A 57,671-nucleotide genomic window follows, 5' to 3' on the forward strand; every position below is an offset into this window, starting at 1 on the left:
GTTATGGGGTCACTCTTTAACCTGATAATAAGTTATGTAACAGTGTGATGGAGTTGACCTAACCTATCAGGACAGTTAATAGTGTTGTTCAGGTTTGAATCATCGGATTGCTAAGACCCTGATTTGCTGCTGTTTCAGTGTAGATTAGACGTGCACCGTCAAGCGCCCTTGCTCTGTACCCTTGCTTTAATACTTCAACAGAGTTGTGAGCCAAATAACAAACAGGCAACGTCGAAATATGTTTTGAATTGCAAATCCGGCATCCAGCAGTCTTAAGCAAAAAGGCGCTAAGGAGACCGTAAATGTCTGATATTAAGGCAAAAATCACTGTAACCGGTGAGAATGCTATTGAACTTGATGTGCTAAAAGGTACGCTCGGCCCGGATGTTATTGATATCCGTAGTCTTGGTTCGAAAGGCATTTTTACATTTGACCCTGGTTTTACCTCTACTGCATCTTGCGAATCTAAAATTACTTTTATTGATGGTGATGAAGGGATCCTACTGCACCGTGGCTTCCCAATCGACCAGTTAGCCACCGAGTCTAACTACCTCGAAGTGTGCTACATCCTGCTGTACGGTGAAAAACCGACCAACGCTGAATTTGAAGAATTCACCACCACCGTCACTCGCCATACCATGATCCACGAGCAGATTACCCGTCTGTTCCACGCGTTCCGTCGCGACTCTCACCCAATGGCGGTGATGTGCGGGATCACCGGGGCACTGGCCGCGTTTTACCACGACTCGCTGGATGTCAATAACCCACGCCATCGTGAAATCGCCGCCTTCCGCCTGCTGTCAAAAATGCCGACGATGGCTGCGATGTGCTACAAGTATTCGATTGGTCAGCCGTTCGTTTATCCGCGCAACGACCTCTCTTATGCCGGGAATTTCCTGCGCATGATGTTCGCCACACCGTGTGAAGAGTACGTGGTCAACCCTGTGCTGGAACGCGCAATGGATCGTATTTTGATTCTGCATGCTGACCATGAACAGAACGCATCGACGTCTACCGTGCGTACAGCCGGTTCTTCAGGCGCTAACCCGTTCGCCTGTATCGCTGCCGGTATCGCTTCTCTGTGGGGGCCAGCACACGGCGGCGCCAACGAAGCGGCGCTGAAAATGCTCGAAGAGATTAGCTCGGTTGAGCACATTCCTGAGTTCGTACGTCGCGCGAAAGATAAAAATGATTCCTTCCGCCTGATGGGCTTCGGTCACCGCGTCTATAAGAACTACGATCCGCGTGCCACCGTGATGCGTGAAACCTGTCATGAAGTGTTGAAAGAGCTGGGCACCAAAGATGATCTGCTGGAAGTGGCGATGGAGCTTGAGCACATTGCGTTGAACGACCCGTACTTCATCGAGAAGAAACTGTACCCGAACGTCGATTTCTACTCCGGCATCATCCTCAAAGCGATGGGCATTCCATCTACCATGTTTACCGTTATCTTCGCGATGGCGCGTACTATTGGCTGGATTGCGCACTGGAACGAAATGCACACCGACGGCATGAAGATTGCGCGTCCTCGTCAGCTTTATACCGGCTACGAGCAGCGTGATTTCAAATCAGACCTTAAGAAGTAATCGACGGTCTGTGTTAAAAAAGCGCCTGCGGGCGCTTTTTTTATGCCCCGGCGGCGCTGCGCTTGGCCGGGCTACAAATATGCACGAATGTAACCCGGCCAAGCGCAGCGCCGCCGGGAAAACGCATTCAACGCTGACACCCCGGACACCAATAAAACGGCCTCGATGACAGCATCGTTTTTTCAATAATCCCGCCGCAACGCTCGCAGGCTTCGCCATCACGGTGAAAAACCTTAAACCGGAACAGCGCACCGTGGTGTTTGTTATCATCCACCTTGCCACGCGTATTATACGAAAACCGTGGAATATCCAGCAGCGCGTGTGCCAGCGCATCAAGCTGTTCGTCATTAAGCTGCGATGCCTTATGATTCCCGGTTAACCCCACCTGCCACAAGATCTCCACACGCAGATAATTGCCCAATCCTGCGAGAAAAGCCTGATCCAGCAGCAATCCGGAGAACTGTCGATTACGAAACTTCGCTGACAATAACCGGGCTTTAACCGCCTCAGGTGTTAACGTCAGATCGAGCACATCCGGCCCCACGCGAAGTAAAAACGGGTGCTGTTTGAGCGTTTCCGGCGTCAACATTTCGATATCCGACGCGCTATACAGCAAAATGGTTTTATCCGCCGTCTGCAATTTCGCCCGCAGCACACGTGTGGTCTCTGGCATCTCGCCGGTTTTGACCACTCGCCACACGCCATACAGCTGGTTATGACTGTAAAGCGTTAATCCCCCCGAAAAATGGGTCAGCAGCGCCTTACCGCGCGTTTCTACGTGGGTGACATGCTGGCCAATAAGAGTAGAGATGAACGGGGTTAATTCAGGAAAGGCGAACCAGACATCCGTCAACGGTTTGCCCTTAATAGCCGTTTCCAGGCTATCCGCAGCGCGGCGGATCTCTGGGCCTTCAGGCATGGTGATATCCTTTACTCAATAAAAACGCTTATGCGCTGACCTCTATCTTGAGCGCCTCAAAGGCTGCGCGCAAGCGACGAGCAAATGCCAGCGCATGTTCGCCATCGCCGTGCAGGCATACGGTCTGTGCTTTAACCTGTGCCCACTGACCATCGATGCTTTGTACCCTTCCGCGCTGAATCATCTCCAGTGTTTGTGTCAGCGCCTGGGCTTCATCAGCGATTAATGCTCCCGGTTGGCTACGCGGCACCAGCGAACCATCGGACTGATAACCCCGGTCAGCAAATACTTCCTCACGCGTCGGTAAGCCATAGCGTGCCGCCGCGCGGATAAGCTCGCTGCCCGCTAAGCCAACCAGAATCAGCGTTGGGTCAATCGCAAACACAGCTTTAGCAATGGCATCGGCCAGCACGGTATCAAGCGCGGCCTGGTTGTATAGCATGCCGTGCGGTTTAACGTGGCGCAGCGCACCGCCCTCGGCTTTCACCACGGCGGCTAACGCCCCCACTTGATACAACATCTGAGCGTAAACCGTTTCCGGCGGTAGGTGCATCGCCGTGCGTCCAAAGTTCTCCCGGTCGGGAAAACTGGGGTGCGCCCCTATGGCAACGCCATTTTTCAATGATTCACGCACGCAGGTGAGCATGGTCTGCGCATCGCCCGCGTGAAAACCGCAGGCGATATTCGCCGAGGACACCAGCGTCAGCAGAACGGCATCGCTTTCACAGCCTTCACCGACATCGGCGTTCAGATCAATCGTCATCGCCAAGCCGCCATGCAAGCTGTTCCAGATAGCGATGCTGGTCGTGACGCGCTTTTAGCGCCTCTTCCAGACTACAGCGCACAAAGTGGATCGGCTGCCCCAGCGGAATTTGCGCCAACTGGAACATATCCGCCTCGATAATGCAGGCAATGCGCGGATATCCCCCCGTAGTCTGAGCATCATTCATCAGTACAATCGGTTGACCGTTATGCGGAACCTGCACCACACCGGGCACCAGTCCGTGGGAAAGCAGTTCGCGACCGGCAGCCCGCTTTAACGGCTGACCGCTCAGACGGTAGCCCATACGGTTGCTCTGGGGACTGAGGTACCACGGCGAACGCCAAAAGGACTCCTGCGAGACATCATCAAATTCATGGTATTCCGGCCCCGGTAACGCGCGAATACGATTGCTCGCCATCAGCGGTTTAACGCCGCGCGGCGCCTTGAAAGCACGTGACGGTTTGCCAAGCGGCAGTACGTCGCCATCTTGTAAACGCCGCCCTTCCAGACCGCCAATCCCCACGTTTAAATCGGTGCTGCGCGAGCCCATGATCAACGGGACATCAATCCCTCCCGCCAGCGTCAGATAGCTGCGGATACCATGTTGTGGCCGGTTAAGCGTCAACGTTTGGCCCGCTTTTGCAAAGTGTCGCCAACCGCTCCAGACCGCCTCGCCGTCCAGAGTGGCTTCGCAGCCTGCACCGGTTAACGCAAACCAGCCATCGCGGGAAAACTCGAACGTCGCCAGCCCCAGCGTAATTTCAAGCGCAGCCGCATTTGCCTCATTGCCCACCAGCAGATTACCGGTAACCAGCGCGGGTTTATCCATCGCCCCGCAGCGGCTAATCCCGGACTGACGCAGCCCGTCACGCCCACTATCTTGTACCGAGGTATACATTCCGGCACGGATAACCTTCAGCATATGCCCTCCTTTTGCGGGACAAAGCGCACCGTATCACCCGGATGCAGCAAAACAGGATCATCACGATTTGGCGCAAACAGCACCTGTGACGTGCGCCCAATCAGTTGCCAACCACCGGGCGTTGCCAGTGGGTAAATGCCCGTTTGCGCGCCGCCAATCCCGACCGAACCGGCGGGAACCTGTAGGCGAGGCTCGGCGCGACGCGGCATGGCAAGCCGCTCCGGCAGCCCGCCCAAATACGGAAAGCCTGGCTGAAAGCCGAGAAACCACACCACGTAATCCACCGAAGAATGCAGCTCAACGACTTGCTTTGGCGTCAGACCACTCAGCTTAGCCACCTCGGCAAGATCCGGGCCGCTTTCACCGCCGTACACCACCGGGATTTCCATAAACCGTGATTCAGGCTCCAGCGCTTCACTCTCCTCCCACCAGCGCTGCAAACGCTCAATCGCATCCAGCGCCTGCGTCTGCGGATCCCGTAGGGTTACCGTGATATTATTCATTCCCGGAATGGCATCCACCACGCCCGGCAACTCGGCCACACGCTGGGCTAATCGCCAAACCCGCTTTTGTGTGGTCAATGTGACCGGCGGCTCCAGCTCCAGCACGACCGCCGTCTCTCCTAATAAATAACAACGCGCTCGCTGCACTTTATATCCTCGTTATCAGGCCGGGTTGGGGATATCAATAAAAGTGACATCCAGGTCAGTGGTTTCATTAAGCCACTCGCTCAATGCACGAATACCGCCGCGTTCGGTGGCATGATGCCCCGCCGCGTAAAAATGAAGCCCCTGCTCGCGGGCAGAATGGATGGTCTGCTCAGAGACTTCACCGGTAATAAAGGCATCAACGCCAAAACGCGCCGCGCTATCGATAAAGCCCTGACCGCCACCGGTACACCAGGCCACACGCTGTACTTTATCCGGCCCGGTATCACCACTCCACAGCGGTTTACGCCCCAGACGCGCTTCAATCCATGATGCCAGCTCAAGGCCAGAAACCGGCATCGACAGCTCGCCCCATGGCACCAGCGCCTCAATCTCCCCCTGAACATTAATTCCCAGCAGTTGCGCTAACTGAGCGTTGTTCCCCAGTTCAGGATGCGCATCCAGCGGTAAATGCCAGCCGTAGAGGTTGATGTCATTTTCCAGCAACGCCTTCAGACGATTGCGCTTCATGCCGCGAATAATCGGTGATTCGCCTTTCCAGAAGTAACCATGATGCACGATCACCGCATCAGCCTGCTGGCGAACGGCTTCGTCAATCAGTGCCTGGCTGGCGGTGACGCCAGTGACAATTTTTTGCACCGTGTCGCGTCCTTCAACTTGCAGGCCGTTAGGCGCGTAATCGCTAAAGGCGGCGCTGTTGAGTTTTTCATTAATCAGTTGTTCTAGCTCAGTATTTTTCATCGTCGCTCCCTTTGCCATTGATGCGTTACTACAGAATAAAATAGCGTTCTCTGACCGTTGCGTCGATACGCAATTCGTCACCCGCGTGGTATCACCGCGTATTTACGCGCATTAAGTGCTTAAATAACACGATTTGTCTGTTTTTATGCGATGCACTTCATGTATATTTATGCAACCATACCGCATATTACAAAGATAATACGATTTTCGTCGTATTATTACATTATCGAAACAAAACCTTACGCAGCATAGCGTAGCGGGGGTTTGAGGTCAGATGTGCAATGAATAAATCACAATCTCAGCCAAAGGCGATTTACTACGTCGTGGCTCTGCAAATTTGGGAATACTTCAGTTTCTACGGCATGCGTGCGCTGCTGATTTTGTATCTCACTAATCAACTGAAATATAACGATACCCACGCTTACGAGCTGTTCAGCGCCTACTGTTCTCTGGTGTATGTAACGCCTATTCTTGGCGGCTACCTGGCGGATAAAGTCCTCGGTAACCGCGTGGCGGTAATGATTGGCGCGTTGCTTATGGTCGTCGGCCATATGGTGCTCGGCGCCAGTGAAGTGGCCCCAATGTTCCTTTACCTGTCGCTGGCGATTATTGTTTGCGGTTATGGGCTGTTTAAATCAAACGTTAGCTGCCTGTTGGGTGAACTGTACGAACCGACGGACCCGCGTCGCGACGGCGGCTTCTCATTGATGTACGCGGCGGGTAACGTGGGTTCCATCATTGCCCCAATTGCCTGTGGTTTCGCCCAGGAACAGTATAGCTGGGCGATGGGCTTTACCCTGGCAGCCGTGGGGATGCTGGCCGGTCTGGTGATTTTCATCAGCGGTCGTCGCCACTTTGCCCACACCCGTGGCGTGAATAAAGAAGTCCTGTGCGCGAAAAAATTCCTGCTACCTAACTGGGGCTGGCTGCTGGTGCTGCTGGTTGTCGCGCCGCTGTTTATGACCGTGCTGTTCTGGCAAGAATGGTCAGTGTATGCCCTGATTGTGGCGTCGATTATTGGCCTGGTGGTACTGGCAAGAATTTATCGCCGTGCCCAGACAAGCGACCAGCGCAAAGACTTGCGTCTGATTATGGTGCTGACTTTCTTTAGTCTGCTGTTCTGGGCATTCGCGCAGCAGGGCGGGAGTTCAATCAGCCTGTACATCGACCGTTTCGTTAACCGTAATGTACTAGGCTATGAAGTGCCTACCGCCATGTTCCAGTCGGTCAACGCCTTTGCCGTTATGCTGTGCGGCGTGGTGCTGGCGTGGCTGATTAAAGAGCAAGTGACCCGCAACCGTGACCTACGCGTGTGGGGTAAATATGCGTTGGGTCTGGGATTGATGAGTGCGGGCTTCTGTATCCTGACGCTGAGTGCGCGCTGGTCTGCGACCTACGGTCACTCGTCGATGCCGCTGATGCTGCTGGGGCTGTCGGTGATGGGCTTTGCTGAGCTGTTTATCGACCCGGTTGCCATGTCACAAATTACCCGTATTCAGATCCCGGGCGTGACCGGGGTGCTGACCGGTATCTATATGCTGCTCTCGGGCGCGGTGGCGAACTACGTGGCGGGACTGATTGCCGATCAAACCTCACAGGCCTCGTTCGATGCAGCGGGCGCGGTTGATTACTCAATCAACGCCTATATTGATGTGTTTAGCCAAATAACCTGGGGTTCGGTCGCCTGCGTCGGCGCGGTGCTGGCTATCTGGCTGTATCATTCGTTCAAAATCCGCAGCCGTCGCCTGGCGGCAGAAGTTTAAGCGGTCTGTGCCCGTCCCGGCGGCGCTGCGCTTTGCCGGGCTACGTTTCGAGTGTAGCCCGGCAAAGCGCAGCGCCGCCGGGAATGCTCCAGATCCTTTTCAAACACCCTGTTTTTTTGCTGTTTCATAGGCGGCAAGCGTCGCCACCCTTGCCTGCGCATGATCGACGATCGGCCGCGGATAGGTCAGTTCGATCCCTTGCTTATCGGCCCACGCCCACGGTTGATGAATAAATTTTTCCGGTACTTTTTCTAGCTCTGGCAACCAATACTGAATAAACGCCCCGCTTTTATCAAAGCGTTCACCCTGCGTGGTCGGGTTGAAGATACGAAAATACGGTGCCGCATCGGTACCGGTGGACGCCGCCCACTGCCAGCCACCGTTATTCGCCGCCAGGCAACCATCCACCAGCTGCGACATAAAATAACGCTCCCCTTCACGCCAATCGACCAGCAGGTCTTTCACCAGGAAGCTGGCCACGATCATCCGCAGCCGATTATGCATCCAGCCGGTTTCGTTTAGCTGACGCATAGCTGCATCGACTATCGGGTAGCCGGTTTTCCCCTCTTTCCAGGCCGTCAGCGCATCCGGCACATCTTGCCAGCGCACATTATCCGTCCAGTCAATAAACGGACGATGCTTGCACAGCCGTGGATAATACGTCATCAGATGGCGATAAAACTCGCGCCAGATAAGCTCATTGAGCCAGACGCTACCCGCGCCACCGTCGAGCGCTGTAGGCTGCTCCGCCAGCAAGCGGTGCAGGCACTGGCGTGGCGAAAGGACACCCACCGCCAGACAAGCGGACAATCGACTGGTTCCTTCGATAGCGGGAAAATCTCGCTGAGCTTCATATTCCGCTGCCGACTGCTGGCAAAATTGACGAAGTTGCTGAATAGCCGCATTTTCATCCGCGGGAAATAGCGCAGGATCAAACGGCTGATGGGGGTAGTTTAGCGTGATGGTTGATACGTCGCTTACCGCTTGAGCGTTGCGTGCTGCAGGCGCGCGAACGCATTCCGGCATGTGCTCGCGCAAGCGACGCAGCCAGGCATTTTTATACGGCGTAAACACTTTGTACATCTCGTAGTTACCGGTCATCACCGACCCCGGCGGTAGGATCACGCTGTCATCAAAGCCCTGACACACGGTGTCTTTTAGAGATCGCTCAACCGCCACATCACGTTGGCGTTCGTTGAATTCGTATTGATAGTTATAGAAGAGATCCGTCACTTCGTATTGCAGGCAGACCCTTTTTACCGTCTCCACGCTGGCGGTGAAATCATCCGCTTCTTCAAAAATAAGCGGGATATTTTTCTCCGCCAGCGCCTGTCGTAATGCATTCAGTTGCGCAGCAATATAGGCCGCCTGACGCGGGGCCATTGTATGCGCTGCCCACTGTTGCGGGGTAGCGATAAAGAGCGCCAGTACCTGGGCATTGACATCGCGACAGGCGGCGGCAAGGGCAAGATTGTCATGCAGGCGTAAATCAGCGCGGAACCAGACCAGATGGGTGGACATAAATTTCCTGAATACATTTGGTTAATGAATTCAATAGTACACCAATTCCATGGCAACACCGATTTGTGGCCTAGTAGATCAGGGCTCTCCCTTTGTATTATCGGATGCATACAAAAATGGCGTTCTGTTGCCGGGCTATGGGGGACGTTACCGGTGTAAACGCGATGAGATCGCGCCCGCTGGGTTTTCGACCCTCAACGGGATGTTGATGGTCGGCGTGGGTGAAAATCGCTATTTGACCACGGTCTGGTATGTGCCAGGTGCTGACATTACTAGCTCTACAAAGCAATAATTGCAGAGAACAGCTCACAGCTAATCTTGCTGCAGTAGGCATAAACCATTTAATATTGCACCGGGAACCCATATTACAATAGGTTCCCGGGTAAAAATTAAAGCCAGCAGGCTTAGCGCCGTGACAGGCTGCAAAGGCAGGTTATTACTGCACAAGCGGTCAGAACCAATCCCAGTTGCTGCACGATACCGACAAGCCCCAGCATCATTCCCAGCAATAAATAGTAGACTAGTCCAAACAACGCTCCGGCTGCTCCTGCCTGTTCACGATATTGGCTTAGGGCCTGGCTCAGCACGTTTGGAATCGCAATGCCATAGGCAATCACAACCCCGGCCACCGGCACAAGGATCCATACAGATTGCTGTAAGGCCCATGCTGCCACACCCGACAACAGGGCCAGCACGCAGGCATTTTTCACCAGTTGTTCAGGTGACAATCCGATAGACAGCAGTTTCCGGTTCCAGAGACTTCCCGATAGAGAAGCAAAAGCCAGTAAAATCCCCGTCCATCCGAAAGCGTTGGAACTCCAGCCCAATTGCCCGAAAAGAAACGGTGCAAGGCTGTAATAACTGAAAAGCATTGTATTCAGCAGTGCAACAAGCATTGCATTTTTCCAAAGCCTTCCATCCCCCGCCATCTGGCAAACAAGCCCACCAAATCGGGAGCCGGAAGTATTTTCCGAACGCGTTTCAGGCAGTAAGAATGCGGTCAGTGTGAGCAGCGCCAGTGCTAACGTGACCAGTGCAACAAACACGCCGGTATGTCCGTACAGGCTAACCAACCAGCCTCCACTCATCAGACCGAAAACGGGACTGATTGCCAACATTGCCCCCATCACGGAGAAGACGCGGGCTAATGCCGTCAATTCGTAACTATCCCGCAGTATCGTCTGAACGACAACGGACCCTGCAGCTGCGCCTACGGCTGCCACCATGCGAGCCAGGAGCAAAAAGCTAAAGTTTGTAGCTACAAGTGCCAGTGCGGAACCGGTCTCGTAGCACAGAAGCCCGGCCATCAGCGCAGGTCGCCGACCAACGCGGTCACATAACCAGCCCCAGAGCGCAACGCCGACGGCAAATGCGACAAAATAGACTGAAAGAGTCTGGGCGGCACGTTCACTACTTACCTGAAAAGCACGGGCAATGTCTGGCAAAGCTGGGCTGTATATGGTTTCCACCAGCTGTGGAAACATAATCAGTAATGTCAGTAGCCACAACGGTGCTTGTTTATTGATATTCATAACAACAATCCTTAGATAAACAGAATATGCGGCTATTATTGCGGAAGTTGCTATGTCGAATTACCATGATAAGGACTATTTATATTTAAAATTGGACACGCGATGAAGATTAACCCTGAAGATTCTTTCGATCCGGACACGTTCGATGAGAGGGTTATCGGAATTGCATCCGATATGGGGATACATGACTCAGGGATGCACAGCCACCTTCGACATCAGTTGCTTTTTTCGGCAGCGGGAAGCATCACGATTGAGCTGGATAATACCCTTTGCCTGCTTCCGCCCCGGCGGGCTGCCTGGATACCGGCCGGCACGGTTCATCGCGCCATTATGAGTGGCTCAATGGCCTATCGTTCTCTTTACTTTTCAAGCGCTTCACCGTTATCAGCGTTGCCCTTGCGGATCGTTGAGGTTAATCCCTTGTTCTTTGAGGTGATCGAACGGATGGCATTCTGGCAATGGGGAATGCCTGAAGAGCAACAAAGCAGTCTCATTACTGTGTTTTGTGAAGAAATTAAAAATGCCCAAAGCGAAAACTGGACGCTGCGATTTCCCTCAGATATTCGCCTGAGTGCCTGGCTGGACAAAGTGCGAGGGGGCGAATTACCTCCACGCCTGGGGCAGTTAGCCCAAAAGGTCGGTGCATGTGAACGCACAATAAGCCGTATATTTATCCAAGATACGGGAATGAGTTATCAGAGCTGGAGGCAACAGTGGAGGCTGCTGAAAGCGATGGAAATGCTGTGTGACGGCTGGTCGCTAAGTCAGGTTGCACAGCAGCTTGATTTTGCCAGTGACAGTGCCTTCATTGTTTTCTTTCGTCAATATATGGGCACAACACCGACCCGCTATCTCCGCCATTCAATCGCTGAACATCAGGACATATCTTTAGTTTAACAGTTGGTAAAACCCTATTTTAATCATGTCACCATTGTGTTCGGCCATATTTTGTTGATGTGCGAGCGCATATGGTTAGCCGAAAGTTGACCGTGAATTTGCCCTAGACATTTAGGGCAGTTATAGCGTTCTGAAAGCAATGTCTCTGAGATTCTTCAGGAGGCAGGTTTGTTAAGATTCAGACTGACTGGATTCTATCAAACACGGGCGCCAATTCTGCGGTCATCTACGTATCGCTCAAAGCAGATCCAACAGCCAGTTAATCAGTTCGCTACGCACCGGAAACAGAAGTCTTTTTAACTAGTAAAAAGGGTAGGCAACGATTTAACTGCTTATATATCAAGCAGAACTGTGAGCATCTTGGTAAAACCAACCATTAACTTTTAGAGAATTTTCAGCTGTGTGCCTGAAACAATGGTTAATCTGCTTTGGATAAGTTTGAACGTTTTTTGACCAAAATATCTTCCATCCGCAGATAGTTAATCCAACCTGGATGCTAAAAAATTAATGACAAATCTCAGCTGGAAACTGATAATTTTTAATTGATTGGTAACATCTGAACGAAAAATGGCAATGTGTTATTATAATAATGCCGTCTTGGGGATTTAGGGATTACACAGATATGAAATTTTATAGCATCGACTATCTACAAATGCAGTCTAACATCAATGATTATTTAAAATACGCCATTGTGTTTAGTACTTTATTTATCCTGATCGTTGTCTTTAGTTTGTATATGCGTCATCGCTTGCAAACGAAATATCGTGATTTAACGATTATAGCCTTTTTATTTTTACTCTTTATTTCGGGTGTTCAATATGCTGATTATACCGACAGTCAAAATATACACTCACAGTCATCACAAATGGTTAATTTTGTTAGATTGTTATCACAAAAACAAAAAGTGGATGTGAATTCTATATTCTCCAGCTCGGTACAACTAGCTGATGGTATTATCGTTAAAATCAATAATCGTTACTATCGTGTTAACTTAAGTCCAGATCAAAAAACATACAACCTAGTAGAGGTTTCGTTAGTAAACCCAGAAATAGAAATCATGAAAAACTAAGGATCAGAAATGCTTATTTATATGCCTATAATTATTAAGTTGGGTCTGGGAATACTGTGTTTAATTGTTCAAATAAATCTCATGGGGAAAGGCAACCTGGCCCCTTCATCTGCGATGGATCAGGTTCAAAACTATGTGCTGGGCGGAATTATAGGTGGCGTAATTTATAATGAGTCGATCACAGTCCTACAATTTGTTCTGGTTTTAATTATCTGGACTTTTTTGGTCTTTGTTCTTAAATTTTTGAAAGAAAATAATCGATTAGTTAAAAGAATTATAGACGGGAAACCTATTACACTGGTACATAACGGCTGCGTTAATGTTAAAGAGTGCTTACGCAATGGTGTTTCTGCAAATGATTTAATGTTCAAATTAAGATCAAATGGTATTTATGAAATAGAACAGCTAAAACGCGTAGTACTCGAACAGAATGGACAATTAACCATTATACAAAGTGGAGATGAAAATATCCGCTATCCCATTATTGTGGATGGCTTAGCCAATCATGACCTTCTCGAAATTCTTAACAAAAACAATGAGTGGTTAGAAAGCGAAGTCACAAAACAAGGCTTCAATAAAATCAGTGAAGTATATTTAGGTGAATATTTATCGGGTAGAATTAATTTATATGGATATGAAAAATAAAAAATCAAAGCTCTTGTTATCAAGGAATAGCTATTTCAGATGCGTCTCTGCCTGAAGATACTCACATCAACGTCCGCTCCCGCAAAAAGCGGACAAGTATGAAAGTCTACGATGAGCGTGAAGCGGACATCTGTGATAAAAAGTATTTATCCACCCCGTTATGTCTGAAACCGAAGTGAGCAGAAAATGAGAACGCAGAAGCGATGCCTGGGCTATGTAGCCGTTGTGGTTGATGATTACGATCGCGCCATTGAGTATTACACCGACAAGCTAGGTTTTACCCTTGTTGAAGACACGCCACAACCGGGGAAGCGCTGGGTGGTGGTCACCCCGAGCGCGGGAAGTGATTGCAATATTCTTCTGGCCCGAGCGTCAAACGAGATGCAAGAAGGCTTTATCGGTAACCAATGTGGTGGCAGGGTATTCCTGTTTCTACAGACGGATGATTTCTGGCGCGATTACAACGCGATGAAAGCCAAAGGCGTTCATTTCTGCGAAGAACCTCGTCAGGAAGAGTACGGTACGGTGGTTGTGTTTGAGGATATCTTCGGTAACCGCTGGGATCTCTATCAAAACGCATCAAAGTGAGTTTGCGCCAAAGCCGCTAGCCTCACAATTTCATCAATTCCCGCCTGATTTACGTAATGGCATAATCAGGCGGGAAAAAGTGAGGATAAGAATGGATAAAACAGCAAAAAATCAGATAGTCGACAGCGATAGTTGAAATTCCGCCTATGGGTCAACTGACGATACCCGCGAGTGCGAATGAGCATCTTGCCGGGCAAACGCTTTGCGTACTAAGCGGCAGCCTTGATTTTCGCGTTAATCATCAAACTCATCATTTACACGCTGTTGCAGACGAAAAAAAACCGCCCCGTTTCAGCGGAGCGGTTTTGATCATTTATTTACAACATCAATATTAATAGAAGTCGCAGGCGGCCTCTTCAGCCTGCGCCATCCATACCGGCTTATCGCTGGTTTTAGACCAGACGCGGTGCAGATAGCTGTAAAAACGGGCGCGGTCTTTCCAGAACAACATCACCGGCAGCGCGACAATCCCCGCCACCACGGCGAAAGTACGGCGCAGCAATACAATGTGTGCAGGATATTTTTTATACAGTTCCATATTCTCTCCCCTAAGTTGGCCGGCAATCAGCGCCGGAAAATAAACTTGAGTAATCTGGCTAAAAGAGTACCGCCTTTTGTGTAATTTTACTACTCATCCGACCACTTTTTTATGCTCGTTTGGCCTTTATTTACATTCAGCGCGTAATTGAGTTACGCGATTGTTAAATTAATACTAACCATTAGTTAAAATGTGCCTTTGGCCATTTTTATACTTTTTTTACACCCCGCCATTCTATTTTTGCAAAATCTTTGCACCTGAAATCCTACGCTTAGCGCCATAACTCAACCGTCCGGAGGTGGATTGTGACTACAGGCGTAATAGCCGGCGTGGTGCTGGTGTTCCTGTTACTGGCGTATCTGGTTTATGCCCTTTTGAAGGCGGAGGCGCTGTGATGGCTGCTCAAGGATTTTTACTGGTCACCAGCTTCCTGCTGGTGCTGTTTGTGCTCGCCCGCCCGCTCGGAAAAGTATTGGCGGGGATGATCGCCAATACGCCGCTGCCGGGTCTGGCCCGCTGTGAAAATGGGCTGTGGCGCGTGTTGGGGATTTCCGGGCAAGAGATGAGCTGGGGGCGTTACGTTATCGCCATTTTACTGCTCAATCTTTGCGGGCTGGTGGCGCTATTCGCCCTGCTGATGTTGCAGGGCTACCTGCCGCTGAACCCGCAGCAATTACCGGGATTATCATGGCATCTGGCGCTCAATACTGCCGTCAGCTTTGTCAGCAACACCAACTGGCAATCCTACAGCGGGGAAACCACACTGAGTTATCTCAGCCAGATGGCCGGGCTGACGGTGCAAAACTTCCTCTCTGCGGCTACCGGTATTGCTGTGCTGTTTGCCCTGGTGCGTGCCTTTGCCCGCCAGAGTGTTAACACACTGGGTAATGCCTGGGTCGATATCACCCGCATTACACTGTGGCTGCTGTTGCCGATTTCTCTGCTGCTAGCGATGTTCTTTATTCAACAAGGCGTGCTGCAAAACTTCCTGCCTTACCAGCCGTTTACCACACTTGAAGGCGTGCATCAGGTGCTGCCAATGGGGCCGGTGGCATCGCAGGAAGCCATCAAAATGCTCGGCACTAACGGCGGCGGTTTCTTTAATGCCAACTCGTCACACCCGTTTGAAAACCCGACCGCGCTGACAAGCTTCGTACAAATGCTGGCGATCTTCTTAATCCCTGCTGCCCTGTGTTTCGCATTTGGTGAAGCGGTGGCCGACAACCGCCAGGGCCGCGCCATCCTGTGGGCGATGACGCTGATTTTCGTGGTCTGCGTGGCGGTAGTGATGTGGGCCGAAACCAAAGGCAACCCGCATCTGTTACAGCTTGGCGCTGGCAGTAGCATCAATATGGAAGGCAAAGAGAGTCGCTTTGGCATCCTTGCCAGTAGCCTGTACGCCGTCGTCACTACTGCGGCATCCTGCGGGGCCGTCAACGCCATGCATGACTCCTTTACCGCGCTGGGCGGCATGATCCCGATGTGGTTGATGCAGATTGGTGAAGTGGTGTTCGGTGGCGTCGGCTCTGGCCTGTACGGCATGCTGCTGTTCGTCCTGCTGGCGGTGTTTATCGCCGGTCTGATGATTGGTCGCACCCCGGAATATCTCGGCAAGAAAATCGATGTTCCCGAAATGAAAATGACCGCACTGGCGATTCTGGTGACGCCAACGCTGGTGCTGCTCGGTACAGCGCTGGCGATGATGACCGATGCCGGACGCGGCGCGATGGCGAACCCCGGCTCGCACGGGTTTAGCGAAGTGCTGTACGCCGTGTCATCGGCGGCCAACAACAACGGCAGCGCTTTTGCTGGGCTTAGCGCCAATACCCCGTTCTGGAACGTTCTCCTCGCCGTGTGCATGTTCGTCGGTCGCTTTGGCGTCATCATTCCGGTGCTGGCGATTGCCGGTTCACTGGTGACCAAGAAGATCCAGCCCGCTACGCCGGGAACGTTGGCGACTCACGACGCGCTATTTATCGGTCTGCTGATTGGCACCGTGCTGCTGGTCGGTGCGCTGACCTTTATTCCCGCCCTGGCGATTGGTCCAGTGGCGGAACATCTTTCCCTGTTTTGAGTGATGCGGAGCTATTGGTTATGAGTCGCAAACAACTGGCCCTGTTCGAACCTTCGCTGGTTCGCCAGGCGATTATCGACGCCGTAAAGAAACTCAATCCTGCCCTCCAGTGGCGCAATCCGGTGATGTTTATCGTCTGGCTGGGTAGCGTACTGACCAGCGGCCTGACCGCTGCCATGGCGATGGGTCTGCTGTCCGGTAACACGTGGTTTAGTGGCGCGATTGCCCTGTGGCTGTGGTTTACCGTGCTGTTTGCCAACTTTGCCGAAGCCATGGCCGAAGGTCGTAGCAAAGCACAGGCTAACAGTCTAAGAGGGGTCAAGAAGACAGCATTTGCCCGCAAGCTGCGCGAAGCCCGTTACGGCGCGCAAATGGATCATGTTCCGGCTGATGAGCTGCGTAAAGGCGATGTGGTGCTGGTGGAAGCTGGCGACATCATCCCTTGCGACGGCGAAGTGATTGAAGGCGGTGCGTCGGTCGATGAGAGCGCCATTACCGGGGAGTCTGCGCCGGTGATCCGCGAGTCTGGCGGCGACTTTGCCTCGGTGACCGGCGGGACGCGCATTCTTTCCGACTGGCTGGTGGTGCGCTGTAGCGTCAACCCCGGCGAAACCTTCCTCGACCGGATGATCGCCATGGTTGAAGGCGCACAGCGCCGCAAAACGCCGAACGAAATCGCCCTGACGATTCTGCTGGTGGCGCTGACCATTGTCTTTTTGCTGGCGACCGCCACGCTGTGGCCATTTTCCGCCTGGAGCGGCACGCCAATTAGCGTCACCGTACTGGTCGCTCTTCTGGTATGTCTTATCCCAACCACCATCGGCGGCCTGCTGTCGGCCATCGGTGTGGCGGGCATGAGCCGTATGCTGGGAGCAAATGTCATTGCCACCAGCGGTCGCGCGGTGGAAGCCGCGGGCGATGTGGATGTGCTGCTACTGGACAAAACCGGCACCATCACGCTCGGCAACCGTCAGGCGTCGCAGTTTCTACCAGCACAGGGGGTGGATGAGAAAACGCTGGCCGATGCCGCACAGCTTTCATCGCTGGCGGATGAAACGCCAGAAGGCCGCAGTATCGTGGTACTGGCAAAACAGCGCTTTAATCTGCGCGAACGCGATGTGCAGGCGCTGCATGCGACGTTCGTGCCGTTTACCGCCCAAAGCCGCATGAGTGGGATTAATATCGACAACCGCATGATCCGTAAAGGCTCCGTCGATGCCATTCGCCGTCATATTGAAAGCAACGGCGGAAGCTTCCCGCCAGACGTTGAGCAAAAGGTAGAAAGCGTTGCCAGCCTCGGTGCAACGCCATTGGTCGTGGCGGAAGGCGCACGGGTGCTCGGGGTCATTTCGCTCAAAGATATCGTCAAAGGTGGCATTAAAGAACGCTTTGCCCAGCTACGTAAAATGGGCATTAAGACGGTGATGATCACCGGCGATAACCGCTTAACTGCCGCCGCCATTGCTGCCGAAGCGGGCGTCGATGATTTCCTTGCCGAAGCCACGCCGGAGGCCAAACTGGCGCTGATTCGTCAGTACCAATCGGAAGGCCGGATGGTGGCAATGACCGGTGACGGCACCAATGATGCCCCAGCGCTGGCGCAGGCCGACGTCGCGGTAGCGATGAACTCCGGCACCCAGGCGGCGAAAGAAGCCGGCAACATGGTCGACCTCGACTCCAACCCGACCAAGCTGATTGAAGTGGTACACATCGGTAAACAGATGCTGATGACCCGTGGCTCGCTCACCACCTTTAGCATCGCCAACGATGTGGCGAAGTATTTCGCCATTATTCCGGCGGCATTTGCCGCCAGTTGGCCGCAGTTGGGCGTGCTGAATATCATGCATCTGCATTCACCGGACTCGGCCATTTTGAGCGCCGTCATTTTTAACGCGCTGATTATTGTCTTCCTGCTGCCGCTGGCGCTCAAGGGCGTGAGCTATCGCCCGCTGTCGGCGTCAGCGATGCTACGTCGCAACCTGTGGATTTATGGTGCAGGTGGCCTGTTGGTGCCGTTTATCGGTATTAAAATCATTGATGTGCTGTTAACCCTGCTGGGTTGGGTGTGAGGAAAAAATGATGTCTGCATTACGTCCTGCTATGGTGATTTTTCTGTTTCTGGCAGTGGTGACCGGCGGGCTTTATCCGCTGCTCACCACCGCACTGGGGCAATGGCTGTTTCATACCCAGGCCAACGGCTCGCTTATCTTTGAAAACCATGAACTGCGGGGATCGCAGTTGATCGGTCAGAACTTTAGCGATCCGGGTTATTTCCAGGGCCGTCCTTCCGCGACCGCAGATATGGCCGATAATCCAATGGCTTCCGGCGGTAGCAATCTCGCAGCCAGTAACCCGGCGCTGGATAAACAGTTCACCGACCGCATCGCGGTACTGCGCGCCGCTAACCCCGACGCCAGCCTTGCCGTGCCGGTTGAACTGGTCACCGCCTCCGCCAGTGGACTGGATCCAAACCTGACGCCTGCCGCCGCATTGTGGCAGGTTCCGCGCATCGCCAAAGCGCGTCAGGTTTCTGTGCAATGGCTGACGCAGCAGATTGAGATTGCCACCTCGACGCCGTTACTCGGCTTTCTCGGTCAACCTGTGGTAAATATTACTGAGCTGAATATGGCGCTGGATGCCCACAAGGATAATTGATGATGACCGACGAGCCTCTGCGTCCCAATCCGGATCGCCTGCTGGAACACACCGCCGACACGCACCGGGGGAAATTGAAGATTTTCTTCGGTGCCTGCGCTGGGGTGGGAAAAACCTGGGCGATGCTGGCCGAGGCGCAGCGTCTACGCCAGCAAGGGTTAGATGTCCTCGCGGGCGTAGTGGAAACTCACGGGCGCAAAGAAACGGCGGCCATGCTCAAGGGACTCAGTACGCTGCCGCCTAAGCGCACCGCCTATCGTGGGCGCTACGTGGTGGAGTTTGATCTCGACGCCGCCCTCGCCCGTCGCCCAGCGCTGGTGTTGATGGATGAGCTGGCGCACAGCAATGCGCCCGGCTCCCGTCACCCCAAACGCTGGCAGGATATTGATGAACTGCTTGAGGCGGGCATCGATGTCTTTACTACCGTTAACGTCCAGCATCTGGAAAGCCTGAACGACGTGGTCAGCGGCGTCACCGGAATTCAGGTGCGCGAAACTGTCCCCGATCCCTTTTTTGATGCGGCTGATGAAGTGGTGCTGGTTGACCTTCCCCCGGACGATCTGCGCCAGCGTCTGAATGAAGGCAAAGTCTATCTGGCGGGGCAAGCCGAGCGAGCGATCGAAAATTTCTTCCGCAAAGGCAATCTGATTGCCCTGCGTGAACTGGCGCTGCGCCGCACTGCCGAACGTGTTGACGATCAGATGCGCGCCTGGCGCGATACGCAGGGCCAGGAAAAAGTCTGGCATACCCACGATGCTATCTTACTGTGTATCGGCCATCATACCGGCAGCGAAAAACTGGTGCGTACCGCCGCCCGTCTGGCCTCGCGGCTGGGCAGCGCCTGGCACGCGGTGTATGTCGAAACACCGACGCTCCACCGCCTGCCAGAACCGCAGCGGCGGGCAATCCTCAACGCTCTACGACTGGCGCAAGAGCTGGGGGCGGAAACCGCAACGCTTTCGGAGCCGTCAGAGGAAGCCGCGCTTATCCGCTACGCGCGCGAACACAACCTCGGCAAAATCGTTATTGGTCGGCAGAAAAACCGCCAATGGTGGCGCGGCGAACGTTTTAGTGAACGGCTCTCCCGCCACGCGCCGGAGTTGGATTTGTTGGTCGTTGGGGTGGATGAAACACCGTTATCGCTGCCTGAGCGCCCGCACGACAAGCGACCGTTTATTGATAAATGGCGAGTACAGATCCGCGGCTGTCTGGTGGCGGTGGGGCTGTGCGCGGCGATCACGCTTGTCGCCAACCAATGGCTGGTGGCCTTTGAGGCCGCGAACCTGGTGATGCTCTATTTATTGGGCGTGGTTATCGTGGCCCTGTTCTATGGTCGTTGGCCGTCGGTGCTGGCGACGGTAATTAACGTGGTCAGTTTTGACCTCTTTTTCATTGCACCACGCGGCACGCTGGCGGTTTCGGATGTGCAGTATCTGCTGACGTTTGGCGTCATGCTCACCATCGGGCTGGTCATCGGTAATCTAACCGCCGGGGTGCGTTATCAGGCGCGAGTCGCGCGTTATCGCGAACAACGAACCCGTCATCTGTACGAAATGTCAAAAACGCTGGCGGTAGGCCGTAACGCGCTCGATATTGCTCGCACCTGCGAGCAGTACATCCGCTCGACGTTCCAGGCTCGCAGCCAGGTCTTGTTACCGGATGAACACGGTAAACTGACAGCGCTCACCCATCAGGAAGGGATGACGCCGTGGGATGAGGCTATCGCCCACTGGAGTTTTGACAAAGGGCTCCCCGCCGGAGCCGGGACCGATACCTTGCCCGGTGTTCCCTATCAAATCTTACCGTTGCGCAGCGCCAACCACACTCACGGGCTTATCGTGGTTGAGCCGAATAATCTGCGTCAGTTAATGATCCCAGAGCAACAGCGGCTGCTGGAAACCTTTACCCTGCTGGTGGCCAGCGCGCTGGAACGTCTGGCGCTCACCGCCAGCGAAGAGCAGTCACGGCTTATCAGCGAGCGCGAGAGTCTACGCAACTCGCTGCTGGCCGCCCTCTCCCATGACCTGCGCACCCCGCTGACCGTGCTGTTCGGGCAGGCTGAAATTCTGACCCTCGATCTCGCCAGCAGCGGTTCTCCCTATGCGCCACAGGCCAATGAAATTCGCCAGCATGTGCTGAACACCACCCGGCTGGTTAATAATCTGCTGGATATGGCCCGCATTCAGTCGGGTGGATTTAACCTTAATAAAGAGTGGCTGACGCTCGAAGAGGTCGTCGGCAGCGCGCTGCGGATGCTGGAGCCGGGACTTGGCGGGCGCAAAATCAGCCTCTCACTGCCCGACCCATTAATGTTGGTGCATCTTGATGGCCCGCTGTTTGAACGGGTACTGATTAATCTGCTGGAAAATGCGGTCAAGTACGCCGGTCACGAGGCGGAAATCGGCATTAGCGCCGCCACCGAGGGCGATAATCTGCTCCTTGATGTCTGGGATACCGGCCCGGGGATCCCAGGCGGTCAGGAGCAGCAGATTTTCGCGAAGTTCGCCCGGGGTCATAAAGAGTCGGCCATCCCCGGCGTTGGGCTTGGGTTGGCCATTTGTCAGGCGATTGTCGATATTCACGGCGGTACCCTTTCCGCCCACAACCGCCCGGAAGGCGGCGCCTGTTTTCGTGTTACACTTCCACGAGAAACACCGCCCGAACTTGAAGAGGTACCGGAGGAACTGTGACCAGCGTTCTGATCGTTGAAGATGAACACGCCATTCGCCGTTTTCTGCGCACTGCGCTGGAAGCCGAAGACCTGCGCGTTTATGACGCTGCGACCTTACAGCGTGGCTTGCTGGAGGCGGCAACGCGTAAACCAGACCTGGTTATCCTCGACCTTGGCTTGCCCGACGGCGATGGGCTCGATTTTATTCGCGATATTCGGCAATGGAGCCCGGTGCCGATTATTGTGCTGTCGGCGCGCAGCGATGAACGCGATAAAATTGCCGCACTGGATGCCGGTGCCGATGACTATCTGAGTAAACCCTTTGGCATTGGCGAATTGCAGGCACGCCTGCGGGTAGCACTGCGTCGTCATGCCAGCGCACAGCCCAATGAACCGGTCGTGACCTTTTCGGATATTACCGTTGACCTCGCCGCGCGTCGTATCGTTCGCGGCAGCGAAGAAATCCATCTCACGCCGATTGAGTTCCGTTTGCTCGCGGTGCTACTCAATAACGTGGGCAAAGTGTTGACCCAACGCCAACTGTTAAGCCAGGTTTGGGGGCCGAACGCGGTGGAGCATAGTCACTATTTGCGCATTTATATGGGGCACCTTCGCCAGAAACTTGAAATAGATCCCGCGCGACCACAGCATTTATTAACGGAAACGGGGATTGGCTATCGTTTCATGGTTTGAATACTTATTCAATTATAAACTTTCCGCCCTATCTTTTATTTCACGTATTATTTAATCGAAGCACTTAAGTATTACCCAGGTGCCACTATCTTTATTTAAATAGAATTAAAAACACTTCATTAACAAAATATAAACAATACAGCATTTCATCCTGCCGTTATCCCTACCAATAATGGATTATTTTACTAATGATCTCCTGTTATTGATCAATCTCACAGTTTTAACCTCATTCAGAGATAAAATGACCTCGCCTTAAGATATTCATTGGAGGTATACGAAATGGAAAACAATAACCGAATGATGCCCCACATACGACGGACAACACATATTATGATGTTTGCCCACCGTAATAGTTTCGACTTTCACTTCTTTAACGCCCGATAAGTCTTCCGACTTCGGGCGCCCCGCAGCTATTCCTTGCTAATACAGGCTCTCGCCTGCTGCCAGCGCTCGCCATGACAAACCTTTAAGCTTCCGGCCACCGGACCGGTTGGGTTTGTGACATCCTGAAAAAAGTACCGTCCTGATTTTATCATCAGCGGGATCGTATTGCTTTTTTTCCGGCGATATCAATTTCTCCTTTGAGAAATTGAGGGACTGCTATTACCTAAAATAAAGAGTCGAAAATGTCTGAATTAAAAATTGCCGTCAGCCGTGCTTGCCCGGACTGTTTTACTACCCAGCGCAGTATTACCCATACCTGTGACACGAATTTTATTGATGTTGCAGCCGCCGTATTATCTATTGAAGACATTGAGTGCGGTAAACTCGATGAAATAGATGCAACCGGTTATAACCTGCCTGTGTTTATTGCTATTAATAAAGATCAGATTGTCCCATCTGAATATCTCTCACGTATTCAAGGGGTGTTTGAACATGACGAAACCCGCAATGATTTCTACGGTCGTCAGCTAGAGTCTGCGGCCCACAAGTATGAAGTCCAGCTACGCCCACCGTTCTTCAGCGCGCTGGTGGATTACGTCGCACAAGGTAACAGTGCGTTTGACTGCCCAGGACACCAGGGCGGTGAATTCTTCCGCCGTCATCCTGCCGGTAATCAGTTCGTTGAATACTTTGGCGAAACATTATTCCGCTCAGATTTGTGCAACGCCGACGTCGCAATGGGTGACTTGTTAATTCACGAAGGCGCACCGTGCATTGCCCAGCAGCACGCGGCTAAAGTGTTTAACGCCGACAAAACTTACTTCGTACTAAACGGGACCTCTTCGTCTAACAAAGTGGTGTTAAATGCACTGCTGACCCCAGGGGATCTGGTGCTGTTTGACCGTAACAACCATAAATCCAACCACCATGGTGCACTGCTGCAAGCGGGCGCAACCCCGGTGTATCTGGAGACCGCACGTAACCCGTACGGCTTTATCGGCGGGATCGACGCGCACTGTTTTGAAGAAAGTTACCTGCGCGAACTGGTCGCTGAAGTGGCACCGAACCGCGCGCGTAATGAACGTCCGTTCCGTCTGGCAGTGATCCAGCTTGGCACCTACGACGGCACTATTTATAACGCTCGTCAGGTCGTGGATAAGATTGGTCATCTATGTGACTACATCCTGTTTGACTCTGCTTGGGTGGGTTATGAGCAGTTTATTCCGATGATGGCTGACTGTTCGCCGCTGCTGTTGGAACTTAACGAAAATGACCCGGGTATTCTGGTCACTCAGTCAGTACATAAACAGCAAGCCGGTTTCTCACAGACATCGCAAATCCATAAAAAAGACAGCCATATCAAAGGCCAACAGCGCTATGTTCCGCATAAACGCCTTAACAACGCCTTTATGATGCACGCGTCCACCAGCCCGTTCTATCCGCTGTTTGCCGCGCTGGATATCAACGCCAAAATGCATGAAGGGCAAGCGGGCCGTAATATGTGGATGGATTGCGTCTCCAACGGTATCGAAGCACGTAAGCTGATTCTCGATAACTGTCATCATATTCGTCCGTTCGTCCCAGAACAGGTTGACGGTAAAGCCTGGCAATCCTTCCCAACCCAGGACATTGCCAACGATCTGCGCTTCTTCCACTTCGTCCCAGGCGAACGCTGGCACGGCTTTGAAGGCTACGCTGAGCATCAGTATTTTGTCGACCCATGCAAACTGCTGCTGACCACGCCAGGCATTGACGGTAACGGCGAGTACGACACCTTTGGTGTGCCAGCGACCATTCTGGCGAACTTCCTGCGTGAACACGGCGTTGTCCCAGAAAAATGCGACCTCAACTCCATTCTGTTCCTGCTGACGCCAGCTGAAGATATGGCCAAGCTGCAACAACTGGTGGCGCTTCTGGTGCGCTTTGAAGCGCTGCTGGAAGCTGATGCACCGCTGAAAGAGGTTCTACCGTCGCTTTACGGTCAGTATAAAGATCGTTATGCCGATTACACCCTGCGTCAGCTGTGTCAGGAAATGCATAACCTGTATGCCCGTCACAACGTCAAACAGCTGCAAAAAGAGATGTTCCGTAAGTCACACTTCCCTCGCGTCAGCATGAACCCGCAGGATGCCAACTACGCCTATCTGCGCGGTGAGGTTGATCTGGTTCCGTTGTCACTGGCGGAAGGTCGCATCGCCGCCGAAGGTGCTCTGCCGTATCCTCCTGGCGTGCTGTGTGTTGTTCCGGGTGAAATCTGGGGTGATTCAGTACTGCGTTACTTCACCGCGCTGGAAGAAGGGATCAATCTGTTACCGGGCTTTGCGCCAGAGCTTCAGGGGGTTTATATCCAGGAGCATGATGGGCGCAAACAAGTGTGGTGCTATGTCATTCAGACTCAGTTGCCGCAACCTGCGCTGCTGAAAGGTGAGAAATTATGAGCAAAGCCAACAATAAAATGGGTGTTGTTCAGCTCACCATCCTGACGATGGTGAACATGATGGGCTCCGGTATTATCATGCTGCCCACCAAACTCGCTGAAGTCGGCACCATTTCGATTATCTCCTGGTTAGTCACCGCCGTCGGTTCGATGGCGCTGGCCTGGGCCTTCGCTAAGTGTGGGATGTTCAGTAAGAAATCCGGTGGTATGGGCGGTTATGCCGAGTATGCGTTTGGCAAGTCCGGCAACTTTATGGCCAACTATACCTATGGGGTTTCGCTGCTGATAGCCAACGTGGCGATCGCCATTTCCGCTGTGGGTTACGGCACCGAGTTATTCGGTGCTGCGCTGAGTCCGGTGCAAATCGGGCTCGCCACCATCGGTGTGCTGTGGATTTGTACGGTTGCCAACTTCGGTGGCGCACGTATTACCGGGCAAATCAGTAGCATAACGGTGTGGGGGGTGATTATTCCGGTAGTCGGTCTGTGCATCATCGGCTGGTATTGGTTCAGCCCAACAATGTACGCGCTATCCTGGAACCCACATCACGTACCGTTCTTTACCGCGGTAGGCTCTTCAATTGCCATGACGCTGTGGGCCTTCCTCGGTCTGGAATCCGCCTGTGCTAACGCTGAAGTGGTGGAAAACCCAGAACGTAACGTGCCGATCGCCGTACTGGGCGGGACGTTGGGGGCGGCGGTAATTTATATCATCTCCACTAACGTGATCGCCGGGATCGTGCCTAACATGGATCTGGCAAACTCCACCGCGCCGTTCGGTTTGGCCTTCGCGCAAATGTTCACGCCGGAAGTCGGCAAAGTGATCATGGCGCTGATGATCATGTCGTGCTGCGGTTCACTGCTCGGCTGGCAGTTCACTATCGCTCAGGTGTTTAAATCCTCTGCGGATGAAGGCTACTTCCCGAAAGTGTTCTCTAAGGTCAGCAAAGCGGATGCGCCGGTCAAAGGGATGTTGGTGATTGTGGTGATTCAGTCTGGGTTGTCACTGATGACGATAAGCCCGTCCTTGAATAATCAGTTCAACGTGCTGGTTAACCTGGCGGTTGTTACCAACATCATCCCGTACATCCTGTCGATGGCAGCGCTGGTGATTATCCAGCGGATGGCGAATGTGCCTGCGGGTAAAGCCCGTATGGCCAATATCGTGGCGTTTATCGGTGCGATGTACAGCTTCTATGCCCTGTTCTCTTCAGGTCAGGAAGCCATGCTGTATGGTTCCATCGTGACCTTCCTCGGCTGGACGCTGTATGGCTTGGTATCACCGCGTTTTGAATTGAAAAACAAACACGGTTAATTCGCAATCCCCTGGGTTTATCCATTAAAAAGGGAGCCAATTGGCTCCCTTTGAAACGGCTGATAAAGCCCAGATAATCGAGTAGCCCGGACGAGGCGGTACGCCGAACTCCGGGGAACTCCCGGCGGCGCTGCGCTTGGCCGGGCTACTTTGAGCGCTTAGGCGTTTTTCAACACTTCGCTGACAATCTCTACCGCTTCTTTCTCAATCTGCTGACGATGCTCTGCGCCGAGGAAGCTTTCACAGTAAATTTTGTAGGCGTCTTCTGTGCCGGATGGGCGCGCGGCGAACCAGCCGTTGTCGGTCATCACTTTCAGACCGCCAATAGACGCACCGTTACCCGGAGCCGCCGTCAGACGTGCGGTGATAGGGTCACCCGCCAGCGTGCTTGCGCTGACCATTTCTGGAGACAGCTTAGACAACGCCGCTTTCTGTGCGGAAGTCGCACTCGCCTGCAAACGGTTGTAGCTCGGCGCACCAAAGCGTGCTGCCAGCTCATTGTAGTGTTCCTGCGGGTCCTTACCGGTCACTGCGGTAATTTCTGCCGCCAGCAGACACATGATGATGCCGTCTTTATCGGTTGACCACGGAGTACCGTCGAAACGCAGGAATGATGCTCCCGCGCTCTCTTCGCCGCCGAAGCCAAAGCTACCGTCGTACAGACCGTCAACAAACCATTTGAAGCCAACCGGTACTTCCACCAGCTTGCGACCCAAAGCGTTAACCACACGGTCAATCATGGCAGAAGAAACCAGCGTCTTACCGACCGCGACGTCTTTGCCCCACTGTGGACGATGCTGGAACAGATAGTTGATTGCCACAGCCAGATAATGGTTCGGGTTCATCAACCCTGCCGGGGTGACGATACCGTGACGGTCGTAATCCGGGTCGTTAGCGAACGCCAAATCAAATTTGTCACGCAGCGCCAGCAGACCGGCCATGGCGCACTCGGAGGAGCAGTCCATACGGATTGCGCCGTCTTTATCGAGGTGCATAAAGCGGAAAGTCTGATCAACGTGATCGTTAACGATGGTCAGGTTCAGGTTGTAATGCTTAGCGATACGTTTCCAGTATTCAATACCGGAGCCGCCCAGCGGATCGACACCCAGCGTCAAACCTGCTTTCTGGATAGCCGCCATATCGACGATATCCGCAAGCCCCTCAATAAATGGCTGAACCAGATCGATCTCTTGCACATGACCTGAAGCCAGAGCCTCAGCATAAGAAATGCGCTTAACGCCGTTAAGGGAAGCGGCCAGCAGTGCGTTCGCACGGTCTTCAACCGCTTTGGTGACGTTGGTATCAGCCGGGCCGCCGTTTGGCGGATTGTATTTGATACCGCCATCTTCCGGCGGGTTGTGGGATGGCGTGATCACAATCCCATCGGCAAGTTTGCCACCCTTTTTATTATGGACCAGGATAGCGTTGGAGACCGCAGGGGTCGGTGTAAAGCCATTGTTTTCCTGCACAATGACATCGACACCGTTTGCCGCCAACACTTCAAGCACGGAAATAAACGCAGGCTCAGACAGCGCGTGAGTATCTTTCCCGACATAGCATGGGCCCGTAATTCCATTTTTCGCGCGCTCTTCAGCAATCGCCTGAGCAATGGCCAGAATATGCTTTTCGTTGAAGCTGTGGCGACCTGCGCTCCCACGGTGACCGGAAGTCCCGAATTTCACCGCGTGTTCCGCGTTACCCACTTCTGGCTGCAGCACGTAGTACTGGGCCGTCAGTTGAGCTACGTTTATCAAATCACTTTGCTGTGCGGGTTGACCCGCACGGGTATGGTTTGCCATTGCCTGGTCCTTCTTATGCAAGGGGTAAAGTATTTAGATAGTCCCGCAAACCTTTTCAATCAATTCCACCGGGAACTGCATTGACTGCATGATGTGCTCGACCATGCTGCATTTACGGCCTGTATTGGTGTTGGTAATGACCCAGTATGGTGTATCGGGTACCTGCTTCGGTTTGGTCTGGTTGCCGTTTTTAACGAGCGTCTGCTCGTCGGCCGCAAAATAGACGCGGGTACGACCATGCAGCGATTCGGTGGCTTCGGCGAAGGCCTTGTTATCCAGCGAGTACAGCGTGGTTAGAATCAGCATGAAGCGGTTAACCGCTTTTTTCTGCTCAGCATATTCGTCGGAGAGCAGCAGTTCACGCATTGCGCGGACTTTGTCTTTAGCCGTTTTTACCGTTTTAACTTCAGCAACGGGAGCAGCCACTGGCGCAGGCGCCGGTTGTTCTGCTTTGACGACCGGCGCAGCAACCACTGCGGGCTGTGAAGCGGCGGAGAATTTCAGCATACGCCGTAAAATGTCGGACGCGCTCTCGCCAATGTGCAGAGTGTGAGCCGCAATATAGCGATAGAGCTCGTCATCAACTTCGATCGTTTTCATCTTAATCCGGTGCGATAATTTTTCTGAATACAATTCATTGGGATTATAAAGTCAAAACCCAACAGCGGGTAGCGCCAAACCAGGAAGACGGCAAAATTAGGATGAGTTCCCGACTTGCCCCTGAGCGTTAGAATGTCCAACATGATACCCTAACCCGACAACGCGAAAAAAAGAACTTTGCTATGAAATTGAATGTCCGAGCGCAATCTGCACAAAACCTGCACAATAATTCCCCCATTGTTCTCGTTCACGGTCTGTTTGGCAGCCTGGACAATCTTGGGATCCTCGCCCGCGATCTGGTCGTCGACCACGATATTCTCCAGGTTGATATGCGTAACCACGGATTATCTCCGCGTTCTGACGAGATGAACTATCCTGCGATGGCCCAGGATCTCCTTGATACCCTCGACGCAAACAACATTGAGAAGGCAACGGTTATCGGTCACTCAATGGGGGGCAAAGCAGTGATGGCGCTTACGGCACTGGCCCCGGATCGTATTGACCATCTGGTGGCGATTGATATTGCACCGGTGAATTATCACGTCCGTCGCCATGATGAGATTTTTGCCGCAATTAATGCTGTAACCAATGCTGGCGTCGCAACGCGCCAGCAGGCCGCCACGGTGATGCGTGAGTTCTTACACGAAGAAGGCGTGATTCAGTTTCTGCTGAAATCGTTTGTTGACGGCGCATGGCGCTTTAACGTCCCGGTGCTGTGGGAGCAATATACGAATATCGTTGGCTGGGAGACCATTCCAGCCTGGGACCACCCTGCCCTGTTTATTCCCGGCGGTAACTCATCGTATGTCACCGAAGCCTATCGCGACTCGCTGCTGGCGCAATTCCCGCAGGCCAAAGCGCACGTGATTGCCGGCGCGGGTCATTGGGTTCACGCCGAAAAACCGGATGCGGTACTGCGCGCTATTCGTCGCTACCTCGCAGAGTGATTAAAAATGCAACGACTGCGCGCCAGAATAGCCGCGGTCGTTGGCGTGTGGGCCCCACTGATGTATGATTGCGCGCTGTCTGCATCGGGCACTGCCCGGTAGCTTGTTTTCCCCGAAGTCACTCAGAACCATGGCAAAAGAACAAACGGACCGTACGACACTAGATTTGTTCGCAAATGAGCGTCGGCCGGGAAGACCAAAAACCAATCCGCTTTCGCGTGACGAACAGCTCCGCATCAACAAGCGCAATCAGTTAAAACGCGACAAGGTTCGTGGGCTGAAGCGCGTTGAGCTGAAGCTGAACATCGAGGCCGTTGATGCGCTCAACGAGCTGGCGACTGCCCGTGATATGAGCCGTAGCGAACTTATCGAAGAAATGTTGATGAGTCAGCTTGCGCTGCTGCACGGACAGGGGAAAGTCTGAAAATCCCCCCAAAACACACTTTCATGTAGCAGAGTGTGCAGTACGGCACGATTGCTGTTTCCGCACCCTTCTCTGTTCTGCTATGATTGCCCTTATCTGTGGGCAATAAGCCACCACCATATCATTAAGTTTCAAGAGGTTATTTTACTCATGGCAATCGTTGGCATCTTCTTCGGTAGCGATACCGGTAATACCGAAAATATCGCAAAAATGATTCAAAAACAGCTTGGTAAAGATGTCGCTGAAGTTCACGACATTGCCAAGAGCAGCAAAGAAGACCTGGCGGCCTTCGACATCCTGCTGCTGGGTATCCCAACCTGGTACTACGGCGAAGCACAGTGTGACTGGGATGATTTCTTCCCAACGCTGGAAGAAGTTGATTTCAATGGTAAACTGGTTGCACTGTTCGGCTGTGGCGACCAGGAAGACTATGCAGAATATTTCTGCGATGCCCTGGGCACCATTCGCGACATCATTGAACCACGTGGTGCTACCATCGTCGGCCATTGGCCTACCGCGGGTTACCACTTTGAAGCGTCAAAAGGCCTTGCCGATGATGATCACTTTGTGGGCCTGGCCATTGATGAAGATCGCCAGCCAGAACTGACCGCTGAGCGCGTTGAGAAGTGGGTTAAGCAGGTTGCGGAAGAGCTGCACCTGGAAGAAATCAAAAACGCCTAGTCGTAATAATGAGGCCGATAATAAATCGCGCCTCATTAATAGGTAAAAGCAATCAAAATAATAGCTACAATTTTTTAACTTTTTGCCACATACCTGTACAATATCTTCTGATTTAGCGTCGTTTCACCGCTTATTTTGTCGGTGAAGCCTCGTTTTTGAAAGCTTAGCTGGCCCGAGCCTTGCTGTTTTCATTTTGCCAGGGGCATTCTATAATGAGACGCATTAATTCGGGTGCATTCTCTGTGAAACTTTCGCTGATGGAAGTTAATCGTTTAGCAACAGGACAGATTCCGCATGACTGACAATAACACCGCATTAAAGAAGGCTGGCCTGAAAGTCACACTTCCACGGTTGAAGATTCTCGAAGTTCTTCAGGAACCAGATAACCACCATGTCAGCGCGGAAGACTTATACAAACGCCTGATCGACATGGGTGAAGAGATTGGCCTAGCCACGGTTTACCGCGTGCTTAACCAATTTGATGATGCTGGCATCGTTACGCGCCACAATTTTGAAGGCGGTAAATCCGTTTTCGAACTGACCCAGCAGCATCACCACGATCACCTTATCTGCCTCGACTGCGGCAAGGTTATCGAGTTCAGCGACGAATCCATTGAAGCTCGTCAGCGTGAAATCGCCACGAAGCATGGAATTCGCTTAACTAACCACAGTCTTTATCTTTACGGTCACTGCGCTGAAGGCGACTGCCGTGAAGAAGAAAACGCTCACGAAATCATCGAGAAATAATTTCTCCGATCTCGTCAAAAGCCAGCCATTGTGCTGGTTTTTTTTTGCCTGTCATTTGCCTAGCACCATGAAAAAACCGCTGCAAGCAGCGGTTTTTTCAGTTATCAACATTGGGGTTATTTTATTTTTGTGGCGTATTATTGCTGCGAATTTCCTGCCAGATTTTATCGCAACGACTGGCGACCGCCTGGTCATTGCCCGTTTTGCGAGCCAGGATACACTGCTGATAATCCAGCACGCGTACGCTTTCCTGACTGGCAAACTGCTCATGCGTTTTATCCTGGCGCAGCACGTTCAGTACGCTCTGACAGGCTTCAATTTTATCCGGATTCCCCTGCGCGGTGTTAATACAGGCGCTGTAAGCATCCTTCAGCTTGCTATCTTCTTTCGGTGCCGGTGAGGGTGACTGTACGCAAGCGGTCAGACCGGCAGCCATTAAGGCGACAATAATTAATTTTTTCATACGACGAGCCTCTTAGCAGCGACAGAGGTCTCCCCCTGCCGCATCCAGCATCAGAAAATAGTGAACGGTGCGATCATCATGAATTTCACGTCGCGCTCATCCTGGAAGATGTTGCCGTAACCACCGCCCCAGCTTGGGATATCGGAGTGGTTGTCGTATTGCGTGAAGTGCAGCTTGAACAGCGTACCCTTCGCACGACCTTCCTGGACGGTATACATCATGTCGAGGCTATAGGCAGACTCTTTGATAGTATTGTTTTTGTCGTAGTAAGCATCCGGGTTCATCTGCCAGGTTGCTGGTTTCGCATCCCACGCATAGACGTAAGACGCACCGACTGCCCAACCCGGCAGGTTCCAGTTTTTCAGGTCATACATTGAACCGAAGAACACTGCTTTTTCGCCGTTGGCGTTGAAGTCTGAGCGGTTGTCCCACCAGATATCCAGACGACCATTAGACGATGCATAGGTCGGGGTCATACGTTGCAGGAAGTAGCCTTGCTGGCCGTCTGCTTTAACCCACGTCCCTTCCAGGCGGAAATCAAAGACTTCATTGAGCTTATAGCCGAAGGTCAATGCTTGCAGCCATGCGGTACCGTCGTAAATATCGTTCACGCCGCCATCGCTGACTTTGTCACGCGTTCCATAGAACTGGTAGCTGGTGGTCAACGGGCCGCCAGGAAGATCAAATTTGTAGCTACCTTTGGCGAAGTACTGATCGATATAGCCTTCTGCCTGACCAAATGCTGCTTCCAGCACCAGGTCATTTTTGAAATCGTATTTAGCACCGATGGAGTGCAGATAGTCGACCTTGGATTTCTTATCGTTTTGATAGAAGTTATCCATTTCAAGGTGCCACGGCGCCTTGTATTCATTGGTCCACATGTAGGAGAAGCTCAGTGCACCAGAGTCGCCGTAGTCAAAGTTTGCCCCAGCTTCAGCACCCTGATAGGTACCTGGCATAAAGCTCCAGTGTGGCGCCAGCAGCGTCTGACCGGTCGGCTGGATATAACCGGCACGTGCCCAGGTTGGCCCGAGTTTAAATTTAGCGGCCGCTTTATACAGGCTGATACCACTCTTATCACCGCTGTAATCTTCGCTGTAGCCTTTATTCTTTGAGGAGAACGCGATTTCGTTCGGGTGACCACTTTCCGCACTTTCGTTCATTTCAATGGCGGTAAATGCAGCAATATCAATACCGAACATATCGGCAGCATAACCTGACTGGAAGTCGAGATTGGCGTTCCAGGTGGAGTGTGAGAGGTTGGTTTTATATTTATCGTGATCGGTGACATCTTTACGGTCACGTTCACGCTGCCAGTAGTAAATGCCGCCGGTTAATGTGGAGTCGTCAATAAACCCTTCAGCTTTCGCATCCGGAGCGACTGCGAAGCCTGACAGTGCTGTCACACCGGCGATAGCCAGCGCCAGCGTACTACGTTTGCCACTAAACGTACGCATAGTTATATCCTCTTTGACTTTTAAAATGCCGCTGCAAAGCAGAGGCAAAAAATAAAAACTTTAAAAAAAATGAACTTCTTAAAAAAGGTGTTTCGCTACACCGATAGACTATTTTTCGCGACGCGAATTATCAATCCTTTTCCGCAATGAAAGTGCAGGATTATGACAAGGCGCACATATTTGGTTTCAATGTGTAACGGAATGCGTTGTTAACATTTATTGACGTCAACCCGTATGGGGGCTGGACGAAATGTTAATGAGACCGTTTACATCGAGAAAAGATAAAGAAGAGTGTAAAAAATCGAGAATGTCTTAGAGGCAGGAAATTTATATTAATTCGCTACGCGAATCTACGACGGGTCAATTAGCGCCAAAAAAACACCGCCGAAGCGGTGTCTTAAAGTACTTGCAGTCTGTAGGCCTGATAAGCGAAGCGTCATCAGGCAGATTGCCGGATGGCGGCGTTGCCTTATCCGGCCTACAACTACGCAATGATCTAGCCTACCCAGGTATCACGCAGACCAACGGTGCGGTTAAACACCAGCTTATCAGCGGTGCTGTAGCGGCTATCGAGGCAGAAGTAACCCTCACGCTCGAACTGGTACGCTTTACCGGCTTCAGCGGCCTGCAGAGACGGCTCAGCATAGCCCTGCTTGATAACCAGTGATTCTGGGTTCATCACCGTTAGGAAGTCTTCCGCTGCACCTGGATTTGGCACGCTGAACAGGCGATCGTACAGACGGATTTCAATTGGCAGCGCATGTGCCGCGCTTACCCAATGAATCACGCCCTTCACTTTACGGCCGTCAGCCGGATCTTTGCTCAGGGTGTCGGCGTCATAGGTACAGAAGATGGTGGTGATATTGCCTTCGGCATCTTTCTCCACACGCTCTGCTTTCACCACGTAGGCGTTACGCAGACGCACTTCTTTGCCCATCACCAGACGCTTATACTGCTTGTTCGCTTCTTCACGGAAGTCAGCGCGGTCAATCCACAATTCGGCGCTAAACGGCACATCACGGCTGCCCATTTCCGGGTTGCTCGGATGATTAGGCATGGTGACCTGCTCGCTTTCACCCTGCGGGTAGTTTTCAATAACCAGTTTAACCGGATCGATAACCGCCATCGCACGCGGTGCGTTTTCGTTCAGATCTTCACGAATACAGGATTCCAGAGAAGCGATCTCAATGGTGTTGTCCTGCTTGGTCACGCCAATGCGTTTGCAGAATTCGCGAATTGCCGCGGCGGTATAGCCACGACGACGCAGACCAGAGATGGTCGGCATACGCGGGTCATCCCAGCCTTCAACGTGTTTTTCCATCACCAGCTGATTCAGCTTACGCTTGGACATCACGGTGTATTCCAGATTCAGGCGCGAGAATTCGTACTGACGCGGGTGAACCGGAATAGTGATGTTATCCAGAACCCAGTCGTATAAACGACGGTTGTCCTGGAATTCCAGCGTACACAGAGAATGCGTGATGCCTTCCAGCGCATCGCTAATGCAGTGGGTGAAGTCGTACATCGGATAGATGCACCACTTGGTGCCGGTCTGGTGGTGATCGGCAAATTTAATACGGTACAGAACCGGATCGCGCATGACGATAAACGGCGATGCCATATCGATTTTTGCACGCAGGCACGCCGTACCTTCCGCAAAGCCACCGCTGCGCATTTTTTCAAACAGCGCCAGGTTCTCTTCTACGCTGCGATCGCGGAACGGGCTGTTTTTACCCGGTGCGGTCAGCGAACCACGGTATTCGCGGATCTGCTCTGGCGTCAGTTCATCGACATAGGCCAGACCTTTGTTAATCAGCTCCACCGCATAGGCATGCAGTTGATCGAAGTAATCAGAGGAGTAGCGAACGTTGCCAGACCAGTGAAAACCTAACCACTCGACGTCATTTTTGATGGACTCAACGTATTCGATGTCTTCTTTTACCGGGTTGGTGTCATCGAAACGCAGGTTGCATTGGCCCTGGTAGTCTTGCGCGATACCGAAGTTCAGGCAGATAGATTTCGCGTGGCCGATGTGCAGATAGCCATTCGGCTCTGGCGGAAAACGGGTATGCACCGTGTTGTGCTTACCGGTAGCCAGATCTTCATCAATGATCTGACGAATAAAGTTAGTCGGGCGGGCTTCAGCCTCACTCATCGTAGATTCCTCAAAGCGTAAACAACGTATAACGGAACATGATCTTATAAGCCGGACAGGCTGACAACCTTTAGTTACGCAAAAAACGTCTCAAACGAGAATATTACGGCGGATTGATGCAAAAAAAAGCGGCGGAGGATTATCCCCCGCCGCTTTTACTTCATCTCATATTGCCGGATAACGGCGCTTACGCTTTCTCCGGGCTACGAGCGATTACTTACCTTTGATTTCATACAGCGGTGTTTGACCTGCAACGACATGACCTTCGGCTTTAATAACCAGCGCGCCGAAATCATCGCTATTGCTGCAAACAACCGGGCTAATCATCGAGCGTGCATTAGCATTGAGGAAGTCCAAATCCATTTCCAGGATTGGCTGACCGGCAACCACTTCAGCACCCTCTTCAACCAGACGTTTAAAGCCTTTACCTTCCAGCGCAACGGTATCGATACCCATGTGGACAACGATTTCCGCGCCTTTGGTGGTTTCCAGGCAGAATGCGTGGTTGGTATTGAAGATTTTAACAATGGTACCTGCCGCTGGAGAAACGACGGTTTTATCCGTTGGTTTCACCGCCACGCCGTCACCGACCGCTTTGCTGGCGAAGGCTTCATCAGGAACCTGCTCCAGCGCCACGATATCACCGGTAATTGGCGAAACCAGCGTTTCAACGGTCGCAGCATTCGCGACGGCCTGTGGTTTTGCCACGGTAGCGGCTACCGGTGCGCTTTCTGCTGCTGCGGCGGCGGCAACTGGGCCACGCGCAACCACTTTCTTCATTTCATCACCGATAGACTCGGCTTTCGCACCCACAATAACCTGAATGGTCTGCTTGTTCAGTTTCACCACACCGGAAGCGCCCAGACGTTTGCACATCGCATCGTTCACTTTCGCAGAGTCGGCAACACTCAGACGCAGACGAGTAATACAGGCATCAATCGCTTTCAGGTTGTCAGTACCGCCTACCGCTGCAATGTAGCTGGTGGCTAGTTGAGCCAGACCTTCTTCGGTATTGCTGTTTGCTTCATTGGTGACAACATTGTCGTCCTGGTCTTCGCGGCCTGGTGTTTTCAGGTTAAACATGCGGATAACCACACTGAACAGCACGAAGTAAATCACGAAGAATACCAGGCCCATCACCACCAGCATCCAGACGTTCTGACTTGCTGCCGGCAGGCTGTACATCAACACGTAGTCAATTGCACCTGCGGAGAAGGAGAAGCCAGCGTGGATACCCAGCAGCGTCGCCAGGAACAGACTCACCCCGGTCAGGATCGCGTGCAGGAGGTACAGAACCGGCGCCAGGAACATGAACAGGAATTCCAGCGGCTCGGTTACACCGGTCAGGAACGCGGTGATGGCCACGGACAGCAGCATACCGCCGACCATTGGACGACGTGCTTTAGGCGCTGCGAAGTACATCGCCAGCGCTGCACCCGGCAGACCAAACATCATAATTGGGAAGAAACCGGACATGAACATGCCCGCGGTGCCGTCACCTGCATAGAAGCGGTTGATATCACCGTGGAAGACCGCGCCAGCCGCGTTGGTGAATTCACCAATCTGGAACCAGGCGATAGTATTCAGTACCTGATGCAGACCGGTTGGGATCAGCAGACGGTTGATGAAGCCAAAGATACCAGAACCCAGCGCGCCAGCACCTACGATCCACTCACCACCGGCATGGATGGCGTTCTGCACCGGTGGCCACACGTAGCCAAAGATGGCCGCCAGCACCAGACAGAAGAAGCCAGTGGCAATTGGCACGAAGCGCTTGCCGCCAAAGAAGCTCAGGAAATCTGGCAGTTTGATACCAGACCAACGGTTGTAAGTCGCACCCGCGACCAGACCAGTAATGATACCCGCCAGCACACCCATATTGATGGCTGGGTTGATGGTAACCATTGCTTTGGTCAGAACGAAATAACCGACGGCCCCTGCCAGCGCTGCTGCACCGGCGCTGTCTTTAGACCAGCTAGATGCCACACCGATGGCGAAAATCAGCGCCAGGTTATCGAAAATGGAGCCACCCGCTTGCGCGATAAATGGCACGTTCAGTAAATCTGGCTGACCAAATCGCAGCAACAGCGCCGCCACCGGCAGCACGGCGATAGGGAGCTGTAATGCCCTACCTAGTCGCTGGAAAAAACCTAAAATATTCATCTTATTCCCCCTACGAGACCCCGACACGGCTCATTTAAGCCATTTTTTATTGTGCGAAAAAGCGTGGTACTGCGATGTCTTGTAAACTGTAGTCACGCCTCTTCAGGATTATGAGTGTGTGGAAGTTTAATTCGTATCGCAAATTAAACACGTGTTTTTTGTGACTATAGTCACCAAATATTGTTCTCACTACTCCCTTTCACTGGCTAACCATGAAAACTTATTTTATCATTCAAAAAATCAAAACGGATTGCTCCCTGTCGATGTAAACGGGTTAAGCTTAAGAATACATAGAGACGCCATCCGCCAACTTTTTATATTTTACATATTGAGGTGAAGAATGAGACTGATTCCTCTTGTTAACGCTGAACAAGTCGGCAAATGGGCGGCTCGCCACATCGTTAACCGTATCAACGCATTTAAACCTACCGCTGACCGTCCATTTATTCTTGGACTGCCAACCGGTGGAACTCCGCTGGCAACCTACAAAGAACTAGTGGGAATGCATAAAGCGGGCCAGGTGAGCTTCAAACACGTTGTCACCTTCAACATGGACGAATATGTTGGGCTAGCAAAAGATCACCCAGAAAGCTATTACACCTTCATGCACCGCAATTTCTTTGACCATATTGATATCCCAGCAGAAAACATCAACCTGCTGAATGGCAATGCGCCAGATGTTGATGCAGAATGTCGTCGCTATGAAGAAAAAATTCGCTCCTACGGCAAAATTAACCTGTTTATGGGCGGCGTTGGCAATGATGGCCATATCGCGTTCAACGAACCGGCTTCTTCACTCTCTTCACGTACCCGCATCAAAACGCTGACTCACGAAACCCGTGTCGCCAACTCACGTTTCTTTGATGGTGATGTCGCGCAGGTACCAAAATATGCGCTGACCGTCGGCGTAGGCACCCTGTTGGATGCCGAAGAAGTGATGATTCTGGTACAGGGCGCGACCAAAGCGCTGGCCCTGCAACAGGCCGTTGAAGGCAACGTTAACCACATGTGGACCATTACCTGTCTGCAACTGCACCCGAAATCACTGATCGTGTGCGATGAGCCTTCCACCATGGAGTTGAAGGTCAAGACGCTGAAATATTTCCACGAACTCGAAGCGGAAAATATCAAAGGTCTGTAATGTCTTACCGTCCCGTAGCCAGCCTGCGGGACAACATTTTTGAACACCGGGGGTCGTAATGTATGCATTAACCCATGGCCGGATTTATACCGGTCACGAAATTCTGGATGACCATGCGATTATCGTCGCCGATGGCCTAATTGAACGTATTTGTCCACTGGCTGATGTACCCGCGAACGTCGAACAGCGTTCCGTCAATGGCGCCATTCTCGCCCCTGGTTTTATCGACGTTCAGCTTAACGGCTGCGGCGGCGTACAGTTCAACGATACGCCAGAAGCAGTAAGCGTTGAAACGCTGGAAATCATGCAGAAAGCCAACGAGAAATCGGGCTGTACCAACTTCCTGCCAACGCTCATCACCGCCGGCGATGATCTGATGAAGCAGGGTGTGCACGTGATGCGTGAGTACCTGGCAAAACATCCAAACCAGGCGCTGGGTCTGCATCTTGAAGGTCCATGGCTGAATATCGTCAAAAAAGGCACTCACAACCCAAGCTTCGTGCGTAAACCCGATGCTGAGCTGGTGCAGTTCCTGTGCGATAACGCTGACGTCATCACTAAAGTTACTCTGGCACCGGAAATGGTTGCCCCGGAAGTCATCACCGCGCTGGTCAATGCCGGTATCGTGGTGTCTGCGGGTCACTCTAATGCCACGGCGAAAGAGGCACGTATCGGTTTCCGTGCGGGGATCTCATTTGCCACCCACCTGTTCAACGCCATGCCGTATATGTCTGGCCGCGAACCAGGTCTGACTGGCGCCATCCTTGATGCCGATGAAATTTACTGCGGTATCATCGCCGACGGCCTGCACGTCGACTACATCAATATCCGTAACGCCAAGCGCTTAAAAGGTGACAAGCTGTGCCTGGTGACCGACGCCACCGCGCCAGCAGGTGCCAATATTGAGCAGTTCATTTTTGCCGGTAAAACAATATACTACCGAAACGGACTGTGCGTTGACGAAAACGGTACATTGAGCGGCTCCTCCCTGACGATGATCGAAGGGGTACGCAATCTGGTTCTGCACGCGAATATTGCGCTGGACGAAGTACTGCGTATGGCAACCCTCTACCCTGCCCGCGCCATTGGCGTAGACAAACAGTTAGGCAGCATTGCACCGGGCAAAGTGGCGAACCTGACTGCGTTCACCCACGATTTTAAAATCATCAAGACCATCGTTAATGGCAACGAGGTCGTTACTGAGTAAGAGAAAGTATGACATCAGGCGGACAAGCTCAAATTGGTAATGTTGATCTCGTAAAACAGCTTAACAGTGCGGCCGTTTACCGCCTGATTGACCAGCATGGGCCAATCTCGCGCATTCAGATTGCCGAGCAAAGTCAGCTTGCGCCCGCCAGCGTGACAAAAATCACGCGTCAGCTTATCGAGCGCGGATTGATCAAAGAAGTCGATCAGCAGGCCTCCACCGGGGGCCGCCGCGCTATCTCGATCATTACCGAAACTCGTCATTTCCACGCCATTGGCGTTCGTCTTGGCCGTCACGATACCACCCTCACCCTCTACGATCTGAGCAGCAAAGTGGTTGCGGAAGAGCATTTCCCACTCCCGGAACGTACCCAGGAGACACTGGAACACGCGCTGCTGAATACTATCGCCACGTTTATTGAATCGTATCAGCGTAAAATTCGCGAACTGATCGCCATTTCCGTCATTCTGCCGGGTCTTGTGGATCCTGAAAGCGGCGTAATTCGCTACATGCCGCATATCCCGGTCGAGAACTGGCATTTGGTCGAGGCGCTGCAAAAACGCTTTAACGTCACCTGTTTTGTTGGCCACGATATCCGCAGTCTGGCGCTAGCGGAGCACTACTTCGGTGCAAGTCAGGATTGTGATGATTCCATTCTGGTGCGTGTCCACCGGGGAACAGGCGCGGGCATTATCTCCAACGGGCGGATATTTATCGGTCGTAACGGTAACGTGGGTGAAATCGGTCATATCCAGGTCGACCCGCTTGGCGAACGCTGCCACTGCGGTAACTTTGGCTGTCTGGAAACCGTTGCCGCCAATGCCGCCATCGAACAACGCGTCCGCCATCTGCTTGAGCAGGGCTATCACAGCCGCGTCACGCTGGATGACTGCAACATCAAAACCATCTGCAAGGCCGCAAACAAAGGCGACCCACTGGCAACTGAAGTCATTGAGCACGTAGGTCGCCATCTGGGCAAAACCATTGCGATTGCCATTAACCTGTTCAACCCACAAAAAGTGGTGATTGCCGGGGAGATTATCGAGGCCGATCGCGTGTTGTTGCCCGCCATCGAAGGCTGCATCAATACTCAGGTACTCAAAGCATTTCGCAAGAATCTGCCGGTAGTGCGCTCCACTCTTGACCATCGCTCGGCGATTGGCGCGTTTGCGCTGGTCAAGCGCGCAATGCTCAACGGTATCCTGTTACAACATTTGTTGGAAGGTTAGCCGTAAGAGGCAACGCCCTGGATAACGTGTATAATTACGCCTCTTTAAAACAAACGCCAGGTAGTCCATGACCATTGAGAATGTAATCTGTGATATTGACGGCGTGCTGATGCACGACAACGTTGCCGTGCCGGGCGCGGCGGAATTCGTTGCACGCGTACTCGAAAAAGGTATGCCGTTTCTTTGTCTGACCAACTACCCTTCGCAGACAGGTCAGGATTTGGCGAACCGCTTCGCCACCGCAGGCATCGATGTGCCTGACAGCGTGTTTTATACCTCCGCCATGGCAACAGCCGATTTCCTGCGTCGCCAGGAAGGAAAAAAAGCGTACGTTGTCGGCGAAGGTGCATTGATCCACGAACTCTATAAAGCTGGCTTCACTATTACCGACGTCAACCCAGACTTCGTTATCGTGGGTGAGACCCGTTCTTTTAACTGGGAAATGATGCACAAAGCGGCATTCTTCGTGGCTAATGGTGCACGCTTCATCGCAACAAACCCAGATACGCACGGTCGCGGCTATTACCCGGCCTGTGGCGCACTTTGTGCCGGCATCGAAAAAATTTCGGGCCGTAAACCGTTTATCGTTGGCAAGCCAAGTCCGTGGATCATCCGCGCCGCACTAAACAAGATGCAGGCGCATTCCGAGCAGACTGTCATCGTCGGCGACAATCTGCGTACCGATATTCTGGCGGGTTTCCAGGCTGGGCTTGAGACGATTCTGGTCCTCTCCGGTGTCTCTACCGTGGATGACATCGATAATATGCCGTTCAGACCATCGTGGATTTATCCGTCAGTTGCGGAAATCGACATTCTCTAAAACAGCCGCCAGTGTAAATGGGTAATTAAATTCGCCGCCACGGTCTATTTATTACCCATAACCAAACATCGCCCACGAGATCAAGCGTGAGCGGGCTCACAGGCGCATGTTTTACCTACCAATAAAAACGCTGTTGCCTTGGGCATTGGTCTAAATCATCTTGCTTATCCGCGATTTATAGTAGCTCGTCAGCTCACGCATCCGCCCGCAAAGCCCAACAATAAATACCACCTCTGACACCCTCAGGGCTGCCTGTGAGCGATGCAATGGAGATAATCATGCTTAGCCGTCGTCAATTCCTTGCCGCCAGCACAGCGTTACCGCTGGCCTGTGCACTGCGCCCGGCGTTCGCTGCCATTCCATCCCCGTTGATGATTGATTCTCACGTCCACGTCTGGAAAACCGACCCACGCTATCCCTACGCCAAAGACCGTAAAACGCCGCCGCAGGATTTTACCGCCGAAATGCTGCTCGACCTGATGGCGGCCAATGGCGTTGCACGCACCGTCATCGTGCAGGTAATTCACTACCGCTGGGATAACCGCTATCTGGCTGATGTCCTGCGCCAGTATCCGGATAAATTTCAGGGGATCTGCCGCGTTAACCCGGAAGACCCAGCCGCACCGGAGCATCTGGCACGTCTGACGACTGAAGACGGTTTTCGCGGCGTGCGCCTGAGTCCATCCGATAAGGCCGACGGCGATTGGATCCGTGGGCCGCTGATGAAACTGCTCTGGCGTCAGGCTGCCGACCTGAAAGTGCCGATGACCATTCTGGCGGCCCCCAGTAGGATGCCCGATTTGATAACGTGGATTGAGCAGAACCCAGAATTGACGGTGGTTATCGACCATATGGCCGACTCACCGCTCAATCAACCTGATGAGCTGAACAAGCTACTGGCGCTGGCCCGCTATCCTCACGTATATGTGAAGATTTCACATATGTGGTCGCTCTCCCAGCAGCCCTACCCGTATTCTGACGCTGCGCGACAGGTCAAGCAGGTGTTCGACGCGTTTGGTCCACAGCGCCTCATGTGGGGTACCGATTGGCCTATCTGCCTGAACAAGCTCAGCTATGCCCAAGCGGTGGCGCTCTATCGCGATCATCTTGCGTGGCTGTCACCGCAGGACAGGCAACAAATCCTTTATAAAACGGTGCAGGACATCTGGCCGTTTGGTGTGGCGTAGCCTCATTTCCCCCGTAGTTTGACGTCTGCGGGGGTATTTAAGGAATATAAAAATAGAATCATTAATAAAAAACGGTTTTAATTGAAGATTCATCAATAACAGAAGGTTTCACATACGTATTTTTTAGTATTCAACAACACCTATTGAATTTTTTCTCATTACCCCCGGAAAAGCCTTGCGCCCATCCGCCCTTTCCGGCATTTTTTTAGTTATGCAAAGGCACCGCGATTGCGCAGCGCCACACAATTAAACAGCACAACACCACAGGGTTAACGGAGAAGTCTATGTGTTCTATTTTCGGTGTATTGGATATTAAAACTGACGCGGGCGAGCTGCGTAAAAAAGCGCTGGAACTTTCCCGCCTGATGCGCCACCGTGGCCCGGACTGGTCCGGTGTCTACGCCTGTGATAAAGCGATTCTGGCGCATGAGCGCCTGTCGATAGTTGACGTCAACGCCGGTGCTCAGCCGCTGTATAACGAAAAGAAAACGCACGCTCTGGCAGTTAACGGTGAAATCTACAACCATCAAGCGCTGCGTGCTGAATACGCTGACCGCTACCAGTTCCAGACCGGTTCAGACTGCGAAGTGATTCTCGCGCTGTATCAGGAAAAAGGCCCGGACTTCCTCGACGAGCTGGAAGGGATGTTTGCGTTCGTACTGTACGACAGCGAAAAGGATGCTTACCTGATTGGCCGCGACCACATCGGCATTATCCCGCTGTATATGGGCCATGACGAATTCGGTAACTTCTACGTAGCCTCTGAAATGAAAGCGCTGACGCCGGTATGCCGCACTATTCAGGAATTCCCGGCAGGCAGCTATCTGTGGAGCAAAGACGGTGAAATCCGCCAGTACTATCAACGTGATTGGTTCGACTACGACGCGGTGAAAGATAACGTGACCGATAAAAACGAACTGCGTCAGGCGCTGGAAGATTCCGTTAAAAGCCACCTGATGTCCGACGTACCCTACGGCGTATTGCTGTCCGGCGGTTTGGATTCTTCGGTTATCTCTGCTATCACCAAGAAATACGCCGCCCGACGTGTGGAAGATCAGGAACGTTCAGAGGCCTGGTGGCCACAGCTGCACTCCTTCGCGGTCGGTCTGGTGGGTTCTCCTGACCTGAAAGCAGCGCAGGAAGTGGCAAACCATCTCGGCACCGTACACCACGAGATTCACTTTACCGTGCAGGAAGGTCTGGATGCGATTCGTGATGTGATTTACCACATCGAAACCTATGACGTGACCACCATTCGCGCCTCGACGCCGATGTATTTGATGTCGCGTAAAATCAAAGCGATGGGCATCAAGATGGTGCTGTCCGGCGAAGGTTCTGATGAAGTGTTTGGCGGCTACCTGTACTTCCATAAAGCGCCAAACGCCAAAGAGCTGCACGAAGAGACCGTCCGTAAGCTGCAGGCGCTGCATATGTACGACTGTGCTCGCGCCAACAAAGCGATGTCCGCCTGGGGTGTGGAAGCGCGCGTACCGTTCCTGGATAAAAAATTCCTCGACGTGGCCATGCGCATCAACCCGCAGGACAAAATGTGCGGCAACGGCAAAATGGAAAAACACGTGCTGCGTGAATGCTTTGAATCCTATCTGCCAGCAAGCGTAGCATGGCGTCAGAAAGAACAGTTCTCCGACGGCGTGGGCTACAGCTGGATTGATACGCTCAAAGAAGTAGCGGCAAAACAGGTAACCGATCAGCAACTGGAGACCGCGCACTTCCGCTTCGCGTACAACACGCCAACCTCAAAAGAAGGCTATCTGTACCGCGAAATCTTTGAAGAGCTTTTCCCGGTGCCTAGTGCCGCAGAATGTGTACCGGGCGGCCCGTCCGTTGCCTGTTCTTCCGCAAAAGCGATTGAGTGGGATGAAGCGTTCAAAACCATGGACGATCCTTCAGGACGCGCGGTAGGTGTCCACCAGTCTGCATATCAGTAAGTCTATAAGTCACTTTCGTTTTCAGGCCCCTATGGTACATAGGGGCTTTTTTATTGGACGTATCATATTCGTTAATAACGCGAAACGACCAATAATTGCCGAATATTGCGCCAGGCTGTTCGCAACCTAACCAAACAGTCACATTCCAGTGAATTTCATTGAAAAAGGTGTTGACGGTATTAGGCTCAATAAGCATAATGCGCCCCGCAACGCCGATAAGGTAGCGCGAAAAAAAGATGGCTACGTAGCTCAGTTGGTTAGAGCACATCACTCATAATGATGGGGTCACAGGTTCGAATCCCGTCGTAGCCACCATCTTTTTTGCGGGAGTGGCGAAATTGGTAGACGCACTAGATTTAGGTTCTAGCGCCGCAAGGTGTGCGAGTTCAAGTCTCGCCTCCCGCACCATTCACCCGTAAGCGTTGCACGGATGGGGTATCGCCAAGCGGTAAGGCACCGGTTTTTGATACCGGCATTCCCTGGTTCGAATCCAGGTACCCCAGCCATTTTTCTTCGATATTTGCGGATTGCCGCGACGGTATTGGGGTATCGCCAAGCGGTAAGGCACCGGTTTTTGATACCGGCATTCCCTGGTTCGAATCCAGGTACCCCAGCCATCGAAGAAAAAAAATAGTACCGGCTACGTAGCTCAGTTGGTTAGAGCACATCACTCATAATGATGGGGTCACAGGTTCGAATCCCGTCGTAGCCACCAAATTCAGAATTTCTCGAAAACATCGATAAATTCGAAAAAAAATTGTTGGGGTATCGCCAAGCGGTAAGGCACTGGTTTCTGATACCAGCATTCCGAGGTTCGAATCCTCGTACCCCAGCCATTTTCAAAGTCGTTCATATTGTGAACGCACCCGTTGGGGTATCGCCAAGCGGTAAGGCACTGGTTTCTGATACCAGCATTCCGAGGTTCGAATCCTCGTACCCCAGCCATATTCGAAAAGCTCGCTTCGGCGAGCTTTTTTCGTTTTGATGTATTCTAAAAAATCTCGCCCGCTCTCCTCTTACTTTTTCACGTAATCAATCCGGGTTAGCCTTACTCACGGCTATGTTATGTGCGTAGCCTTCCCGGGATACTGGTTGGTGTAGGCCGGATAAGGCGTAGCCACCATCCGGCATTTTTGTAGGTTACAACCCTAACGCATATTTCAACGCCTGATGCTTTAAAACGCCCGCACGCTGCGCAGCCATCAAGCCAACGTTTCGCAACACACGTAACGGCCCAAGATCGTTACTGAATCCGGCATAGAAAAGATCCATGCCGCTTTGCATCAGCAAATTGTCCACCCGACGACGCGCCTGATAACGTTGCAGCACCGACAGACTGGCCCAGTTTTCACCGACACTACGTGCATTGGCCAGTACATCCAAAAGCGCATCAACATCGCGGTAGCCCAGGTTTACCCCCTGCCCCGCCAGCGGATGAATGGTATGGGCTGCATCGCCCACCAGCGCCAGACCTGGCTGCACATATTGCTGAGCATGACGGCGTGTCAGCGGGAAAGCTCCAGCAGCGACTGGCGTGACATGACCTAAACGTTCCGGGAAGTGGTTCGTGATTTCTCGCTGAAGCTGCGGCATCGATAATGACTGTAACTGGCGGATCCGCGCCGGAGTGTCGTACCACACCAGCGAGGCCCAATTATCAAACAGCGGTAAAAAGGCGCGCGGCCCGGCGGGTGAAAACTGTTGCCAGGTACTGTCACCGGGTTCATTTTCGGATTTCACGGTAATCAACATACAGGATTGCGGATATTGCCAGCCGTGAATGCCGATACCCGCCTGTTGACGAACCTGTGACAGCGCGCCATCGGCCCCCACCACCAACTTCGCGTGAATCTCGCTCCCGTCTGCCAGGCGCAGCACATCTCCCTCACCCTCCGGAGACATATTGTTGAGCGTCGTGCCCTCACGCAGCGTGACCTGCGGATGCGCTGCCAGTGCCTGCCAAAGCGCGCGTTGCAGGACGTTATTCTCAACCATAAACCCTAGATTTGGCAGCTTTAGCTCTGACGCATCGAAGACCACGTGCGCGTTCTGCCACTCCCATGTTTCAAGACGACGCCACGGGTGCGCGCGCATGGCCAGCACCGCATCCCACACACCCAGACTGCGTAATAAAGCGACAGAGGAAGCACTAATGGCAGAGATTCGCACATCCGGCGGTGAAGAGGGATCGAAATCCGGCGGCGCACTTTTTTCCAGCACGGTAACGGTAAAACCGTTCTGCGCCAGCCCTAATGCCAGTGCTCCACCGACCATACCACTGCCGACGACGGCAACGTCTGTGTGTAGGATTGTCATCATTTATTATCCTTAAACCTGAATCTCTTAAGTTTACCGGACTTTTCCGGACTTGAGGCCAATAACCGTCACACTGGTCACCATCGCATCAAAGCATTACAATACGCGCCCTGCAATGTTGGCAATTTCTAATCGAGCAAGAGCAAGTCGATGACAAAAAAACTCCATATTAAAACCTGGGGCTGTCAGATGAACGAGTACGATTCATCAAAGATGGCCGATCTGCTGGATGCCACTCACGGCTATAAACTGACCGAGGTGGCAGAAGAAGCAGACGTATTGCTGCTGAACACCTGCTCAATTCGTGAGAAAGCTCAGGAAAAAGTCTTCCACCTATTAGGCCGCTGGAAATTACTTAAAGCAAAAAATCCAAAGCTTATTATAGGGGTGGGCGGTTGCGTCGCCTCACAGGAAGGCAAACTTATCCGCCAACGTGCGCACTACGTGGATATTGTTTTTGGCCCACAGACCTTGCACCGTCTCCCTGAAATGATCGACGCCGTACGTGATAACCGCCGCCCGGTTATCGACGTGAGCTTCCCGGAAATTGAAAAGTTTGACCGCCTGCCTGAGCCACGCGCCGACGGCCCAACCGCGTTTGTTTCCATCATGGAAGGCTGCAATAAATACTGTACCTACTGCGTGGTTCCCTACACCCGTGGTGAAGAAGTCAGCCGTCCCTGCGATGACATCCTGTTTGAAATTGCCCAACTGGCAGCTCAAGGTGTGCGTGAAGTAAACCTGCTGGGGCAGAACGTCAACGCCTGGCGTGGTGAGAACTACGATGGCACAACCGGCTCCTTTGCCGAACTGCTGCGTCTGGTCGCCGCCATTGACGGCATTGACCGCGTGCGCTTTACCACCAGCCACCCTATCGAATTTACCGACGATATTATCGACGTTTATCGTGATACGCCGGAACTGGTGAGCTTCCTGCATCTGCCGATTCAGAGTGGTTCTGACCGCGTACTGAACCTGATGGGACGTACCCACACGGCGCTGGAATACAAGTCCACGATCCGTAAGCTGCGCGAAGCACGCCCGAATATCCAGATTAGCTCTGACTTTATCGTCGGTTTCCCCGGTGAAACTGACCAGGACTTTGAGCAGACCATGAAGCTGATTGCCGACGTCAACTTCGACGTCAGTTTCAGCTTCGTCTTCTCAGCCCGCCCGGGTACGCCAGCGGCAGATATGGTTGACGATGTCCCTGAAGCGGATAAAAAGCAGCGCCTGTATATTTTGCAAGAACGCATCAACCAACAGGTTATGGCCTGGAGCCGCCGTTTACTCGGCACCGTCCAGCGAATTCTGGTGGAAGGCACCTCGCGTAAGAGCATTATGGAGTTGACCGGGCGCACCGAATGCAACCGGGTGGTCAACTTCGAAGGTTCGCCGGATATGATCGGTAAATTTGTGGATGTCGAAATCGTCGATGTTTACACCAACTCCGTACGCGGTAAGCTAGTACGTACCGAAGACGAGATGGGTCTGCGCATCGTGGAATCGCCGGAGTCGGTGATTGCCCGTACCCGTAAAGAAAGCGATTCAGGCGTCGGCATTTATCAGCCTTAATCTTCATGGCTCGTCAATTCTGGCGGGCCTTGTATTTTTCCCTGCTATCCCCATATTTGTTGCAACGCTTGCGCCTTTTTACTGTGGCGTGAATAATTCCTTTATCAGCCGGTAATCGTAAGCCTTCCGGCAACTCATGCATAAGAGGAACAGTTTGAACATAGACACTCGCGAAATTACCCTGGAGCCAGTCGACAATGCCCGTCTGCTGAGCCTGTGCGGCCCGTTTGATGACAACATCAAACAGCTGGAGCGACGACTGGGCATCGAAATCAACCGCCGCGATAACCATTTCAAACTGACGGGACGCGCCATCTGCGTGACCGCCGCTGCCGATATTCTGCGCAGCCTGTATGTTGACACTGCACCAATGCGCGGCCAGATTCAGGATATTGAGCCTGAACAGATCCATCTGGCGATTAAAGAAGCCCGCGTGCTGGAACAGAGCGCCGATAGCGTGCCGGAGTACGGTAAAGCTATCAATATCAAAACCAAGCGCGGGGTGATTAAGCCGCGCACGCCAAACCAGGCGCAGTACATCGCGCATATTCTCGACCACGACATTACCTTTGGCGTGGGCCCTGCGGGTACCGGTAAAACTTACCTGGCGGTTGCCGCGGCGGTGGATGCGCTGGAGCGTCAGGAAATCCGTCGTATTCTGCTGACCCGTCCGGCGGTGGAAGCCGGTGAAAAACTCGGCTTCCTGCCGGGCGACCTGAGCCAGAAAGTCGATCCTTACCTGCGTCCGCTGTATGACGCGCTGTTCGAGATGCTCGGCTTTGAGAAGGTTGAGAAACTAATAGAACGCAACGTGATTGAAGTGGCTCCGCTGGCCTATATGCGCGGTCGTACCTTAAACGATGCTTTTATTATTCTCGATGAGAGCCAGAACACCACCATCGAACAGATGAAGATGTTCCTGACCCGTATCGGCTTTAACTCAAAAGCGGTCATTACCGGTGATATCACCCAGATTGACCTGCCGCGCAGCACTAAATCTGGCCTGCGTCACGCGATTGAAGTGCTGGCCGAAGTCGATGAAATTAGCTTTAACTTCTTCCACAGCGAAGACGTGGTCCGCCATCCGGTGGTTGCCCGTATCGTGAATGCCTATGAGGCGTGGGAAGAAGCCGATCAAAAACGTAAAGCCGAGCAGGCCGCAGAACGTAAACGCGACGCTCAGGCGCAGGAGCAGAAATGAGTCAGGTGATCCTCGATCTCCAGTTGGCCTGTGAAGATAACACCGGTTTGCCAGAAGAAAGTCAGTTCCAGAAGTGGCTGGATGCCGTTATTCCTCAGTTCCAGGCCGAGTCCGAAGTGACCATTCGCCTGGTCGATACCGCGGAAAGCCATGAGCTAAACCTTACCTACCGCGGTATGGATAAGCCCACCAACGTGCTGTCATTCCCGTTTGAAGCCCCACCGGGCATCGAGCTGCCGCTGCTGGGCGATCTGATTATTTGTCGTCAAGTAGTAGAGCGTGAGGCCACTGAACAGGGCAAGCCGCTGGAAGCACACTGGGCGCACATGGTGGTCCACGGTAGCCTGCATTTGCTGGGCTATGACCATATCGAAGATGAAGAAGCGGAAGAGATGGAAAGCCTTGAGACAGAGATAATGCTTGCTCTCGGCTATGAGGATCCGTACATTTCCGAGAAGATTGCTGAATAGTAGCTTGCCGGATGGCGGCGCTTGCGCCTTATCCGGCCTACATTCATGCATTTTGTAGGCCTGATAAGCGTAAACGCCATCAGGCCATACATGCCGTCCGGCGCTGAATTTACGCGCGACGAGCGACAATTAATCCAACATGAGAACCCAAACGACGCCATGAGCGACGACAATTCACACAGTAGTGACACAGTAAACAGCAAAAAGGGATTCTTCTCCCTCTTACTCAGCCAGCTCTTCCACGGTGAACCGAAAAACCGTGACGATCTCCTGGCGCTGATCCGTGATTCCGGGCAGAACGAGCTTATCGATGAAGATACGCGCGACATGCTTGAAGGGGTAATGGATATCGCTGACCAACGCGTCCGCGACATCATGATCCCGCGCTCTCAAATGATCACCCTAAAACGCAACCAAACCCTGGACGAATGTCTCGATGTCATCATTGAGTCCGCCCACTCGCGTTTCCCGGTTATCAGCGAGGACAAAGATCACATTGAAGGGATTCTGATGGCCAAAGACCTGCTGCCGTTTATGCGCAGCGATTCTGAAGCTTTCAGCATGGATAAAGTGTTACGCACCGCGGTTGTCGTACCGGAAAGCAAACGGGTTGACCGTATGCTCAAGGAATTCCGCTCCCAGCGCTACCATATGGCCATCGTTATCGATGAGTTTGGCGGCGTCTCTGGACTGGTGACGATTGAAGATATTCTTGAACTGATCGTGGGTGAAATTGAAGATGAGTATGACGAAGAAGACGATATCGACTTCCGTCAGCTCAGCCGTCACACCTGGACGGTTCGCGCACTGGCCTCGATTGAAGACTTCAACGACGCGTTCAGTACTCATTTCAACGATGATGAAGTTGATACTATCGGCGGACTGGTGATGCAGGCCTTTGGTCATCTGCCCGCACGCGGCGAAACTATCGACATTGATGGTTACCAGTTTAAGGTCGCCATGGCGGATAGCCGTCGTATTATTCAGGTTCACGTTAAAATCCCGGACGATTCCCCACAACCGAAACTGGATGAATAATCTCCATGGCATTTGCCTCATTGCTTGAACGCCAGCGCATTCGTCTGCTGCTGGCGCTACTTTTCGGAGCCAGCGGAACGCTGGCTTTTTCTCCTTATGACATCTGGCCTGCTGCGATAATTTCACTGTTCGGTCTGCAGGCCCTGACGCTCAACCGTCGGCCAGTGCAGTCCGCCGCTATCGGTTATGCGTGGGGCTTTGGTCTGTTCGGTGCCGGCATTAACTGGGTCTACGTCAGTATTGCCCAGTTTGGCGGTATGCCGGGCCCGGTCAACGTCTTCCTCGTCGTCCTGCTGGCGGGTTATCTCTCGCTGTATACCGGTCTGTTCGCGGGGATTTTGTCGCGCCTGTGGCCGAAGACGAACTGGGTACGCATGGCTATCGCCGCGCCGGTCGTCTGGCAGCTCACCGAGTTCCTGCGCGGTTGGGTGCTAACCGGCTTCCCATGGCTGCAGTTTGGCTATAGCCAGATTGACGGCCCGCTGAAAGGGCTGGCACCCGTCATGGGCGTCGGCGCGATTAACTTCCTGCTGATGGCGGTGAGCGGTCTGCTGGCGCTAGCGCTGGTCACCCGCAACTGGCGTCCGCTGGCGGTTGGCGTGGTGTTATTTGCCCTGCCATTCCCGCTGCGTTACATCCAGTGGTATACGCTTCAGACCGATAAAACCACTCAGGTTTCGATGGTCCAGGGTGATATTCCACAGGCGCTGAAGTGGGATGAAAATCAGTTGCTCAATACGTTGAAGGTTTATCTCGACGCTACCGAAAAAGTGATGGGCAAATCCGAGCTGATTATCTGGCCAGAGTCGGCGATTCCCGATCTGGAGATTAACCAGCAGCGCTTCCTGAGTATGATGGACGATCTTCTGCGGGCGAAAAACAGTACGCTGATTACCGGTATTGTGGATTCACGCCTCAACCAGCAGAATCGTTACGACACCTACAACACCATCATCACACTAGGCAAAGATAGCCCGTACAGCTATGAGTCGAAGAATCGCTACAACAAAAATCACCTGGTTCCGTTTGGTGAGTTTGTGCCGCTGGAATCCATCCTGCGTCCGTTAGCACCGTTCTTCGACCTGCCGATGTCGTCATTCAGCCGTGGACCGTATGTCCAGCCACAGCTGCAGGCACATAACCTGAAGCTGACGGCGGCTATCTGCTACGAGATTATTCTCGGTCAGCAGGTGCGTGATAATTTCCGCCCGGACACCAACTTCCTGCTGACCATTTCTAACGATGCATGGTTTGGTAAGTCCATCGGCCCGTGGCAGCACTTCCAGATGGCGCGAATGCGTGCGCTGGAGCTCGCTCGTCCACTGCTGCGTAGCACCAACAATGGCATTACCGCTGTGATTGGCCCACGCGGTGAGATTCAGGCGATGATCCCGCAGTTTACCCGCCAGGTTCTGACCACCAAAGTGACGCCAACGACGGGCTTAACGCCGTATGCGCGTACCGGTGACTGGACACTGTGGCTAATTACCGCACTGTTTGGTTTTGGTGCACTGGTGATGAGCCTGCGTCAGCGCCGCAAGTAACACATTGCACTATCGAATGTAGGCCGGATAAGGCGGTACGCCGCCATCCGGCAGTCGTTCGGCACCATGCCTGATGGCGCTGCGCTTATCAGACCTACAAAATCCTTTTCGCTCACAACTCCCCCTTCTGAAGTCCATTCTGGCACGCCACTTGCTTAATATAATCAAGAGGCTGCACCTCATCACTTAGCGCAACCCGGTTGCACCACCAAAAGACATCGGTAGCACCATTATCGTGCAAACGACCTTTTTTGCCTCAAAGTGGTGCGGCGCGCTTCGCAAAAATAAACAATAAAGCAGCAAAATCTTTACATTAAGCCAAACTAAATGCTAACAAACACACATAACGCTGCACGCTAAAAGCACAGCCTATAACAACACAACAATCACAATGGGTATCAATGCATCCTGGCCGATGCAGAGGATAAAGGAGTTGGACATGCAATTACGTAAACTGGCCGCTGCCATGCTGGTCATGGGTGTCACCGCAGGTCTGGCACACGCAGAAGACGCAAAGCCTGCTACGCAGGGTTCGACGCTGGATAAAATCGCGAAGAACGGCGTTATCGTTGTCGGTCACCGTGAATCATCCGTACCGTTCTCCTATTACGACAACCAACAAAAAGTCGTGGGTTACTCTCAGGACTACTCCAACGCCATCGTTGAAGCTATCAAGAAAAAGCTCAACAACCCGAAACTGGAAGTGAAGCTGATTCCTATCACTTCGCAAAACCGTATCCCGCTGCTGCAAAACGGCACCTTCGATTTTGAATGTGGTTCAACCACCAACAACGTTGAACGCCAGAAACAGGCTTCCTTCTCTGACACCATCTTCGTGGTCGGTACCCGTCTGCTGGCGAAAAAAGGCGGTGATGTTAAAGATTTCGCTGACCTGAAGGGGAAAGCGGTTGTCGTGACTTCCGGCACCACCTCCGAGATTCTGCTGCACAAGTTGAATGACGAGCAGAAAATGGATATGCGCATCATCAGCGCCAAAGACCACGGCGATTCCTTCCGTACCCTGGAAAGCGGTCGTGCCGTTGCCTTTATGATGGATGATGCCCTGTTAGCGGGTGAGCGCGCGAAAGCCAAAAAACCGGACAACTGGGAGATCGTCGGCAAGCCACAATCTCAGGAAGCCTACGGCTGTATGCTGCGTAAAAATGACCCAGACTTCAAAAAGCTGATGGACGACACCATCGCTCAGGCGCAGACCTCTGGCGAAGCGGCGAAATGGTTTGATAAGTGGTTCAAAAACCCAATCCCACCGAAAAACCTGAACATGAACTTCGAGCTGTCTGAAGAGATGAAAGCGCTGTTCAAAACGCCAAATGACAAAGCACTTAACTAATTAGAAAAACGGGGCGGAATTATCTGCCCTCTCGATTGTGGTTCAGCACGGACAGACTATAAGTCAGGTGGTCGTTCCCCACCTGACCTGAATACCGCAAAACGCTGTTCTACAATCTTCGAGGGTAGCAGGAGAGTTCCTGCTACCCTTTTTTTTCCAGGAGTTTATTTATGTCCATAGACTGGAACTGGGGTATCTTTTTACAAGACGCTCCTTTCGGCAACACAACCTATCTCGGCTGGCTCTGGAGCGGTTTTCAGGTCACCGTCGCCCTTTCTATTACTGCATGGATTATCGCTTTTCTCGTTGGTTCGCTATTTGGTATTTTGCGTACTGTACCTAATCGTTTTTTGTCGTCACTTGGCACCTGTTACGTCGAACTGTTCCGTAACGTTCCGCTGATCGTGCAGTTCTTTACCTGGTATCTGGTGGTTCCGGAATTGCTGCCGGAAGACCTCGGCATGTGGTTTAAATCGGAGCTGGATCCAAACATTCAGTTCTTCCTCTCCTCAATGATCTGTCTGGGTCTGTTTACCGCTGCGCGCGTCTGCGAACAGGTACGTGCTGCGATTCAGTCGCTGCCACGTGGGCAGAAAAGCGCTGCACTGGCGATGGGGCTGACGCTACCGCAAGCCTACCGCTATGTCCTGCTGCCAAACGCCTATCGCGTTATCGTCCCGCCGATGACTTCCGAGATGATGAACCTGGTGAAAAACTCGGCCATCGCCTCAACTATCGGACTCGTTGATATGGCTGCGCAGGCGGGCAAACTGCTGGACTACTCCGCACACGCCTGGGAATCCTTTACGGCGATCACCCTCGCTTATGTATTGATAAACGCCATTATTATGCTGGTCATGGCTCTGGTTGAACGCAAAATTCGCCTGCCGGGCAACCTGGGGGGTAAATAATGTACGAATTTGACTGGAGCTCTATCATCCCGTCGATGCCCTACCTGCTAGCCGGGCTGGTCATCACCCTTAAAATTACCGTCACCGCGATTATTATCGGGATCGTCTGGGGAACGCTGCTGGCCGTCATGCGGCTGTCGACGTTTAAACCTGTCGCCTGGTTTGCCAAAACCTACGTCAACGTCTTCCGTTCAATACCGCTGGTAATGGTGTTGCTGTGGTTCTATCTGATTGTGCCAGGGTTCCTGCAAAACGTGCTGGGACTGTCGCCAAAAAGCGATATCCGCCTGATTTCGGCAATGGTGGCGTTTTCGATGTTTGAAGCGGCTTACTATTCGGAAATCATCCGCGCCGGCATTCAGAGTATCTCACGCGGGCAATCGAGCGCCGCGCTGGCGCTGGGAATGACCCACTGGCAGTCAATGAAACTCATTATTCTGCCGCAGGCCTTCCGTGCGATGGTTCCACTGCTGCTCACCCAAGGGATCGTCCTGTTCCAGGATACCTCGCTGGTGTATGTGTTAAGCCTCGCGGACTTCTTCCGTACCGCCTCGACCATTGGTGAGCGTGACGGTACTCAGGTCGAAATGATCCTGTTTGCAGGTTTTGTTTATTTTGTGATTAGCCTTAGCGCCTCGCTGCTGGTCAGCTATTTGAAGAAAAGGACTGTGCAATGATTACCCTGAAAAATGTTTCTAAATGGTATGGTCACTTTCAGGTGCTGACCGACTGTTCCACGCAAGTGAAAAAAGGCGAAGTGGTGGTGGTTTGCGGGCCGTCTGGCTCGGGTAAATCGACGCTGATTAAAACCGTTAACGGTCTGGAGCCGGTGCAACAAGGCGAGATCCAGGTAAACGGCACCCAAGTGAACGATAAGAAAACGGATCTCGCGAAGCTGCGTTCTCAGGTCGGCATGGTGTTCCAGCATTTTGAGCTGTTCCCGCATTTGTCGATTATCGAGAACCTGACACTGGCACAGGTCAAAGTGCTTAAACGCGATAAAGCCGCCGCCCGCGATAAGGGATTAAAACTACTAGAACGCGTGGGGCTTTCGGCGCATGCCAATAAGTTCCCGGCGCAGCTTTCCGGCGGCCAGCAGCAGCGTGTCGCCATCGCGCGCGCGTTATGTATGGATCCGGTCGCCATGTTGTTTGATGAACCGACTTCCGCGCTCGACCCTGAGATGATCAATGAAGTGCTGGACGTTATGGTAGAGCTTGCCAACGAAGGCATGACCATGATGGTGGTGACCCACGAAATGGGCTTTGCCCGTAAAGTGGCTAACCGGGTGATCTTTATGGATGAAGGCAAAATCGTCGAAGATGCCGATAAAGAGGCGTTCTTCGCCAACCCGAAATCCGATCGTGCAAAAGACTTCCTCGCGAAAATTCTGCACTAAACAGTAGCCCGGGCGAGGCGTTTACGCCGACCCCGGGGTAGCTCGGTGCCAAATCCCGGCGGCGCTTTGCCTGGCCGGGCGACTCATTCGTGCACCTCATCACGCTTTCAGGTTTCTATTCTCGTTCATTCCACATACAAGCTTTACCCTTGTCACAAAACAACGCTGACAAGGAACTGCTATGGCACAGCCAATTATTCTTGATTGCGATCCGGGTCATGACGACGCGATCGCCATTGTACTCGCCCTCGCCTCCCCTGAGCTTGAAGTGAAAGCGATCACCTCCTCCGCCGGTAATCAGACGCCGGAGAAAACGCTGCGTAACGTGCTGCGCATGCTCACCTTGCTAAAGCGCCCGGATATTCCCGTCGCTGGCGGTGCCGTGAAGCCGTTGATGCGAGAGCTTATCATCGCCGATAACGTTCATGGCGAGAGTGGTCTTGATGGCCCGGCGCTACCGGAGCCGTCGTTCGCCCCGCAAAATTTCACCGCCGTCGAACTGATGGCTAAAACCCTG

50 protein-coding genes, 7 tRNA genes and 1 pseudogene (1 of these 58 cut by a window edge) are annotated in these 57,671 nt (G+C 52.7%); 43 read left to right on the top strand and 15 right to left on the bottom strand.

What is annotated here, in order from left to right; translation table 11 throughout:
• Positions 1 to 302 precede the first annotated feature (302 nt).
• The gene (locus tag U0026_RS15860) at positions 303 to 1,586 is read left to right on the top strand and encodes a citrate synthase (protein ID WP_062775103.1); all 1,284 of its coding nucleotides are present in this window, start codon (positions 303 to 305) and stop codon (positions 1,584 to 1,586) included.
• Positions 1,587 to 1,713: 127 nt separating this feature from the next.
• On the opposite strand, the gene nei is transcribed toward U0026_RS15860, so the two are convergent.
• Genes nei through U0026_RS15885 form a run of 5 tightly spaced genes read right to left on the bottom strand, consistent with a single transcriptional unit; the run spans position 1,714 to position 5,599 of the window.
• Positions 1,714 to 2,505 carry an endonuclease VIII gene (gene nei / locus U0026_RS15865; protein WP_062775105.1) on the bottom strand — a complete coding sequence of 264 codons (792 nt, stop codon included), beginning with the start codon at positions 2,503 to 2,505 and terminating at the stop codon, positions 1,714 to 1,716.
• A gap of 28 nt (positions 2,506 to 2,533) precedes the next feature.
• The gene (gene pxpA, locus U0026_RS15870; RefSeq protein WP_062775107.1) at positions 2,534 to 3,268 is read right to left on the bottom strand and encodes a 5-oxoprolinase subunit PxpA; all 735 of its coding nucleotides are present in this window, start codon (positions 3,266 to 3,268) and stop codon (positions 2,534 to 2,536) included.
• Positions 3,258 to 4,190 (bottom strand): 5-oxoprolinase subunit PxpC, encoded by a 933-nt coding sequence (gene pxpC, locus U0026_RS15875; RefSeq protein WP_062775108.1) that lies wholly within the window; start codon positions 4,188 to 4,190, stop codon positions 3,258 to 3,260. Before pxpC ends, pxpA begins: the two co-directional genes overlap by 11 nt.
• Positions 4,184 to 4,840: a 5-oxoprolinase subunit PxpB gene (pxpB, locus tag U0026_RS15880; protein WP_062775110.1), complete on the bottom strand. Its 657-nt coding sequence runs from the start codon at positions 4,838 to 4,840 to the stop codon at positions 4,184 to 4,186. The genes pxpC and pxpB overlap by 7 nt, the downstream gene beginning before the upstream one ends.
• A 15-nt stretch (positions 4,841 to 4,855) precedes the next feature.
• A complete protein-coding gene (locus tag U0026_RS15885) occupies positions 4,856 to 5,599 on the bottom strand; it encodes a type 2 GTP cyclohydrolase I (protein WP_062775111.1) in 744 nt (247 codons plus the stop codon).
• 281 nt (positions 5,600 to 5,880) lie between these two features.
• On the opposite strand from U0026_RS15885, the gene dtpD reads away from it, so the two are divergent.
• On the top strand, positions 5,881 to 7,362 hold the full coding sequence (gene dtpD / locus U0026_RS15890) for a dipeptide permease DtpD (protein WP_062775112.1): 1,482 nt from the start codon (positions 5,881 to 5,883) through the stop codon (positions 7,360 to 7,362).
• A 99-nt stretch (positions 7,363 to 7,461) separates the two neighbouring features.
• Here the strand turns inward: dtpD and phrB are convergent, their stop codons facing one another.
• Together phrB and U0026_RS15900 are read right to left on the bottom strand one after the other, a co-directional pair.
• Positions 7,462 to 8,883, bottom strand: a complete 1,422-nt coding sequence (gene phrB / locus U0026_RS15895; RefSeq protein WP_062775114.1) for a deoxyribodipyrimidine photo-lyase — start codon at positions 8,881 to 8,883, stop codon at positions 7,462 to 7,464.
• 404 nt (positions 8,884 to 9,287) lie between these two features.
• A complete protein-coding gene (locus tag U0026_RS15900) occupies positions 9,288 to 10,415 on the bottom strand; it encodes a Bcr/CflA family efflux MFS transporter (RefSeq protein ID WP_062775116.1) in 1,128 nt (375 codons plus the stop codon).
• Between the two features lie 102 nt (positions 10,416 to 10,517).
• On the opposite strand from U0026_RS15900, the gene U0026_RS15905 reads away from it, so the two are divergent.
• The 5 genes and pseudogenes from U0026_RS15905 to U0026_RS15925 form a co-directional block, all read left to right on the top strand.
• The gene (locus U0026_RS15905) at positions 10,518 to 11,312 is read left to right on the top strand and encodes an AraC family transcriptional regulator (protein ID WP_062775117.1); all 795 of its coding nucleotides are present in this window, start codon (positions 10,518 to 10,520) and stop codon (positions 11,310 to 11,312) included.
• Between the two features lie 622 nt (positions 11,313 to 11,934).
• The gene (locus U0026_RS15910) at positions 11,935 to 12,381 is read left to right on the top strand and encodes a DUF3290 domain-containing protein (RefSeq protein ID WP_062775119.1); all 447 of its coding nucleotides are present in this window, start codon (positions 11,935 to 11,937) and stop codon (positions 12,379 to 12,381) included.
• Positions 12,382 to 12,390: 9 nt separating this feature from the next.
• Complete coding sequence (locus tag U0026_RS15915) at positions 12,391 to 13,026, top strand: DUF421 domain-containing protein (protein WP_062775120.1); 636 nt, start codon at positions 12,391 to 12,393, stop codon at positions 13,024 to 13,026.
• A gap of 186 nt (positions 13,027 to 13,212) precedes the next feature.
• Complete coding sequence (locus U0026_RS15920) at positions 13,213 to 13,614, top strand: VOC family protein (protein ID WP_062775122.1); 402 nt, start codon at positions 13,213 to 13,215, stop codon at positions 13,612 to 13,614.
• Positions 13,615 to 13,745: 131 nt separating this feature from the next.
• Positions 13,746 to 13,877, top strand: a pseudogene (locus U0026_RS15925) (helix-turn-helix domain-containing protein); the annotation flags it as partial.
• 68 nt (positions 13,878 to 13,945) lie between these two features.
• On the opposite strand, the gene U0026_RS15930 reads toward U0026_RS15925, so the two are convergent.
• Complete coding sequence (locus tag U0026_RS15930; protein WP_062775124.1) at positions 13,946 to 14,152, bottom strand: YbfA family protein; 207 nt, start codon at positions 14,150 to 14,152, stop codon at positions 13,946 to 13,948.
• A 305-nt stretch (positions 14,153 to 14,457) separates the two neighbouring features.
• Between U0026_RS15930 and kdpF the strand changes: the two genes are divergently transcribed.
• From kdpF to potE, 9 genes are all read left to right on the top strand, one after another.
• Positions 14,458 to 14,547, top strand: coding sequence for a K(+)-transporting ATPase subunit F (gene kdpF, locus U0026_RS15935; protein ID WP_077625464.1), 90 nt, complete (start codon positions 14,458 to 14,460; stop codon positions 14,545 to 14,547).
• Entirely contained in the window at positions 14,547 to 16,226 is a 1,680-nt protein-coding gene (kdpA, locus tag U0026_RS15940; protein WP_062775126.1) for a potassium-transporting ATPase subunit KdpA, read from the top strand. The genes kdpF and kdpA overlap by 1 nt, the downstream gene beginning before the upstream one ends.
• Positions 16,227 to 16,246: 20 nt before the next feature.
• Positions 16,247 to 18,295 carry a potassium-transporting ATPase subunit KdpB gene (gene kdpB / locus U0026_RS15945; RefSeq protein WP_062775127.1) on the top strand — a complete coding sequence of 683 codons (2,049 nt, stop codon included), beginning with the start codon at positions 16,247 to 16,249 and terminating at the stop codon, positions 18,293 to 18,295.
• 10 nt (positions 18,296 to 18,305) lie between these two features.
• A complete protein-coding gene (kdpC, locus tag U0026_RS15950; protein ID WP_062775129.1) occupies positions 18,306 to 18,881 on the top strand; it encodes a potassium-transporting ATPase subunit KdpC in 576 nt (191 codons plus the stop codon).
• Between the two features lie 2 nt (positions 18,882 to 18,883).
• On the top strand, positions 18,884 to 21,571 hold the full coding sequence (gene kdpD / locus U0026_RS15955; RefSeq protein WP_062775268.1) for a two-component system sensor histidine kinase KdpD: 2,688 nt from the start codon (positions 18,884 to 18,886) through the stop codon (positions 21,569 to 21,571).
• Complete coding sequence (kdpE, locus tag U0026_RS15960) at positions 21,568 to 22,245, top strand: two-component system response regulator KdpE (RefSeq protein ID WP_062775131.1); 678 nt, start codon at positions 21,568 to 21,570, stop codon at positions 22,243 to 22,245. The genes kdpD and kdpE overlap by 4 nt, the downstream gene beginning before the upstream one ends.
• 279 nt (positions 22,246 to 22,524) lie before the next feature.
• Positions 22,525 to 22,629: a leader peptide SpeFL gene (gene speFL, locus U0026_RS15965; protein WP_006819052.1), complete on the top strand. Its 105-nt coding sequence runs from the start codon at positions 22,525 to 22,527 to the stop codon at positions 22,627 to 22,629.
• Positions 22,630 to 22,871: 242 nt separating this feature from the next.
• Positions 22,872 to 25,067 (top strand): ornithine decarboxylase SpeF, encoded by a 2,196-nt coding sequence (speF, locus tag U0026_RS15970; protein WP_062775132.1) that lies wholly within the window; start codon positions 22,872 to 22,874, stop codon positions 25,065 to 25,067.
• Complete coding sequence (potE, locus tag U0026_RS15975; RefSeq protein ID WP_062775134.1) at positions 25,064 to 26,380, top strand: putrescine-ornithine antiporter; 1,317 nt, start codon at positions 25,064 to 25,066, stop codon at positions 26,378 to 26,380. The genes speF and potE overlap by 4 nt, the downstream gene beginning before the upstream one ends.
• A 158-nt stretch (positions 26,381 to 26,538) precedes the next feature.
• Here potE and pgm read toward each other — a convergent pair whose 3' ends face one another.
• On the bottom strand, positions 26,539 to 28,179 hold the full coding sequence (pgm, locus tag U0026_RS15980) for a phosphoglucomutase (alpha-D-glucose-1,6-bisphosphate-dependent) (RefSeq protein WP_062775136.1): 1,641 nt from the start codon (positions 28,177 to 28,179) through the stop codon (positions 26,539 to 26,541).
• Between the two features lie 33 nt (positions 28,180 to 28,212).
• Positions 28,213 to 28,779 carry a replication initiation negative regulator SeqA gene (gene seqA / locus U0026_RS15985; RefSeq protein ID WP_062775137.1) on the bottom strand — a complete coding sequence of 189 codons (567 nt, stop codon included), beginning with the start codon at positions 28,777 to 28,779 and terminating at the stop codon, positions 28,213 to 28,215.
• A gap of 182 nt (positions 28,780 to 28,961) precedes the next feature.
• Here seqA and ybfF point away from each other — a divergent pair, with 182 nt between their 5' ends.
• From ybfF to fur, 4 genes are all read left to right on the top strand, one after another.
• Positions 28,962 to 29,726, top strand: a complete 765-nt coding sequence (gene ybfF, locus U0026_RS15990) for an esterase (RefSeq protein ID WP_062775139.1) — start codon at positions 28,962 to 28,964, stop codon at positions 29,724 to 29,726.
• A 130-nt stretch (positions 29,727 to 29,856) separates the two neighbouring features.
• Positions 29,857 to 30,150 carry a LexA regulated protein gene (ybfE, locus tag U0026_RS15995; RefSeq protein WP_062775141.1) on the top strand — a complete coding sequence of 98 codons (294 nt, stop codon included), beginning with the start codon at positions 29,857 to 29,859 and terminating at the stop codon, positions 30,148 to 30,150.
• A gap of 150 nt (positions 30,151 to 30,300) precedes the next feature.
• Positions 30,301 to 30,831: a flavodoxin FldA gene (fldA, locus tag U0026_RS16000; protein WP_062775143.1), complete on the top strand. Its 531-nt coding sequence runs from the start codon at positions 30,301 to 30,303 to the stop codon at positions 30,829 to 30,831.
• 294 nt (positions 30,832 to 31,125) lie between these two features.
• A complete protein-coding gene (gene fur / locus U0026_RS16005) occupies positions 31,126 to 31,578 on the top strand; it encodes a ferric iron uptake transcriptional regulator (RefSeq protein ID WP_062775144.1) in 453 nt (150 codons plus the stop codon).
• 121 nt (positions 31,579 to 31,699) lie between these two features.
• Here the strand turns inward: fur and U0026_RS16010 are convergent, their stop codons facing one another.
• The 4 genes from U0026_RS16010 to nagE all read right to left on the bottom strand — a co-directional run bounded on the left by U0026_RS16010 (position 31,700) and on the right by nagE (position 37,816).
• Entirely contained in the window at positions 31,700 to 32,041 is a 342-nt protein-coding gene (locus U0026_RS16010; RefSeq protein WP_062775146.1) for a ChiQ/YbfN family lipoprotein, read from the bottom strand.
• A 50-nt stretch (positions 32,042 to 32,091) separates the two neighbouring features.
• On the bottom strand, positions 32,092 to 33,498 hold the full coding sequence (gene chiP, locus U0026_RS16015; RefSeq protein ID WP_062775148.1) for a chitoporin ChiP: 1,407 nt from the start codon (positions 33,496 to 33,498) through the stop codon (positions 32,092 to 32,094).
• A gap of 496 nt (positions 33,499 to 33,994) precedes the next feature.
• Entirely contained in the window at positions 33,995 to 35,653 is a 1,659-nt protein-coding gene (gene glnS, locus U0026_RS16020; RefSeq protein ID WP_062775149.1) for a glutamine--tRNA ligase, read from the bottom strand.
• A gap of 213 nt (positions 35,654 to 35,866) precedes the next feature.
• Entirely contained in the window at positions 35,867 to 37,816 is a 1,950-nt protein-coding gene (gene nagE, locus U0026_RS16025) for a PTS N-acetyl glucosamine transporter subunit IIABC (protein WP_062775151.1), read from the bottom strand.
• A 340-nt stretch (positions 37,817 to 38,156) separates the two neighbouring features.
• Between nagE and nagB the strand changes: the two genes are divergently transcribed.
• The 13 genes from nagB (at position 38,157) to U0026_RS16090 (ending at position 46,294) form a co-directional block, all read left to right on the top strand.
• Positions 38,157 to 38,957, top strand: a complete 801-nt coding sequence (nagB, locus tag U0026_RS16030) for a glucosamine-6-phosphate deaminase (protein WP_062775153.1) — start codon at positions 38,157 to 38,159, stop codon at positions 38,955 to 38,957.
• Between the two features lie 58 nt (positions 38,958 to 39,015).
• The gene (gene nagA / locus U0026_RS16035; protein ID WP_062775155.1) at positions 39,016 to 40,164 is read left to right on the top strand and encodes an N-acetylglucosamine-6-phosphate deacetylase; all 1,149 of its coding nucleotides are present in this window, start codon (positions 39,016 to 39,018) and stop codon (positions 40,162 to 40,164) included.
• A gap of 8 nt (positions 40,165 to 40,172) precedes the next feature.
• The gene (gene nagC / locus U0026_RS16040; protein WP_062775157.1) at positions 40,173 to 41,393 is read left to right on the top strand and encodes a DNA-binding transcriptional regulator NagC; all 1,221 of its coding nucleotides are present in this window, start codon (positions 40,173 to 40,175) and stop codon (positions 41,391 to 41,393) included.
• 67 nt (positions 41,394 to 41,460) lie between these two features.
• Positions 41,461 to 42,213 carry an HAD-IIA family hydrolase gene (locus tag U0026_RS16045; RefSeq protein WP_062775158.1) on the top strand — a complete coding sequence of 251 codons (753 nt, stop codon included), beginning with the start codon at positions 41,461 to 41,463 and terminating at the stop codon, positions 42,211 to 42,213.
• Positions 42,214 to 42,491: 278 nt separating this feature from the next.
• Positions 42,492 to 43,400: an amidohydrolase family protein gene (locus U0026_RS16050; RefSeq protein ID WP_062775160.1), complete on the top strand. Its 909-nt coding sequence runs from the start codon at positions 42,492 to 42,494 to the stop codon at positions 43,398 to 43,400.
• Between the two features lie 284 nt (positions 43,401 to 43,684).
• Positions 43,685 to 45,349, top strand: coding sequence for an asparagine synthase B (asnB, locus tag U0026_RS16055; protein ID WP_062775162.1), 1,665 nt, complete (start codon positions 43,685 to 43,687; stop codon positions 45,347 to 45,349).
• Between the two features lie 238 nt (positions 45,350 to 45,587).
• A tRNA-Met gene (locus tag U0026_RS16060) sits at positions 45,588 to 45,664 on the top strand.
• A gap of 8 nt (positions 45,665 to 45,672) precedes the next feature.
• Positions 45,673 to 45,757, top strand: a tRNA-Leu gene (locus U0026_RS16065).
• 23 nt (positions 45,758 to 45,780) lie between these two features.
• Positions 45,781 to 45,855, top strand: a tRNA-Gln gene (locus tag U0026_RS16070).
• Positions 45,856 to 45,891: 36 nt separating this feature from the next.
• Positions 45,892 to 45,966 (top strand) — tRNA-Gln (locus tag U0026_RS16075).
• Positions 45,967 to 45,987: 21 nt separating this feature from the next.
• A tRNA-Met gene (locus U0026_RS16080) sits at positions 45,988 to 46,064 on the top strand.
• Positions 46,065 to 46,110: 46 nt separating this feature from the next.
• Positions 46,111 to 46,185 (top strand) — tRNA-Gln (locus U0026_RS16085).
• Positions 46,186 to 46,219: 34 nt separating this feature from the next.
• Positions 46,220 to 46,294, top strand: a tRNA-Gln gene (locus U0026_RS16090).
• Between the two features lie 195 nt (positions 46,295 to 46,489).
• Here the strand turns inward: U0026_RS16090 and ubiF are convergent.
• Positions 46,490 to 47,665, bottom strand: a complete 1,176-nt coding sequence (gene ubiF, locus U0026_RS16095; protein WP_062775271.1) for a 3-demethoxyubiquinol 3-hydroxylase — start codon at positions 47,663 to 47,665, stop codon at positions 46,490 to 46,492.
• A gap of 150 nt (positions 47,666 to 47,815) precedes the next feature.
• Here ubiF and miaB point away from each other — a divergent pair, with 150 nt between their 5' ends.
• From miaB to rihA, 10 genes are all read left to right on the top strand, one after another.
• On the top strand, positions 47,816 to 49,240 hold the full coding sequence (gene miaB, locus U0026_RS16100) for a tRNA (N6-isopentenyl adenosine(37)-C2)-methylthiotransferase MiaB (protein ID WP_062775164.1): 1,425 nt from the start codon (positions 47,816 to 47,818) through the stop codon (positions 49,238 to 49,240).
• Between the two features lie 154 nt (positions 49,241 to 49,394).
• A complete protein-coding gene (locus U0026_RS16105) occupies positions 49,395 to 50,441 on the top strand; it encodes a PhoH family protein (protein WP_062775166.1) in 1,047 nt (348 codons plus the stop codon).
• On the top strand, positions 50,438 to 50,911 hold the full coding sequence (gene ybeY, locus U0026_RS16110) for an rRNA maturation RNase YbeY (protein WP_062775168.1): 474 nt from the start codon (positions 50,438 to 50,440) through the stop codon (positions 50,909 to 50,911). Before U0026_RS16105 ends, ybeY begins: the two co-directional genes overlap by 4 nt.
• Before the next feature lie 159 nt (positions 50,912 to 51,070).
• Positions 51,071 to 51,949 (top strand): CNNM family magnesium/cobalt transport protein CorC, encoded by an 879-nt coding sequence (gene corC / locus U0026_RS16115; RefSeq protein ID WP_062775274.1) that lies wholly within the window; start codon positions 51,071 to 51,073, stop codon positions 51,947 to 51,949.
• Between the two features lie 5 nt (positions 51,950 to 51,954).
• Positions 51,955 to 53,493: an apolipoprotein N-acyltransferase gene (gene lnt, locus U0026_RS16120; protein WP_062775169.1), complete on the top strand. Its 1,539-nt coding sequence runs from the start codon at positions 51,955 to 51,957 to the stop codon at positions 53,491 to 53,493.
• A gap of 439 nt (positions 53,494 to 53,932) precedes the next feature.
• A complete protein-coding gene (locus U0026_RS16125) occupies positions 53,933 to 54,844 on the top strand; it encodes an amino acid ABC transporter substrate-binding protein (RefSeq protein WP_062775170.1) in 912 nt (303 codons plus the stop codon).
• A gap of 170 nt (positions 54,845 to 55,014) precedes the next feature.
• The gene (locus U0026_RS16130) at positions 55,015 to 55,755 is read left to right on the top strand and encodes an amino acid ABC transporter permease (protein WP_062775172.1); all 741 of its coding nucleotides are present in this window, start codon (positions 55,015 to 55,017) and stop codon (positions 55,753 to 55,755) included.
• Positions 55,755 to 56,432: a glutamate/aspartate ABC transporter permease GltK gene (gene gltK / locus U0026_RS16135; RefSeq protein WP_062775174.1), complete on the top strand. Its 678-nt coding sequence runs from the start codon at positions 55,755 to 55,757 to the stop codon at positions 56,430 to 56,432. Before U0026_RS16130 ends, gltK begins: the two co-directional genes overlap by 1 nt.
• Entirely contained in the window at positions 56,429 to 57,154 is a 726-nt protein-coding gene (locus U0026_RS16140; protein ID WP_062775175.1) for an amino acid ABC transporter ATP-binding protein, read from the top strand. The genes gltK and U0026_RS16140 overlap by 4 nt, the downstream gene beginning before the upstream one ends.
• A gap of 181 nt (positions 57,155 to 57,335) precedes the next feature.
• A protein-coding gene (rihA, locus tag U0026_RS16145; protein WP_062775177.1) for a pyrimidine-specific ribonucleoside hydrolase RihA crosses the window boundary here: on the top strand, positions 57,336 to 57,671 show its 5' portion. It continues 600 nt past the right edge of the window; only the first 336 of its 936 coding nucleotides appear in the window; it begins with the start codon at positions 57,336 to 57,338; its stop codon lies off the right edge, out of view.

This window comes from Kluyvera intermedia (assembly GCF_034424175.1).
In the GTDB taxonomy this organism is placed as follows: domain Bacteria; phylum Pseudomonadota; class Gammaproteobacteria; order Enterobacterales; family Enterobacteriaceae; genus Kluyvera; species Kluyvera intermedia.

Bases quoted from the DNA above. Each gene is read 5' to 3' on its own strand.
- U0026_RS15860 (WP_062775103.1), top strand. From the start codon at position 303: ATGTCTGATATTAAGGCAAAAATCACTGTAACCGGTGAGAATGCTATT.
- U0026_RS15905 (WP_062775117.1), top strand. From the start codon at position 10,518: ATGAAGATTAACCCTGAAGATTCTTTCGATCCGGACACGTTCGATGAG.
- nei (WP_062775105.1), bottom strand. From the start codon at position 2,505: ATGCCTGAAGGCCCAGAGATCCGCCGCGCTGCGGATAGCCTGGAAACG.
- fur (WP_062775144.1), top strand. From the start codon at position 31,126: ATGACTGACAATAACACCGCATTAAAGAAGGCTGGCCTGAAAGTCACA.
- U0026_RS16130 (WP_062775172.1), top strand. From the start codon at position 55,015: ATGTCCATAGACTGGAACTGGGGTATCTTTTTACAAGACGCTCCTTTC.
- U0026_RS16050 (WP_062775160.1), top strand. From the start codon at position 42,492: ATGCTTAGCCGTCGTCAATTCCTTGCCGCCAGCACAGCGTTACCGCTG.
- U0026_RS15900 (WP_062775116.1), bottom strand. From the start codon at position 10,415: ATGAATATCAATAAACAAGCACCGTTGTGGCTACTGACATTACTGATT.
- asnB (WP_062775162.1), top strand. From the start codon at position 43,685: ATGTGTTCTATTTTCGGTGTATTGGATATTAAAACTGACGCGGGCGAG.
- miaB (WP_062775164.1), top strand. From the start codon at position 47,816: ATGACAAAAAAACTCCATATTAAAACCTGGGGCTGTCAGATGAACGAG.
- pxpC (WP_062775108.1), bottom strand. From the start codon at position 4,190: ATGCTGAAGGTTATCCGTGCCGGAATGTATACCTCGGTACAAGATAGT.
- pgm (WP_062775136.1), bottom strand. From the start codon at position 28,179: ATGGCAAACCATACCCGTGCGGGTCAACCCGCACAGCAAAGTGATTTG.
- nagE (WP_062775151.1), bottom strand. From the start codon at position 37,816: ATGAATATTTTAGGTTTTTTCCAGCGACTAGGTAGGGCATTACAGCTC.
- U0026_RS16140 (WP_062775175.1), top strand. From the start codon at position 56,429: ATGATTACCCTGAAAAATGTTTCTAAATGGTATGGTCACTTTCAGGTG.
- ubiF (WP_062775271.1), bottom strand. From the start codon at position 47,665: ATGACAATCCTACACACAGACGTTGCCGTCGTCGGCAGTGGTATGGTC.
- ybfF (WP_062775139.1), top strand. From the start codon at position 28,962: ATGAAATTGAATGTCCGAGCGCAATCTGCACAAAACCTGCACAATAAT.
- phrB (WP_062775114.1), bottom strand. From the start codon at position 8,883: ATGTCCACCCATCTGGTCTGGTTCCGCGCTGATTTACGCCTGCATGAC.
- ybeY (WP_062775168.1), top strand. From the start codon at position 50,438: ATGAGTCAGGTGATCCTCGATCTCCAGTTGGCCTGTGAAGATAACACC.
- U0026_RS15930 (WP_062775124.1), bottom strand. From the start codon at position 14,152: ATGGAACTGTATAAAAAATATCCTGCACACATTGTATTGCTGCGCCGT.
- kdpD (WP_062775268.1), top strand. From the start codon at position 18,884: ATGACCGACGAGCCTCTGCGTCCCAATCCGGATCGCCTGCTGGAACAC.
- potE (WP_062775134.1), top strand. From the start codon at position 25,064: ATGAGCAAAGCCAACAATAAAATGGGTGTTGTTCAGCTCACCATCCTG.
- nagA (WP_062775155.1), top strand. From the start codon at position 39,016: ATGTATGCATTAACCCATGGCCGGATTTATACCGGTCACGAAATTCTG.
- lnt (WP_062775169.1), top strand. From the start codon at position 51,955: ATGGCATTTGCCTCATTGCTTGAACGCCAGCGCATTCGTCTGCTGCTG.
- U0026_RS16010 (WP_062775146.1), bottom strand. From the start codon at position 32,041: ATGAAAAAATTAATTATTGTCGCCTTAATGGCTGCCGGTCTGACCGCT.
- fldA (WP_062775143.1), top strand. From the start codon at position 30,301: ATGGCAATCGTTGGCATCTTCTTCGGTAGCGATACCGGTAATACCGAA.
- kdpB (WP_062775127.1), top strand. From the start codon at position 16,247: ATGAGTCGCAAACAACTGGCCCTGTTCGAACCTTCGCTGGTTCGCCAG.
- dtpD (WP_062775112.1), top strand. From the start codon at position 5,881: ATGAATAAATCACAATCTCAGCCAAAGGCGATTTACTACGTCGTGGCT.
- U0026_RS16045 (WP_062775158.1), top strand. From the start codon at position 41,461: ATGACCATTGAGAATGTAATCTGTGATATTGACGGCGTGCTGATGCAC.
- U0026_RS15910 (WP_062775119.1), top strand. From the start codon at position 11,935: ATGAAATTTTATAGCATCGACTATCTACAAATGCAGTCTAACATCAAT.
- U0026_RS15915 (WP_062775120.1), top strand. From the start codon at position 12,391: ATGCTTATTTATATGCCTATAATTATTAAGTTGGGTCTGGGAATACTG.
- corC (WP_062775274.1), top strand. From the start codon at position 51,071: ATGAGCGACGACAATTCACACAGTAGTGACACAGTAAACAGCAAAAAG.
- kdpA (WP_062775126.1), top strand. From the start codon at position 14,547: ATGGCTGCTCAAGGATTTTTACTGGTCACCAGCTTCCTGCTGGTGCTG.
- U0026_RS16125 (WP_062775170.1), top strand. From the start codon at position 53,933: ATGCAATTACGTAAACTGGCCGCTGCCATGCTGGTCATGGGTGTCACC.
- ybfE (WP_062775141.1), top strand. From the start codon at position 29,857: ATGGCAAAAGAACAAACGGACCGTACGACACTAGATTTGTTCGCAAAT.
- nagC (WP_062775157.1), top strand. From the start codon at position 40,173: ATGACATCAGGCGGACAAGCTCAAATTGGTAATGTTGATCTCGTAAAA.
- U0026_RS15920 (WP_062775122.1), top strand. From the start codon at position 13,213: ATGAGAACGCAGAAGCGATGCCTGGGCTATGTAGCCGTTGTGGTTGAT.
- chiP (WP_062775148.1), bottom strand. From the start codon at position 33,498: ATGCGTACGTTTAGTGGCAAACGTAGTACGCTGGCGCTGGCTATCGCC.
- gltK (WP_062775174.1), top strand. From the start codon at position 55,755: ATGTACGAATTTGACTGGAGCTCTATCATCCCGTCGATGCCCTACCTG.
- U0026_RS15885 (WP_062775111.1), bottom strand. From the start codon at position 5,599: ATGAAAAATACTGAGCTAGAACAACTGATTAATGAAAAACTCAACAGC.
- seqA (WP_062775137.1), bottom strand. From the start codon at position 28,779: ATGAAAACGATCGAAGTTGATGACGAGCTCTATCGCTATATTGCGGCT.
- pxpA (WP_062775107.1), bottom strand. From the start codon at position 3,268: ATGACGATTGATCTGAACGCCGATGTCGGTGAAGGCTGTGAAAGCGAT.
- speF (WP_062775132.1), top strand. From the start codon at position 22,872: ATGTCTGAATTAAAAATTGCCGTCAGCCGTGCTTGCCCGGACTGTTTT.
- glnS (WP_062775149.1), bottom strand. From the start codon at position 35,653: ATGAGTGAGGCTGAAGCCCGCCCGACTAACTTTATTCGTCAGATCATT.
- speFL (WP_006819052.1), top strand. From the start codon at position 22,525: ATGGAAAACAATAACCGAATGATGCCCCACATACGACGGACAACACAT.
- kdpC (WP_062775129.1), top strand. From the start codon at position 18,306: ATGTCTGCATTACGTCCTGCTATGGTGATTTTTCTGTTTCTGGCAGTG.
- nagB (WP_062775153.1), top strand. From the start codon at position 38,157: ATGAGACTGATTCCTCTTGTTAACGCTGAACAAGTCGGCAAATGGGCG.